The 42989-nt window shown below is 71.9% G+C and carries 45 protein-coding genes; 15 read left to right on the top strand and 30 right to left on the bottom strand.

From position 1 onward, the window contains the following. Positions 1-211: 211 nt before the first annotated feature. Positions 212-892 carry a response regulator transcription factor gene (locus VKA29_RS02885; protein ID WP_010358452.1) on the bottom strand — a complete coding sequence of 227 codons (681 nt, stop codon included), beginning with the start codon at positions 890-892 and terminating at the stop codon, positions 212-214. Further along, positions 889-2154, bottom strand: coding sequence for a sensor histidine kinase (locus VKA29_RS02890; protein ID WP_324783518.1), 1266 nt, complete (start codon positions 2152-2154; stop codon positions 889-891). The genes VKA29_RS02885 and VKA29_RS02890 overlap by 4 nt, the downstream gene beginning before the upstream one ends. A gap of 227 nt (positions 2155-2381) precedes the next feature. Between VKA29_RS02890 and phoU the strand changes: the two genes are divergently transcribed. From phoU to VKA29_RS02905, 3 genes are all read left to right on the top strand, one after another. Continuing rightward, the gene (phoU, locus tag VKA29_RS02895) at positions 2382-3071 is read left to right on the top strand and encodes a phosphate signaling complex protein PhoU (RefSeq protein WP_324783519.1); all 690 of its coding nucleotides are present in this window, start codon (positions 2382-2384) and stop codon (positions 3069-3071) included. A gap of 636 nt (positions 3072-3707) precedes the next feature. Next, the gene (locus VKA29_RS02900; RefSeq protein WP_324783520.1) at positions 3708-4442 is read left to right on the top strand and encodes a dienelactone hydrolase family protein; all 735 of its coding nucleotides are present in this window, start codon (positions 3708-3710) and stop codon (positions 4440-4442) included. A 360-nt stretch (positions 4443-4802) separates the two neighbouring features. Next, the gene (locus tag VKA29_RS02905; protein ID WP_324783521.1) at positions 4803-5693 is read left to right on the top strand and encodes a hypothetical protein; all 891 of its coding nucleotides are present in this window, start codon (positions 4803-4805) and stop codon (positions 5691-5693) included. Between the two features lie 113 nt (positions 5694-5806). Here the strand turns inward: VKA29_RS02905 and VKA29_RS02910 are convergent, their stop codons facing one another. Continuing rightward, entirely contained in the window at positions 5807-6715 is a 909-nt protein-coding gene (locus tag VKA29_RS02910; RefSeq protein ID WP_324783522.1) for a right-handed parallel beta-helix repeat-containing protein, read from the bottom strand. Positions 6716-7224: 509 nt separating this feature from the next. Between VKA29_RS02910 and VKA29_RS02915 the strand changes: the two genes are divergently transcribed. Both VKA29_RS02915 and VKA29_RS02920 read left to right on the top strand, forming a co-directional pair. Next, a complete protein-coding gene (locus VKA29_RS02915) occupies positions 7225-8841 on the top strand; it encodes a hypothetical protein (RefSeq protein WP_324783523.1) in 1617 nt (538 codons plus the stop codon). 585 nt (positions 8842-9426) lie between these two features. Then, entirely contained in the window at positions 9427-9969 is a 543-nt protein-coding gene (locus VKA29_RS02920; RefSeq protein WP_324783524.1) for a DUF4142 domain-containing protein, read from the top strand. Here the strand turns inward: VKA29_RS02920 and VKA29_RS36885 are convergent. Beyond that, entirely contained in the window at positions 9960-10325 is a 366-nt protein-coding gene (locus tag VKA29_RS36885; protein ID WP_420718419.1) for a hypothetical protein, read from the bottom strand. The two genes, VKA29_RS02920 and VKA29_RS36885, sit on opposite strands and share 10 nt — an antisense overlap. 49 nt (positions 10326-10374) lie before the next feature. After that, complete coding sequence (locus VKA29_RS02930) at positions 10375-11136, bottom strand: phosphoglyceromutase (protein ID WP_324783525.1); 762 nt, start codon at positions 11134-11136, stop codon at positions 10375-10377. A 200-nt stretch (positions 11137-11336) separates the two neighbouring features. Here VKA29_RS02930 and VKA29_RS02935 point away from each other — a divergent pair, with 200 nt between their 5' ends. Next, the gene (locus VKA29_RS02935) at positions 11337-12590 is read left to right on the top strand and encodes an MFS transporter (protein WP_324783526.1); all 1254 of its coding nucleotides are present in this window, start codon (positions 11337-11339) and stop codon (positions 12588-12590) included. A 56-nt stretch (positions 12591-12646) separates the two neighbouring features. Here the strand turns inward: VKA29_RS02935 and VKA29_RS02940 are convergent, their stop codons facing one another. Further along, complete coding sequence (locus VKA29_RS02940; RefSeq protein ID WP_324783527.1) at positions 12647-13123, bottom strand: DUF2000 domain-containing protein; 477 nt, start codon at positions 13121-13123, stop codon at positions 12647-12649. Here VKA29_RS02940 and VKA29_RS02945 point away from each other — a divergent pair. Then, on the top strand, positions 13122-13958 hold the full coding sequence (locus VKA29_RS02945) for an AraC family transcriptional regulator (RefSeq protein WP_324783528.1): 837 nt from the start codon (positions 13122-13124) through the stop codon (positions 13956-13958). The genes VKA29_RS02940 and VKA29_RS02945 overlap by 2 nt on opposite strands. Positions 13959-13971: 13 nt before the next feature. Here the strand turns inward: VKA29_RS02945 and VKA29_RS02950 are convergent, their stop codons facing one another. From VKA29_RS02950 to mshA, 3 genes are all read right to left on the bottom strand, one after another. After that, positions 13972-14778, bottom strand: coding sequence for a hypothetical protein (locus VKA29_RS02950; protein WP_324783529.1), 807 nt, complete (start codon positions 14776-14778; stop codon positions 13972-13974). Between the two features lie 105 nt (positions 14779-14883). Further along, entirely contained in the window at positions 14884-15384 is a 501-nt protein-coding gene (locus tag VKA29_RS02955; protein ID WP_324783530.1) for a YbjN domain-containing protein, read from the bottom strand. Beyond that, the gene (gene mshA / locus VKA29_RS02960; protein ID WP_324783531.1) at positions 15377-16714 is read right to left on the bottom strand and encodes a D-inositol-3-phosphate glycosyltransferase; all 1338 of its coding nucleotides are present in this window, start codon (positions 16712-16714) and stop codon (positions 15377-15379) included. Before mshA ends, VKA29_RS02955 begins: the two co-directional genes overlap by 8 nt. 1159 nt (positions 16715-17873) lie before the next feature. On the opposite strand from mshA, the gene VKA29_RS02965 reads away from it, so the two are divergent. The 3 genes from VKA29_RS02965 to VKA29_RS02975 all read left to right on the top strand — a co-directional run bounded on the left by VKA29_RS02965 (position 17874) and on the right by VKA29_RS02975 (position 21659). Beyond that, positions 17874-18701 carry a class I SAM-dependent methyltransferase gene (locus VKA29_RS02965; protein WP_324783532.1) on the top strand — a complete coding sequence of 276 codons (828 nt, stop codon included), beginning with the start codon at positions 17874-17876 and terminating at the stop codon, positions 18699-18701. A gap of 291 nt (positions 18702-18992) precedes the next feature. Then, complete coding sequence (locus VKA29_RS02970; RefSeq protein ID WP_324783582.1) at positions 18993-20096, top strand: C40 family peptidase; 1104 nt, start codon at positions 18993-18995, stop codon at positions 20094-20096. 249 nt (positions 20097-20345) lie between these two features. Next, on the top strand, positions 20346-21659 hold the full coding sequence (locus VKA29_RS02975; RefSeq protein ID WP_324783533.1) for a fused response regulator/phosphatase: 1314 nt from the start codon (positions 20346-20348) through the stop codon (positions 21657-21659). A 157-nt stretch (positions 21660-21816) separates the two neighbouring features. Here the strand turns inward: VKA29_RS02975 and VKA29_RS02980 are convergent, their stop codons facing one another. The 3 genes from VKA29_RS02980 to VKA29_RS02990 form a co-directional block, all read right to left on the bottom strand. Beyond that, positions 21817-22149: a DUF2516 family protein gene (locus tag VKA29_RS02980; protein ID WP_324783583.1), complete on the bottom strand. Its 333-nt coding sequence runs from the start codon at positions 22147-22149 to the stop codon at positions 21817-21819. Positions 22150-22285: 136 nt separating this feature from the next. Then, positions 22286-22969 (bottom strand): hypothetical protein, encoded by a 684-nt coding sequence (locus VKA29_RS02985; RefSeq protein ID WP_324783534.1) that lies wholly within the window; start codon positions 22967-22969, stop codon positions 22286-22288. 89 nt (positions 22970-23058) lie between these two features. Further along, on the bottom strand, positions 23059-23679 hold the full coding sequence (locus VKA29_RS02990; RefSeq protein ID WP_324783535.1) for a helix-turn-helix transcriptional regulator: 621 nt from the start codon (positions 23677-23679) through the stop codon (positions 23059-23061). 233 nt (positions 23680-23912) lie between these two features. Here VKA29_RS02990 and VKA29_RS02995 point away from each other — a divergent pair, with 233 nt between their 5' ends. Next, positions 23913-24770 (top strand): GNAT family N-acetyltransferase, encoded by an 858-nt coding sequence (locus VKA29_RS02995; RefSeq protein WP_324783536.1) that lies wholly within the window; start codon positions 23913-23915, stop codon positions 24768-24770. Here the strand turns inward: VKA29_RS02995 and VKA29_RS03000 are convergent. The 3 genes from VKA29_RS03000 to VKA29_RS03010 form a co-directional block, all read right to left on the bottom strand. Beyond that, positions 24742-25305, bottom strand: coding sequence for an HAD domain-containing protein (locus VKA29_RS03000; RefSeq protein WP_324783537.1), 564 nt, complete (start codon positions 25303-25305; stop codon positions 24742-24744). The genes VKA29_RS02995 and VKA29_RS03000 overlap by 29 nt on opposite strands. A 175-nt stretch (positions 25306-25480) precedes the next feature. Further along, entirely contained in the window at positions 25481-27649 is a 2169-nt protein-coding gene (locus tag VKA29_RS03005; protein ID WP_324783539.1) for a phosphotransferase, read from the bottom strand. Between the two features lie 264 nt (positions 27650-27913). Further along, on the bottom strand, positions 27914-28825 hold the full coding sequence (locus tag VKA29_RS03010; RefSeq protein ID WP_324783540.1) for a GntR family transcriptional regulator: 912 nt from the start codon (positions 28823-28825) through the stop codon (positions 27914-27916). A gap of 205 nt (positions 28826-29030) precedes the next feature. Here VKA29_RS03010 and VKA29_RS03015 point away from each other — a divergent pair, with 205 nt between their 5' ends. Beyond that, positions 29031-29213 carry a hypothetical protein gene (locus VKA29_RS03015; RefSeq protein WP_324783541.1) on the top strand — a complete coding sequence of 61 codons (183 nt, stop codon included), beginning with the start codon at positions 29031-29033 and terminating at the stop codon, positions 29211-29213. On the opposite strand, the gene VKA29_RS03020 is transcribed toward VKA29_RS03015, so the two are convergent. Both VKA29_RS03020 and VKA29_RS03025 read right to left on the bottom strand, forming a co-directional pair. Beyond that, positions 29210-29953, bottom strand: coding sequence for an HAD family hydrolase (locus VKA29_RS03020; RefSeq protein ID WP_324783542.1), 744 nt, complete (start codon positions 29951-29953; stop codon positions 29210-29212). The genes VKA29_RS03015 and VKA29_RS03020 overlap by 4 nt on opposite strands. Further along, positions 29953-30843 (bottom strand): winged helix-turn-helix domain-containing protein, encoded by an 891-nt coding sequence (locus VKA29_RS03025; protein WP_324783543.1) that lies wholly within the window; start codon positions 30841-30843, stop codon positions 29953-29955. The genes VKA29_RS03020 and VKA29_RS03025 overlap by 1 nt, the downstream gene beginning before the upstream one ends. 203 nt (positions 30844-31046) lie before the next feature. Between VKA29_RS03025 and VKA29_RS03030 the strand changes: the two genes are divergently transcribed. Continuing rightward, positions 31047-31235, top strand: a complete 189-nt coding sequence (locus VKA29_RS03030) for a hypothetical protein (RefSeq protein ID WP_324783544.1) — start codon at positions 31047-31049, stop codon at positions 31233-31235. 33 nt (positions 31236-31268) lie between these two features. Here the strand turns inward: VKA29_RS03030 and VKA29_RS03035 are convergent, their stop codons facing one another. From VKA29_RS03035 to VKA29_RS03045, 3 genes are all read right to left on the bottom strand, one after another. Beyond that, positions 31269-32177, bottom strand: coding sequence for a winged helix-turn-helix domain-containing protein (locus VKA29_RS03035; protein WP_324783545.1), 909 nt, complete (start codon positions 32175-32177; stop codon positions 31269-31271). Positions 32178-32610: 433 nt separating this feature from the next. Next, positions 32611-33864 carry a GNAT family N-acetyltransferase gene (locus tag VKA29_RS03040; protein WP_324783546.1) on the bottom strand — a complete coding sequence of 418 codons (1254 nt, stop codon included), beginning with the start codon at positions 33862-33864 and terminating at the stop codon, positions 32611-32613. Between the two features lie 141 nt (positions 33865-34005). Beyond that, the gene (locus VKA29_RS03045; protein WP_324783547.1) at positions 34006-34614 is read right to left on the bottom strand and encodes an aerial mycelium formation protein; all 609 of its coding nucleotides are present in this window, start codon (positions 34612-34614) and stop codon (positions 34006-34008) included. 192 nt (positions 34615-34806) lie between these two features. Here VKA29_RS03045 and dtd point away from each other — a divergent pair, with 192 nt between their 5' ends. Then, positions 34807-35232: a D-aminoacyl-tRNA deacylase gene (gene dtd / locus VKA29_RS03050; RefSeq protein ID WP_324783548.1), complete on the top strand. Its 426-nt coding sequence runs from the start codon at positions 34807-34809 to the stop codon at positions 35230-35232. Between the two features lie 99 nt (positions 35233-35331). On the opposite strand, the gene VKA29_RS03055 is transcribed toward dtd, so the two are convergent. From VKA29_RS03055 to VKA29_RS03080, 6 genes are all read right to left on the bottom strand, one after another. Then, positions 35332-36297, bottom strand: a complete 966-nt coding sequence (locus VKA29_RS03055) for a folate-binding protein (protein WP_324783549.1) — start codon at positions 36295-36297, stop codon at positions 35332-35334. 10 nt (positions 36298-36307) lie between these two features. Continuing rightward, on the bottom strand, positions 36308-36745 hold the full coding sequence (locus VKA29_RS03060; RefSeq protein ID WP_324783550.1) for a Fur family transcriptional regulator: 438 nt from the start codon (positions 36743-36745) through the stop codon (positions 36308-36310). Between the two features lie 16 nt (positions 36746-36761). After that, positions 36762-37337, bottom strand: coding sequence for an FABP family protein (locus VKA29_RS03065; protein ID WP_324783551.1), 576 nt, complete (start codon positions 37335-37337; stop codon positions 36762-36764). A 228-nt stretch (positions 37338-37565) separates the two neighbouring features. Then, positions 37566-38465 carry a hypothetical protein gene (locus tag VKA29_RS03070; RefSeq protein ID WP_324783552.1) on the bottom strand — a complete coding sequence of 300 codons (900 nt, stop codon included), beginning with the start codon at positions 38463-38465 and terminating at the stop codon, positions 37566-37568. Continuing rightward, positions 38462-39529 carry a hypothetical protein gene (locus VKA29_RS03075; RefSeq protein ID WP_324783553.1) on the bottom strand — a complete coding sequence of 356 codons (1068 nt, stop codon included), beginning with the start codon at positions 39527-39529 and terminating at the stop codon, positions 38462-38464. The genes VKA29_RS03070 and VKA29_RS03075 overlap by 4 nt, the downstream gene beginning before the upstream one ends. Beyond that, positions 39526-40287 (bottom strand): hypothetical protein, encoded by a 762-nt coding sequence (locus VKA29_RS03080; RefSeq protein ID WP_324783554.1) that lies wholly within the window; start codon positions 40285-40287, stop codon positions 39526-39528. The genes VKA29_RS03075 and VKA29_RS03080 overlap by 4 nt, the downstream gene beginning before the upstream one ends. 153 nt (positions 40288-40440) lie before the next feature. Here VKA29_RS03080 and VKA29_RS03085 point away from each other — a divergent pair, with 153 nt between their 5' ends. Beyond that, complete coding sequence (locus tag VKA29_RS03085; RefSeq protein WP_324783555.1) at positions 40441-40803, top strand: DsrE family protein; 363 nt, start codon at positions 40441-40443, stop codon at positions 40801-40803. A gap of 27 nt (positions 40804-40830) precedes the next feature. Here VKA29_RS03085 and VKA29_RS03090 read toward each other — a convergent pair whose 3' ends face one another. From VKA29_RS03090 to VKA29_RS36890, 4 genes are all read right to left on the bottom strand, one after another. Then, complete coding sequence (locus VKA29_RS03090; protein WP_324783556.1) at positions 40831-41091, bottom strand: DUF3099 domain-containing protein; 261 nt, start codon at positions 41089-41091, stop codon at positions 40831-40833. A 97-nt stretch (positions 41092-41188) separates the two neighbouring features. Next, the gene (locus tag VKA29_RS03095) at positions 41189-41476 is read right to left on the bottom strand and encodes a DUF1416 domain-containing protein (protein WP_004986406.1); all 288 of its coding nucleotides are present in this window, start codon (positions 41474-41476) and stop codon (positions 41189-41191) included. A 48-nt stretch (positions 41477-41524) separates the two neighbouring features. Next, positions 41525-42370: a sulfurtransferase gene (locus VKA29_RS03100; protein ID WP_324783557.1), complete on the bottom strand. Its 846-nt coding sequence runs from the start codon at positions 42368-42370 to the stop codon at positions 41525-41527. Positions 42371-42541: 171 nt separating this feature from the next. Continuing rightward, positions 42542-42622, bottom strand: coding sequence for a putative leader peptide (locus VKA29_RS36890; protein WP_350310325.1), 81 nt, complete (start codon positions 42620-42622; stop codon positions 42542-42544). Positions 42623-42989 lie beyond the last annotated feature (367 nt).

The raw sequence follows: 42989 nt of genomic DNA on the forward strand, positions 1-42989 counted from the left end.
CTCGGGACCGGCGGCTCAGGACCGACGGCTCGGGGCCAGCGGCTCAGGGCCAGCGGATCGGGACCGGCGGCTCAGGACCGACGGCTCGGGGCCAGCGGCTCAGGGCCAGCGGATCGGGACCGGCGGCTCAGGACCGACGGCTCGGGGCCAGCGGCTCAGGGCCGGCGGCTCGGGACCGGCGGCTCAGGGCCGGCGGCTCGGGACCGGCGGCTTACGGCTCGAACTTGTAGCCGAGACCGCGGACCGTGACCAGGTAGCGCGGCGCGCCCGGGTCCGGCTCGATCTTCGCCCGCAGCCGCTTGACGTGCACGTCCAGGGTCTTGGTGTCGCCGACGTAGTCGGCCCCCCACACCCGGTCGATGAGCTGCATGCGGGTCAGCACCCGGCCCGCGTTGCGCAGCAGCATCTCCAGCAGGTCGAACTCCTTCAGCGGCAGGTCGACCTTGGAGCCGGAGACCGTCACCACGTGCCGGTCGACGTCCATGCGGACCGGGCCCGCCTCCAGCGCGGCCGGCGTGACCTCCTCCGGCTCGCCCCGGCGGCGCAGCACCGCCCGGATGCGGGCGACCAGTTCCCGCGAGGAGAACGGCTTGGTGACGTAGTCGTCGGCGCCTATCTCCAGGCCGACGACCTTGTCGATCTCGCTGTCCTTGGCCGTCACCATGATCACGGGGACGTTGGAGCGGCCGCGCAGCTGTCGGCACACCTCCGTACCGGGCAGACCCGGCAGCATCAGGTCGAGGAGGACGAGGTCGGCGCCGTTGCGCTCGAACTCGTCGAGTCCGTCGGGCCCGGTGGCCGCCACGGCGACCTCGAAGCCCTCCTTGCGGAGCATGTACGACAGGGCGTCGGAGAAGGACTCCTCGTCCTCGACGACGAGCACACGGGTCACGGAAGGACCTCCGGGGCGGGAAGCGGTTCGTACGGGGTGGTGTCAGGAGATACATCGCGGGACTGCCCGGTCTCGTCATCGTGACCGGGGTGCTCGTGCGCGCGGTCGCGGGCCGCGCCCGCCTCCGGCAGTCGCAGGGTGAACGTGGAGCCCTGTCCCTCGGAACTCCACACCGTGACCTCCCCGCCGTGCGAGGCGGCCACGTGCTTGACGATCGCCAGACCCAGGCCGGTGCCTCCGGTGGCACGGGAGCGGGCCGGGTCGACGCGGTAGAAGCGCTCGAAGATGCGCTCCTTGTCCTTGTCGGAGATGCCGATGCCCTGGTCGGTGACGGCGATCTCGATGCTGTCGCCGCCGGGTCCGACCACCCGGCGGGCGGCGATGCCGACGCGGGTGCGGGCGGGCGAGTAGTTGACGGCGTTCTCGACGAGGTTGCCCAGGGCGGCGGCGAGCTGGCCGCGGTGGCCCCACACGCTCAGGCCGGCCGTGCCGCCGGAGGCCATCGTGATCTGCTTGGCGCCGGCCGCGTGCCGACAGCGGTCGACGGCCTCCGCGACCAGTTCGTCGACCCGGACCGGCTCGGCGTCCTCGAGGGGGTCGTCGTTCTGCACTCTCGACAGGTCGATGAGCTCCTGCACCAGGTTGGTCAGCCGGGTCGCCTCGATCTGCATGCGGCCGGCGAAGCGCTCCACCGCCTCGGGGTCGTCGGAGGCGTCCATCACGGCCTCGGACAGCAGGGAGAGCGCGCCGACCGGCGTCTTCAGCTCATGGCTGACGTTCGCCACGAAGTCCCGCCGGACCGCCTCGATGCGGCGGGCCTCGGTGAGGTCCTCGACGAGCAGCAGCACCAGCCGGGAGCCGAGCGGGGCCACCCGCGCGGAGACGGCGAGGGCTTCCCCGCGCCCGGTCCCGCGTCTGGGCAGGTCGAGCTCGACCTGCCGTATCTCACCGTCCCGCCGGGTGTCCCGGGCCATCTGCAGCATGGGCTCGACGGAGAGCCGGCCGCCGCGGACCAGTCCCAGGGCGTACGCCGCCGAACTGGCCTTGACGACGGCGTCCGCCTCGTCGAGGACCACGGCGGACGACCGAAGCACGGACAGGACGGTGTCCACGCCCGGCGGGAGCACCGGGTCGGTGTGCAGAGAGGTGCGGGTGGGGCGTTTCAGCTCCCGCTCGCTCCAGCGGAACGCCAGCATGGCGATCACACCGGTGAGCACACCGGCGATCGCTGCCGCTGCGGCGACCGCCGCGTTCACGTCCATGCGTCCAGGTTAGGCATGGGGCGATACATGCCCACAGCCGTCGCAGTGCGACCTCGGACACTCGTCGCCCAGAGTTCACCTTGGAGCCAGGGATGGTTCATTTGGGGTGACGGAAACGGACGCGTACGGGCCGGAACGTGGGAGCGTGGGGTACGAAGCGCCGGTTTCGCGCCGGGCCCGGCCCCCGGGCAGCCCCCGGATGAACACGTACGAGAGGGAATGCGAAGATGCGGGACGCGTACCACGAGGAACTGGACTCGATCGGCGACGGTCTGGTGGAGATGGCCCGGCTGGTCGGGTCGGCGATCGGGCGCGCCACGACCGCGATCCTCGACGCCGACCTGAAGCTGGCCGAGAGCGTCATCGAGGCCGACAAGAAGGTGGACGAACTCCACCACGAGCTGGAGGCCCGCGCCATAGCGCTGCTGGCCCGCCAGCAGCCGGTGGCGACCGATCTCCGGATCGTCGTCACCAGCCTGCGGATGTCCGCCGACCTGGAGCGCTCGGGCGACCTCGCCCAGCACGTGGCCAAGCTGGCCCGGCTGCGCTTCCCCGAGCGCGCGGTGCCGCGGGACCTGCACGCCACGATCCTGGAGATGGGCCAGCTCGCGCAGCGCCTGATGGCGAAGGCGGCGGAGTGCATCATCACCAAGGACGTCGACCTGGCGCTGCAGTTGGAGGCGGACGACGACGCGATGGACCTGCTGCACCGCACGCTGTTCCAGCACCTGATCGACGACCGCTGGAAGCACGGCATCGAGACGGCGGTGGACGTCACCCTCCTCGGCCGCTACTACGAGCGGTTCGCCGACCACGCGGTGGCGGTCGCCAAGCGCGTGGTGTTCCTGGTGACCGGCGAGCACGCGGACGAACTGCAGTCGGACGTGCAGCCGGTGACGGGCGGCGAGGGGGCGTAGCCCTTCGGGGGCGAGTCCGGGGACGGGGCCTTCGGGGCGGGGCCTTCGGGGGCGGGGCCTTCGGGGGCGCATCGCATGGGCGCCCCCGTCCGGTCGCCCTCATCGGTCGGTGTGCGCCATTGCCTCCGTGCGCCGTTGATGCGCCCAGGGGGGCGGGGATGCAATGGGCGAAGGCACCCGCCTCGAGGAGGACCCATGGCCGACGCCCCCATCACGCCCGACCCCACGCAGGAGCGCGAGACGGACCAGCCCGCCGAAGCCCGGAGCCTCCCGCTCTTCGGCGCGTGCGGCTGCGGCTCGGGCTGCGGCTGCGGCTGCCAGTCGGGCGGCGCGTGTCAGTGCGGCTGACGACGCCGCACGACGCCACGTGGGACGACGAGGGGCCCCGGCACCTGACGGCCGGGGCCCCTCGTACGCCGTGACCGCCGTCAGAGAGTGAGGCGAACGGCGTCCCCCTGCCCCGGCAGACGGTCTACGTGCTCGTCCCGGCGCCCGCGGTACCGTCGGCGTCTGTTCTGAGCGCCGTACGGGCCGGTGCCGGCCCGCTGTCCGATCGAGGAACTCGCGCCGCTGCGCGGGCTCCGCCTCCGTCGTGTTGATCACCGGCTCGACACATCGACCACGACAGGAGGACCCATGCCCACCAAGACCTTGCGGATTCCCACCGCGGACGGCCAGGCCGATGCATTCGCCGCCTTCCCCGACCGCGGGGAGCGGCACCCGGGGGTGCTGATGTACGCGGACGGCTTCGGCATCCGGCCCGTGCTGTGCGAGATGGCCCGCGAACTGGCCGGGAACGGGTACTACGTGCTCGTCCCCAACCTCTTCTACCGGCACGGCCCGGCGCCGGTGGTCGAACTTCCCGAGCACATCGGAGAAGAGGTCCGGCCCGCGATCTTCGCCCAGCTGATGCCCTTGATCGAGGCGCACACCGCCGAGCGTGCTCTCGCCGATGCCGACGCCTACGTCAGGTTCCTCACCGCCCAGCCCGAGGTCGGCGCCGGTCCGGTCGCGGTGACCGGCTACTGCATCGGCGGCCTCCTGGCGATGCGCACCGCCGCAGCCCACCCTGGCCAGGTGGCGGCCGTCGCCGCGTTCCACGGCCCGGTGGGCGTCGACGGGCACGGCCTCTTCTCCAAGCTCACCGCCCAGGTCCACCTCGGCCACGCCGAAGGCGACATGACGCCCGAGGCCCTCGGCCAGCTCAACCAGGTTCTGGACGCCGCAGGTGTCAGCCACACGTCCGAGATCTACCCCGGCACCGTCCACGGCTTCACCATGTCCGACACCGACGCTTTCAGCGCCTCCGGGCTGAAGCGCCACTGGGACCGTCTGCTCCCCCTCCTGGACCGCGCCCTGGGCAGCGGTTGAGGCCCGCCCGTTTCTGACGGCGGTACCGAAACCGGCCCGCGGCCGGGTCCTGCTCACGCAGAGGGTGAAGTCGGCGTCGATCTCCGGGTCGTAGGCCTCGGGCTGGATGCCGAATTCGTGCGTGCAGTACTCGCGGAACCGGTCGATGATTTCTTCTGACGTCACATCAGGTTCCGGTTTCTCATCCACCGCTGTCGACTCACTGCGGCCCGATCCCCCCTCGCAGCAGTAATGCTCGGCCGATCGGGTGGAATGCAGTTATTGCAGCCTGTGTACACGAGCCCGGTCTTTCCGTCGGTGTCGAATGTTCCCGAACCGCGCCTCAGGGTGCGGAATCCCCCTATGAGCCGAAGGGACATCATGTCTGTTCGCACGTCGATCATTCGCACGACGACCAGGCGCGTCACTCAGGTCGCCGGCATGGGCGTCGTCATGGCCATCGGTGCGTCCGCCTTTCCAGCGACCGCACAGTCAGCCACGTTCGTCGCCTGCAGCGAGGACGCTCTGTCGACAGCCATCACAGAGGCCAACGCCGCACCGTCTGCCGTGCTCTCACTCGCTCCGGGCTGCGTCTACAGCCTGACCACGCGGCTACCGGAGGTGACTGGGAACATCACGATCAACGCGAACGGCGACACCATCACGCGTGGCATTGGTGCCACCGCCTTCCGTATCCTCACGGTCTCCGGCCGGCTCACCCTGAACGACGCGACCGTCTCCAACGGAGACGCGTCCGGGGAAAGCGTGAACTTCGGCGGGGGCATCGGCGTGATCGGCTCGGGTTCCCTTTTCGTGGAACGGAGCGACATCCTCGACAACCGGGCTGCCTTCTCCGGCGGAATCGGTGGCCTTTCCAACACGACGGTCTCAGTCGATCGCACCACCATCTCGGGCAACAGCGTGACTCAGTCGGGTGGTGGCTTCATCGCTGACGGCATCGGGACCATCACCAACAGCAGGGTCATCGGAAACAGCGCCGGAAACCTGGGAGGCGGAATCGCCAACCAGGGCCAGTTGAGGGTGCAGGACAGCAACATCAACGACAACGAGGCACGTGATGGTGGCGGGATCGCCAACATCGGCGGCACCGCCCAGCTGATCCGTACCAACGTCAACAGCAACCAGGCCACAGACGGAGTGGGCGCCGGCGGCATTCTCAGGACCGGTGGCTCGGTCATCCTCAACAGCAGCCGCGTCCGCGGCAACGCGCCGACGAACTGCGCGGGTACGGTACCCGGCTGTACCGGTTGAAGCAGTGCCGCGCCAGGGCCTTCGGCTTCTGGCGCGGCACGGGTCTGCGGAGAAGCAGCGTGGTGCCTGCGCAGGTCGCTGCCCTCCCGTCCGGAATGAAAGGGCGGCAGGGATCAGCCGACGCAGCCGGGGACCGGTGTGGGGCTGGTGAGGCAGTTGTTCGGCTTGTTGGCGGCCACCAGGCTGGCACGCAGGGTCACGGTGCCGCCGTTGTTGTAGATGCCGCCCGGGTTCGTACCGCTTGCCGAGTTGTTGATGATGGCGCTGGCGGTCACCGTGGCGGTGCCACCGGCGGCGGCCGGTACACCGTTGGCCAGACCCCCGCCGCCGCCCGGCGCCGTGTTGTTCATGATGCTGGTGCCGCTGATCGTCAGTGTTCCGATGTTGGCGATGCCGCCGCCGACGTTGCCGGCCGTGTTGTCGCTGATCTGGGATGCGGTGACGGACGCCGTGCTGTCACTGACGACGGCGCCGCCGTTCTGGGTCGCGCTGTTGCCCGTGAAGACGCTGGCGCTGATCTGTGCCTGGGATCCCCTGAACACGCTGACGCCACCGCCGAATTCGGCGTGGTTGTTCCTGATCACACTGGCGGCGAGGTTCAGGCTGCCGTTGCCGGTGACGACGACGGCGCCGCCGGCTCCGTTCGCGATCGAGCTGCCCGTGGCGTCACCGTTGCTGAGGACGATCTCTCGGAGGGTCAGGGCGCCGCCGTTGACCGTGAGTATGCGGAACGTCCCCGACACCCGGCTGATGGTGTCGCCATTGCCGTTGATGACGATCGGCGAGGTGATGGCGGGCAGTTCGGTGGTCAGCCGGTACGGGCAGCGGGGCGCCAGGTCGAGGGTGTCGCTGCCGGGGGTGCTGTTGGCCGTGTTGATGGCGGACCTCAGGGCGGCCTCGCTGCACCCCACGGGCAGTGTCGCGGCCGAGGCGACGGGAGCCAGGGCCAGGGGGATGAACGTTGCGGCGGTGCCTGCGCAGAGCACCTGGGCGGACCGGACGCAGAATTTACGCGTGAACATGCCACTCCTCTTGGGGACGCCTGCCGCGGAGGAACGGGCACGAGAAGGCCTCGTGCGGCGCCGCGGCAGAGATGTTGTGCGAAAGGTGCCCGACACGCCGCACAGCATCACGAATAACCTCCCGATTTACGCCTAATGGCCCCATTCCGCGCGGGCGAGCCGGCGGAGAGGCCGATCCCTGAGACCCCTGTTGCCGTGAACGGCGTTCGCGAGCACGCCTCTGGCCACACGGACGCAGCGGGCGCGGCGCCACGGCGACCGTCTCCTGGTGATGCGCCGTACGAGGGATGCATGCATGACACGGCGTCAGGTGCCGCGGCCGACAGCGGGCGGCGTGGGTAACTGGGTTTCCTTGCACCGGAGAAGCCGCTCTTCCGGTTACGGACGGCACATGGCGACGCGCCCGGGGCGGGTGCGTCCTCGGGGCAGCCGTCGTAGGCAGGCGCGGCGTCGGCCGGTGCCGTCACCGGGCGAACCGATCGAGGTTCGCCGACCGCTTTGGAGGCTTTGTGCAAGTCTTCCGTGGCCTGCGCTCGTTCTCGGCCCTCGCAGCGCTGGGCGTGGCCCTGGCCGTCTTCCCCGCATGGTCCCCCACGCCCGCCGCCGGCGCCGCTCTCGACCGCACGGGGCGGGAGCAGCCGGTCCGGTCACCCGACTCGGGACCCGCGCTGCACCATGACACCTCGCCCCCCTTGCGCACGCTGGCGCAGACGCCCGGACAGGTCCCGCGCCCGTCCACCACCGCCCCTCGTCCCCGGCGGCTGCCGCACCCCCCTCTCCCCGGGCGAGCCGCCCCGGATCCGGTGGTGCAGAAGCAACAGGGCAGCCGGTCCCCGGTCCAGCTGCGCCGCAACTTCGAGGGCATCTCGCAGGGCGGCACCCATCCGCCGGACCCGAACGCCTCGGTGGGCTCCAGCCAGATCATGCAGGTCACCAACGTCGAACTCGCGATCTACTCCAAGAGCGGCGGCACGCTGCTGGGGCCGATCCCGACCAACACGCTGTGGGAGGGCTTCGGGGGACCCTGCGAGACCGGGTTCAACGTGGACCCCGTCGTCCGCTGGGACACCCTCGCCCGCCGCTGGGTCTTCACCCAGTTCTCCGACGAGGCGAGGCGACTGTGCGTGGCCGTCTCCACCACGTCGGACGCGACGGGCTCCTACCACCGCTACGCCTTCGGGTACCAGTACGACCCCGACTACGAGAAGGTCGCGGTGTGGCCCGACGCCTACTACGTGACCATCAACCCCGTGGGTCTCGACATGAAGGAGGCGTGCGCCTGGGACCGCAGCAGGATGCTGCGCGGGCAGGACGCCGACCAGCAGTGCTACTACCTCCCGGTGAACCCCATCCCGCTCGCCTCCGACCTCGACGGCACGAACCCGCCCCGGTTCGGGGAGCCGAACACGCTGGTCACCCTGGGCGACGACAACAGGTCCCTGGACTACTTCCGCTTCCACGTCGACTGGAGGAACCAGGCCGCCACCTCCGTGACCGGCCCCAGGAGGTTGGGCGTGGCTCCCTTCACCCGCGCGTGTGAGCGCACCAATGTCTTCGGGGACAAGTGCGTCCCGCAGGCCGGTACCACGCAGAAGCTGGACTCGCTCTCCCTCTACCCGATGTACCGGCTCGCCTACCGCAACATCGGCGGCCGCGAGTCTCTGGTGTTCAACCACTCGGTCGACGCGCGTGGCGCCGTGGGCGTGCGCTGGTACGAGCTGCGGCTGCGCAACGGCCGGCCGGTCGTGGAGCAGCAGAGCACCTACGCTCCGGACCCCACCTACCGGTGGATGGGCTCCATCGCCCAGAACCGGGTGGGTGACATCGCGCTGGGTTACTCGCAGTCGTCCTCCCAGGACCATCCCTCGATCCGCGTCACCGGACGCCTGGCCGACGACCGGCCGGGCCGGATGACGTTCCGCGAGACCACGGTGTGGACCGGCTCGGCCTCCCAGACCGAGGACAGCCGCTGGGGCGACTACACCTCCATGGCCATCGACCCGTCGGACGACTGCACCTTCTGGTACACCAACCAGTACCAGCCGTCCGAAGGCGCCGATGAGTGGCACACGCGGATCGCCTCCTTCCGGCTCTCCGACTGCCGCGACCACCAGCACCGGTCCTGAACGACGCCACGACGGACGGCCCGCCGCCGCCCGCCCCGCGCCCGGACGCCCCACACGGCGTCCGGGCGCACACCTGTCTGTGGCCACTCCCCGTGTCCGGCCGGAACAGCCGCATGACGGTGAGCGGTGAGGGAGTCCGCGCCGGGTCGCAGGTGCAGCCGGCCCGCTGGCCGCCAGGAGCAGGAACGGGAGCTGCCGGGGGCTGAAGGTGCCTGGGATCCTCGCACTCGCCCCACAGCAGCGGACGGCTCCTGTGACGGCGCCGGCCGTGGCGGAGCGGCCTCAACTCGGGCCCGCAGCGGCGGTCGGCGGTACCGAAGGAGGCATCCGGGCTACCGGTCGGTGCACATCCGCACCGAGTTCACCGAAGCCGGTCGGCCCTGTCGGCTGCAGCCGTCACACGGGCCATCCGCCGGTTCTTCGCCGACTGCGCTCGCCGTGGCGCCTCAGGTGCGGACAGCCCTACCCGGGTCCTTGGTTGCCGAGGAACTCAACCGGGTGAACCATGGCATTAGTGCGGTTTCTCACGCTCGGGGTGGGTTTACGTCGAGGCTTGCACGTGCGACCTCTGGAGGACTCATGTACATGACTCGGTCCCGTGCCCGTCTCGCCGCCGTATGCGCCACCACCCTGTGCGTCATGGGTGCCACGTCGCTGCCGGCCCTCGCGTCCTCGTCGTCCTCGTCGTCGGCGGTCTCCACCCTGGACAGGCAGCTCCTGACCGCGGCCCACCAGGGAAACCTGTGGGAGATCACGACCGGTCAGCAGGCTCAGAGCGCCGCGACCACCGCCTGCGTCAAGCGGGTCGGCGCCGACTTCATCCGCGACCACAGAGCCCTTGATGCCGGCGTCGTCAAGACCGCGGCAGAACTCGGCGTGGCACTGCCGTCCGGGCAAACGAGTGCGCAGCTGAGGCAAACCGCCGCCCTCGATTCCCTCGCCGGGACGTCCGCGTACGATGCCGCGTGGCTCAAGGCCCAGTACCCCGCCCACGTGCAGACCCTCGCGCTCATCGACAAGGAGATCGCCTCGGGTACCAACCCGCTGGTGAAGTCGCTGGCCAAGAGCGCGCGCCCGGTGGTCTCACGCCACACCCAGATGGTCGACCACGGCGTGTGTCACGCGTAGGCGCCCGTCGGCTCACAGACGTGATCTCGGCTCACTGATGTGCGCCTTCGGGGGATCAGCGAGCAGCAGACGTCCTGTCCGGTGGTGCACAACGAGGTCAGCACCAACAGCCCGGTGTACATCGCCAGCTTCGGTGACTGATCTTCCATAGCAATGTTGATCACGTCAGGCAAAACCACCTCCCCGACACGGTGGTGCGCGCCGGCCGGTCCTCCGAGAAGGCGGCGCTGATCCACCGGCACTCCGACGAGGAGCGGCGACGGGAGGTCGCCGCCGGGCTCGACGACCTCGTACGCGCCGAAGGGGCGAAGCCCCGGCGACCGCGCGCACCACGACGAAACCCGGTGCAGGAACAAGCCCCCTACCCACGGGCAGACCGCAGGTAGGGGGCTTACGCCTGGGCGGTTACTTCTTCTTGCCCTGGTTCTTGACCGCTTCGATGGCTGCTGCCGCCGCCTCCGGGTCGAGGTAGCGGCCGCCCGGGGTGACCGGCTTGAAGTCGGGGGTGAGTTCGTACAGGAGGGGGATGCCGGTGGGGATGTTCAGGCCCGCGATGTCGGCGTCCGAGATGCCGTCGAGGTGCTTGACCAGGGCGCGGAGGCTGTTGCCGTGGGCCGCGACCAGGACCGTGCGGCCGGTCAGGAGGTCGGGGACGATGCCGTCGTACCAGTAGGGGAGCATGCGGACGACGACGTCCTTGAGGCACTCGGTGCGGGGGCGCAGCTCCGGCGGGATCGTGGCGTAGCGCGGGTCGTCCGACTGGGACCACTCGGTGCCGTCCTCGAGCGGCGGCGGCGGGGTGTCGTAGGAGCGGCGCCACAGCATGAACTGCTCCTCGCCGAACTCGGCGAGCGTCTGGGCCTTGTCCTTGCCCTGGAGGGCGCCGTAGTGGCGCTCGTTCAGGCGCCAGGTGCGGTGGACCGGGATCCAGTGGCGGTCGGCGGCCTCCAGGGCCAGTTGCGCCGTGCGGATCGCGCGCTTCTGGAGGGACGTGTGCACCACGTCGGGCAGCAGGCCGGCGTCCTTGAGCAGCTCACCGCCGCGGACCGCCTCCTTCTCGCCCTTCTCGTTGAGGTTGACGTCCACCCAGCCGGTGAACAGGTTCTTCGCGTTCCACTCGCTCTCGCCGTGGCGGAGGAGGATCAGCTTGTACGGTGCGTCGGCCATGCCCCAGAGCGTAATCCACGCTTTCGGGCGCATGCGTGGGCCGCCCGGCAGCCGGACAGTTGACGGGATCCGTTAATCGAGTGGCCTGGGAGGGCGAGGGATTTGTAAGTTGTGCCTGCCGGGCGGGCCGCTTACATCAGATTCGGCGTGAGCCGCTCGCCAGGCCGCTCGCACCGTGCCGACCGTCGTGGGGGATCCGCATGCCATTCGCCAGCCTGGGGCGTGCCGCCCGCGAAACCGTCTCCGGACTCCCCCGCGCCTTCTGGTGGCTGTGGACCAGCACCCTCGTCAACCGGCTGGGCGCCTTCGTCGCCACGTTCATGGCGTTGTACCTGACCGTGGAGCGCGGCTACTCCGCCTCCTACGCGGGTCTCGTCGCCTCCCTGCACGGGTTCGGCGGCGTGGTCTCCTCGCTCGCCGCCGGTGTGATGACCGACCGGCTCGGGCGGCGGCCCACCCTGCTCGTCGCCCAGGCCTCGACGGCCGCCTCCGTGGCACTGCTGGGCTTCGTGCACGACCCGGTGGCCATCGCCGCCGTCGCCTTCCTGGTGGGTATGACGAGCAACGCCTCGCGGCCCGCCGTGCAGGCGATGATGGCCGACATCGTCCGGCCCGAGGACCGGGTGCGGGCCTTCTCCCTCAACTACTGGGCCATCAACCTCGGTTTCGCCGTCTCCGCGGTGGCGGCCGGGTTCATCGCCCAGGTCAGCTATCGCGCCGGGTTCCTGCTCGAGGCGGGCATGACGGCGGTCTGCGCGGTGGTGGTGTTCCTGAAGCTGCCCGAGTCCCGGCCGGAACGCACGGCCAAGGCCGCGCGGGAGGACGACATCGGCCTCGGCGCCGTCCTGCGCGACGGGCGTTACATGGCCGTCGTCGGCCTGTCCTTCCTGATCGCCGTGATCTTCCAGCAGGGGTCGATCGGCCTGCCGGTGGCGATGGGCGAGGCCGGGTTCACGCCCGCCGACTACGGCCTGGCGATCGCCGTCAACGGCATCCTGATCGTCGTACTGCAGATCCCGGTGACCCGGTTCATCGAGCACCGGGACCCGCGGCGGCTGCTGGTGGCGTCGGCGCTGCTGGCCGGGTACGGCTTCGGGCTCACCGTCTTCGCCGGATCGGTCGGCGTCCTCGCGCTCACGGTGTGCGTGTGGACGCTGGGCGAGATGATCAACGCACCGACGCAGACGGGTCTGGTCGTCCGGCTGTCACCCGTGCACGGGCGCGGCCGCTATCAGGGCGTGTACACCCTCTCCTGGTCCGTCGCCGCGCTCGTCGCGCCGCTGATGTCCGGCTTCGTCATCGACCGGTTCGGGGCGGAGTGGCTGTGGGGCCTGTGCGCGGCGGTCGGCACGGTGGCCGCCTTCGGATACGGCGCCCTGATGCGGCGGCTGCCGGCGCAGGAGCCCGCTGTGGGGAAGCCGGCGGCCGCCCCGGCGGAGGCCAGTGCCGCATGAGGGTCGTGAGGGTCGTGAGGGTCGTCAGGAGTGCATCCGGGCGGCCTTGAGGATCGTCACGGATGCATCCGGGCGCCCTTGAGGATCTTGTCCACCGCGTTCTTCGGGCCGTGCACGGACAGGCCCACCAGGTCCAGCCCGCCCGTGGGCACGGCCCGTACGGCCGCCCGGTTGTCGCGGTCGTTGCCCGTCGTGAACAGGTCGCTCGTGAAGACCGCCCGCGGCAGCGCCCGGCTCAGCGCACGCGCGTGTGCCGCCGTCAGCGTCTCCTTGGTGCCCTCGAAGACCAGGACCGGCTGGCGGAACATCGGCAGGTAGGGCACGCCGTCGGCGTCCTCGTAGGGCTCGCCGACCACCTCGGGGACCGCCGTGCCGAGGCCGCTGACCAGGAACGCCGTGACGTTCAGCCGCTGCCAGGTCTCCAGGTCGGCGCGCAGCAGGACGGCGATCTTGGTGTCGAATCGGATGGGTGCTTCGCTCATGCCCCGAGCGTGCCGACCGCCCGGCGGCGCCGTCTTGTACGTTCGTCGCATGGCCGCCGAGCGTGACGTGACCGCCTGGCGCCCCCGCGTCCCGGGGGTGGTGGAGGTCTTCCACGCCCATTTCACCGAGTACGCCTACCCGATGCACGTGCACGAGGCGTGGACGCTGCTCATCGTGGACGACGGCGCCGTACGGTACGACCTCGACCGGCACGAGCACGGCACCCCGCACGACACGGTCTCGCTGCTGCCGCCGCACGTCCCGCACAACGGCTCGCCGGCCACCCCGCACGGCTTCCGCAAGCGGGTGCTGTACCTCGACGGCTCCCGGCTGGGCGCGGACCTGATCGGCCCGGCGGTGGACTCCCCCGACCTGCGCGACCCCGTACTGCGCCTGCGCGTCGGCCAGTTGCACACCGCTCTCGCCCGGCCCGGCGACGAACTGGAGGCGGACAGCAGGCTGACCCTCATCGGCGACCGGCTCCGCGCGCACCTGCGGCCAGGGGCCGTCGCCGAGACCCCGCGCCGCGACCCCGCCCTGGCCCGGCGGCTGCGCGAACTCCTCGACGAGCGTGTCGTGGAGGGCCTCACCCTCGACGAGGCGGCCGCGCTCCTGCACGCCCATCGCGCGCACCTGGTACGGGCGTTCAGCAGCGCGTACGGCATCGCCCCGCACCAGTACCTGATGTCCCGCCGCGTCGGCCGCGCCCGCCGGCTGCTCCTCGACGGACGCCCGCCGGGCGAGGTCGCGGCCCTGACCGGCTTCTACGACCAGTCCCATCTCACCCGGCACTTCCGCAGGCTGGTGGGAGTGCCCCCGGGACGGTACGGACGGCATGCCCGCGTGCGGCGCGACGGCGAACCGGCGGCCCACCCGCGGGCATGAGGACGCGCCGGGCTCAGACGACGTCGACGTAGTCGGACTTGGCCGTGGCGCCGCCCGTCGTCGAGGTCTCGCCGTAGCTCCAGCGCCAGTAGCCGTCGGCGGACGCGGTGACCGTGGTCTTCAGGTAGCCGGTGGAGCCGGTCCGCACGTACTTGACGGTCTGGTAGGTGCTGGTGCCCGCCTTGCGGAACTGGAGCTTGGCCAGCTTGTCGGCGTAGCCGACGTAGGCGTGCTTCACCCAGTCGGCGCGGGTGGCGCGGCCCGTCACGGTGATCGTCCTGCCCTTGGCGACCGGTTCGGGCGAGGCGTTGACGGTGGCCCGGGCGGCGCGCTTGACCGCGATGCTGCCGAAGCCGGTCAGGTACTCGTGGGCCTTGAGCTGGGTGTGCGTCTTGTCCCACAGTCGCGCGGAGACGGCGATCTTCCAGGACGTGGCGTCGTTGTTGGAGTCCAGGGTGTAGGGCGGGTCGATGTACAGGTCGCCCTCGCAGTCCGCGGAGGTCGGGCTGTCGTCGTAGAGGGTGACGCTGCTGAGGTAGATGCCGCCCTGGTCGGCTCCCTTGGCGGCCGTGGTGTCGTGGTACAGGTACGGGTTCGCGTCCATGGTGGTGGGCGTGTAGCCGGCGGGCCAGGTCACGCGGAAACTGAGGCTGGGGTGTTTCGCCTCGCTGACGCCCACGACGATGGGCTTGCCGTTGTTCACGACCAGGTCGGTCACCGTGATACCGGTGTCCGCCGCCCGGGCGGCCGGCGCGGTGAACGCCGTGAAGGCGAGGGCTCCCGCGAGCGCGGCCGCGGCGCCGGTTCTGCCTGTGCGCATGCACAACCTCTTCTTGCTGGTAGGGCCGACAGCGAGTAGACCGCGGCGGGCCCGCGGAGGTTGTACGGCCGCGCCGGCTCACATCGGCCTCCCGGCCGGCCGGGGCTACTCCCCCGAGCGCCGGGTGAGGTGCGCGAAGGCGTCCAGGTTGCGGGTCGACTCGCCCCGCGACACCCGCCACTCGTACTCCCGGCGGATCGCGGAGGCGAAACCCAGTTCCAGGAGCGTGTTGAAGCTGCCGTCGGCGGCCTCCAGGACCTGGCCGAGCAGGCGGTCGACCTCGTCGGGGGTGACGGCGGACAGCGGCAGCTTGCCGGTGAGGTAGATGTCGCCGAGGCGGTCCACGGCGTAACCGACGCCGTAGAGCTTGAGGTTGCGCTCCAGCAGCCAGCGGTGGACGCCGGCCTCGTTCTCGTCGGGGTGGCGGATCACGAAGGCGTTGAGGGAGAGCGAGTGGCGGCCCACGAGCAGGGAGACCGTGGTGGACAGCTTGCGCGTGCCGGGGAGCTTGACGACGTAGCTGCCCGGCCCGGGGTTCTCCCATTCGAGTTCGGCGTCCTTCAGGACACCTTCGATGACCTGACCTGCCTTCTCCGCATCAGCCATGGTGGGAGCGTACGCGACGCCGGTGCGCCTGCATCGCCGCCGTGTAGACGTCCGCCGTGGCGGCTGCCGCGGCGTCCCAGCCGAAGGACTGCGCGTGCCGGGCGGCGGCCGCGCCCATGTGGTCCGGCAGCCGCGGGTCGTCGGCGAAGTCGCGCAGCACGCGCGCGTAGTCGGCCGGGTCGTGGCCGCGCACGAGGAACCCGGTACGGCCGTCCCGCACGGCGACCGGCAGGCCGCCCACGGCGGCCGCGAGCACCGGCGTGCCCGCCGCCTGTGCCTCTATGGCGACCAGGCCGAAGGACTCGCTGTAGGACGGCATGACGAGCACGGAGGCCGCCCGGAACCAGTCCGCGAGCTGCTCCTGCCGGACGGGCGGGTGGAAGCGGACCACGTCCGCGATGCCCAGCCGGGACGCCAGCTTCTGCAGCCCCTCCGGCTTGGCGAGGCCGCTGCCGCTGGGCCCGCCGACGACGGGTACGACGATCCGGGAACGCAGGTCGGGACGCTCGTCGAGCAGCACGGCCACCGCGCGCAGCAGCACGTCGGGTGCCTTCAGGGGCTGTATGCGGCCCGCGAAGAGGGGGATCAGGGCGTCCTGCGGGAGGTCCAGGCGGGCGCGGGCGGCCGCGCGGCCGTCGGCGGGGCGGAAGCGGTCGAGGTTCACGCCGGGGTGGACGACGGCGACCTTGCCGGGGTCGGCGCTGTAGTGCCGTACCAGCTCGTCGGCCTCCTCCGCGGTGTTCGCGATCAGGCGGTCGGCGGCGGCGACGATCTGGGTCTCGCCGATGACGCGGGCGGCGGGTTCGGGGGTGTCGCCGTCGGCGAGGTTGGCGTTCTTGACCTTGGCCATGGTGTGCATGGCGTGCACCAGGGGCGCGCCCCAGCGCTGGGCGGCGAGCCAGCCGACGTGGCCGGAGAGCCAGTAGTGGGAGTGCACGAGGTCGTAGTAGCCGGGGCGGTGGCCGGCCCAGGCCTGCATCACGCCGTGCGTGAAGGCGCACAGCTGGGCGGGCAGGTCCTCCTTGGCCAGTCCCTCGTAGGGGCCCGCGTCGACGTGCCGGACGAGTACGCCCGGCGCCAGTTCCACGACCGGCGGGAGCGCGGCGGTGGTCGCGCGGGTGAAGATCTCGACCTCGACGTTGATCGCGGCCAGGCGCTGCGCGAGCTCCACGATGTAGACGTTCATGCCGCCGGCGTCGCCGGTGCCCGGCTGGTGGAGGGGTGAGGTGTGCACGGAGAGCATGGCGACGCGGCGGGGCCGGCGGTGCAGCCTGAGCCGCGAGGGCGTTGCCGGGGAACGACGCCCGAGCCTGCTGACGTACTGGCTCACGTGGCGTTCCTCCTTGGTACGGGCATGCCGGGCAGAGGGTGTGGGGCTCCCTCCAGGGGTGTGCAACAGCGGGGGGCCGGGTTCCCATTCCGGGCGGAACGAACTTTGCCGAGGTGTTACCCCGAGTCGCTCAACCGTTCGACGGCAGAGCGCGTCCGTCCCGTCCGTCCCGGCAGGCCCGCCTGCCTCGGCCTCCCGACCGGTCTCAGCAGGCCCGTCTGGCTCGGCCTCCCGGCCGGTCTCAGCAGGCCCGTCTGGCTCGGCGGGCCCGTCTGGCTCAGCCGCCCGACCGGTCTCCACTGGTCCATCTGTCTGGGCTGGCCCGTGCCTCGTGCGGCCCGGCCGGTCTCGGCCGGCCCGTCTGTTTCGGCCGCCCGGCAGCCTCGGCCGGCCCGCCGGTCTCGCATGGCCTGCCCGCCCCGGCCGACCGGTGACCCGCGCAGGTCCGCATCCACACGACAGCGGGCAGCCCCAGCAGCCCCCCGGGCGGCCCGCGCGGCCCGGCGGCCCGAACCCGCGGTGGGCCCGTCCGCCTCGGCTGACCCGGCAGTCTCGGGCGAGCCGGAAGGCTCAGCAGACCCGGCAGTCTCGGGCGAGCTGGAAGGCTCAGCAGACCCAGCAGTCTCCACCGGCCCGGCAGCCTCGGCCGGCCCGCCGGTCTCACGCGGCCTGCCCGCCCCGGCCGACCGGTGCCCCGCGCAGGTTCGCATCCACACGACAGCGGGCAGCCCCAGCAGCCCCCCGGGCGGCCCGCGCGGCCCGGCGGCCCGAACCCGCGGTGGGCCCGTCCGCCTCGGCTGACCCGGCAGTCTCGGGCGAGCCGGAAGGCTCAGCAGACCCAGCAGTCTCCACCGGCCCGGCAGCCTCGGCCGGCCCGCCGGTCTCGCATGGCCTGCCCGCCCCGGCCGACCGGCGACCCGCGCAGGTCCGCATCCACACGACAGCGGGCAGCCCCAGCAGCCCGCACGGCCGGGGCTGCCCGGCGGCCCGCACCCACGATTGGCCTGGCGCCCACCCAGCCCGCACGACCCGCCGACCCGCACGACCCACACGGCCCGCCGACCCGCACGACCCACACGGCCCGCCGACCCGCACGACCCGCGCGGCCCGCCGACCCGCACGACCCGGCGGCCCGCGCGGCCCGCATACCCTCGTACGCATGACCTCCCGCGCCGCCGCCCTCCCCCGCTCTCGGCTTCGCCCGAGCGGGAGCGCCCCCGTGGGCACGGTCACGCGCGGGACGACCAATCCCAACCGGCTGCGCCGCATGGACCGCTGGATCGCGGCCGTGCACGGGGCCGAGTTGCGCCGCGCCGACGATCCGGTCGCCGTCGACCTCGGGTACGGGGCCGCGCCCTGGACGGCCGTCGAGCTGCTGCACCGGCTGCGCGCCGTCGCTCCACGCGTGGGCGTGGTCGGCATCGAGATCGACCCGGCCCGGGTCGCGGCGGCCGAGCCGTACGAGCGCGACGGCCTGGTCTTCCGGCACGGCGGCTTCGAGATCCCGCTCCCCCGGCGGCCGCTGCTCGTCCGCGCGGCCAACGTGCTGCGCCAGTACGACGAGGGCGAGGTCGCCGCCGTCTGGGAGCGCCTGCGCGGGCGGCTCGCGCCGGGCGGGCTGCTGGTCGAGGGCACCTGCGACGAGATCGGGCGGCGGCACGTGTGGGTCGCGCTGGGCCCCGAGGGGCCGCGCACGGTCACGTTCGCCACCCGGTTGGGGTCCCTGGAGCGCCCCTCGGACCTCGCCGAGCGGCTGCCGAAGGCGCTCATCCACCGCAACGTACCCGGCGAGCCGGTGCACGCCTTCCTGCGCGACTTCGACCGCGCCTGGGCGGCCGCCGCACCGTACGCCTCCTACGGCGCCCGGCAGCGCTGGATCCGCGCGGTGCGCGCCCTCGCGGCCGACTGGCCGGTGACGGACGGGCCCACGCGCTGGCGGCAGGGCGAAGTGACGGTGGCCTGGCGGGCGTTGGCCCCGCGCGGGTGAACCCCCGCCTTCCGCGCACCGGCTGACCGGCGCGGCAGCGTGGGGGGAACGCCCCGCCGGGGCGCCGGACGGAGTGCACCGGCCGGGTGAACCGCCGCAGGAGTGACGGCCTGTCGGGAACGGCGGAGGTGAGTCGTTCGTCACAAAGGCGGGGAGATCGCCATCAGGTGAGGGCAAGAAGGGAAGTCCCACGTCCGACGGCCTCTGTCGTTTTGCGCGCGGGCATGGCACGATCCCCCAGGCGTCGCAAGTTACTGACGGTTAATCAGGTTGGGGGACAGAGGCATGGCGATGGCACCGGGCAAGCACGGCCTGATCGCGACCGCCGTCACCGTGGTATGCGCGGTCACCGTCCTGGCGGCACCGGGCACCGCGCTGGCGAGCCCCGGCCCGGCCCCGTCCCCGTCGGCGTCCCCCTCGGCCTCGTCCTCCGCGTCCCCGGCCCCGGCGCCGGCGCCGAACAAGGACCTGGAGGCCGTCCGCGAGAAGCTCGACAAGCTGTACCACGACGCGGCGGTCGCCACCGACGCGTACAACGCGGCCGAGGAGAAGGCCGAGAAGCAGTCCGCCGAGATCGTCGAGCTGGCGAAGAAGATCGTCGAGGGTCAGCGGAAGCTCGACGAGCTGAAGCGGCGCGCGGGCGCCGCGGCCGCCGCCCAGTACCGCACGGGCGGCCTGCCCGACGAGGCGCAGCTGCTGCTCAGCGACGACCCCCAGGACTTCCTCGACGGCACCGGCCGGGTGCTGCAGGGCCAGCGCGCGACCAAGGGCCTGCTCCGTGAAATGACGGACACCCAGCAGGACTTGAAGCAGTACGCCGAGGACGCCTCCGCCCAGTGGAAGAAGCTGGAGAGCCACCGCAAGGCGAAGGCCACGGCCCGCAAGAAGATCAAGCAGCAGATCGCGGCGGCCGAGCAGCTCGAGTCGCAGCTGGAGAAGCAGGAGAAGGAGCGCCTGGCGAAGCTGGAGCGGCAGGCCGCCTATCAGGCGCAGACCGCCTGGCTCGACTCCGGCATTCTCGACGAGATCAACGGAAAGGCCTCCGAACAGGGCAAAAAGGCGGTGAAGTTCGCCACCGCGCAGATCGGCAAGCCGTACGTGTGGGGCGCCGAGGGCCCGGACGCCTACGACTGCTCGGGGCTGACCTCCCAGGCCTGGGCGGACGCCGGGCACCCCATCCCGCGCACCTCGCAGGAGCAGTGGAGGCAGCTGAAGCATGTCGACGTCAAGGCCATGCGCCCCGGTGACCTGATCATCTACTTCGACGACGCCAGCCACGTCGGGATGTACGTCGGCGACGGCGCGATCGTGCACGCCCCGCGCCCGGGGCGGACGGTGACGCTCGCGGGCGCCGGTTCGATGCCGATCCTCGGGGTGGTGCGGCCGGACGCGTGAACCGGGCCACGTGACGCGCCCCACACGGGTGCGCGGCCAAACCCCGCGCGGACGTGACGTTCGTCATTCCGCCGTCACGGCCCGCCTGTCCAACTGCGATACGGATCGCGGCATATGCCACTGGCCGGCCGCCGATGGACGTGGCCCGCGCCATTCCGCTGCGGCGCCGACACCCGCTATGGTCCCCGTCGGCAGGTCGAGGCCCCTCGCGCTGCCGTGCCCTCGGGGGGAGGGAAGGAACCCAGCACGATGCCTGTACCCGTACCGCGGCAGAGAGCGATCCCGGCCGTGGAGAGCGGTCAGGCGCAGGCCGCGTCCCCAGGCGGCGACTCCTCCGAGGAAACGTCGGCCCCGCCGAAGGACGTCACGGCCGACCCGAACGGCGCCACGCACACCCATCTGACGCTGCTGCTGATCGAGGACGATCCCGGCGGTTCGCCGATCGTGCCCGAACTGCACGACTCGGCGGGCAAGCCGATCCGCGTGCGCACCGCCCGCAACCTCACCGAGGCGGAGCGGCTGCTGACGGACGACGTGCACTGCATCCTGCTCGACCTCGCGCTGTCCGCCCCGGGCCGCTCCGACGGCGACGACGAACTCGCCGTCCTCCGGCACGTACTGCGGCTCGCGCCCCGGCACGCCGTCCTCGCGCTCACCGCGTCCGGCGACGCCGAGCGCGGCGCCGAGGCGGTGCGTGTGGGCGCCCAGGACTACCTCTTCCGCGACGAGCTGGACGGCCGGCTGCTGAGCCGGGCGATCCGGTACGCCGTCGAGCGGAAGCGTTCCGACACCGCCGAGCGGCGGCTCGCCGAGGGCAAGCTGCGCGCCCAGGAGAACCGGCGCCTGGAGCGCGGACTGCTGCCGACCCCGCTGCTGGAGGGCTCGCCCCTGCGGTTCGCCGCCCGCTACCGCCCGGGCCGCTCCCGCGCGCTGCTCGGCGGTGACTTCTACGACGTCGTCCGCACCCCGGACGGCACCGTGCACGCCATGATCGGCGACGTCTGCGGCCACGGCCCGGACGAGGCCGCGCTCGGCGTGGAGCTGCGCATCGCCTGGCGGGCGCTGACGCTGGCGGGCCTGTGCGGCGACCAGCTGCTCGGCACGCTGCAGCAGGTGCTGGAGCACGAGCGTTCCGACGACGAGATCTTCGCGACGCTGTGCACGGTGGACATCGCCCCCGACGGCCGCCGCGCCGGCCTGTGCCTGGCCGGGCACCCGGCCCCGCTGATCGCCCACCCCGGCCGCCCGGCGAGGCTGCTGCCGCAGGAGAACAACGGTCCCGCGCTCGGCCTGCTGCCGGGCGCCCGCTGGCCGCGGATGCAGGTGGAGCTGGGTGCCGAGTGGACTCTGATGCTCTACACCGACGGACTGATCGAGGGCCGCGTCGGCGAGAGCGGGGAACGGCTCGGCCAGGACGGCATGGTGGAGCTGGTGCGCCGGCAACTCGCCGCGGGCCTCAGCGGCGAGGAACTGCTGTGGGCCGCGGTGAACGAGGTGCGCGACCTCAACGGCGGCGAACTGACGGACGACGTGGCCGTACTGCTGCTGGACCGGACGCCGTAACCGCTCCGCGACGGGATCCCCGGCCGCTGCGCCACCCGGGCACCGCGGCCCCCTGCGGAACCAGGGCCGGGACCGGACCGTGGCCTGTCTGCCTGCCCGTCTCGCTGCCTGTGGCCGGACCGGGGCGGCCGTGCGGAAGGCCGCCGGACCGACGGCGTCAGCGCCCGCCGTTGTACGGGCCGTACGGACCGTCGCTGCTGGAACCGCGGCGGCTGCGGCCCCCGCCGGACATGCCGCGCAGGGCGGGCCGTACGTCGACCATGTACACGATGGTCGCGATCAGGCCGATGATCGGCAGGAACGACAGGATGTTGAAGATCAGGTTCACCACGAAGGCGATCCCGAGAACGATCAGCCAGAAGGGCTTCGTCTGCTTGTCGGCGGCACGGTAGGCGTCCTCACGGCGCGTGGCGGCGTCGATCAGCGCGAATCCGCTGAAAAGGATCAGGGCCATGCTCAGCAGCCACATGAACCCTGCGAAGCCCTGCATCAGCACTACGTCCACCACCAGACTCGGCTCGTCCCTACGCGGTCACCGTACCCGCTCCCGCGACCCCGCTGCCCGCAGAACGGGCCGGGCACTCCGTAAGTGCCCGGCCCGTCCGGCGTCGTTCCCCTTCCCCGTATCACTTGACGGGCGGGATCGTCTTCTTCGCGGTGGTCGGCTTGCGGGCCGGCGTCTTCTTCACGCCGGGCCTCTTGTCCGCGGCGGGCTCGGACTCGACCGCGGCGAGCTTGACCTCGGCGGGCTTGGCCTCCTCCTTCGCCCCGACGGGCTCGGGCTTCGGCTCGACGGCGACCGCCAGCTCCTCGACCTCCTCGGCCACGTTCTCGATGCCCTCGGCGGCCTCGCCGCGCCAGGTCCGCACGGTCTGCTCGCCGTGCTCGGCGACCTTCTCGTAGGTCTCGCGGGCCTTCACGGCGTACTCGGCGGCGACGCCCACACCGCGCAGGGCGATGTCCTGGGCGGCCTCGCCGAGCTTCTTCAGGTCGGCGTCGAGGGTGGCGCCGAGCTTCTTGACGTCACCGTCAAGGGTGTTGAGGAACTCGTTGACCTTGGCCTGGAGGGTCTCCTGCCGCTCCTTGACGCGGGCCTGCGCCTCCTTGGCGCGTGCGGCGGCCTTCTCCTGGACCGCCTTGGGGTCGGTGTTGCGGACGGCCTCGATGCGGGCCGGCGCCTCCGCGCGCAGCTGCTCCACCAGCGCCGGAACCTTCTTGGCCTTCTGGAAGGCGAGGTCGGCGGTGCCGGCGGCGAAGTAGAGCGGCGTCGGGTCGCTGAATGTCTTACGCAGGTCGTCAGTGATGGCCATGATGCTGGTCCTCCCGGATCGCTTTCGGCTGAGGGTCTGGATTCCCGCGATCGGTTTGCCGACCGGTCGGTCTCGCTGCTCGGTCATGATCAGCCGGCTGTCTGCTGCGGGTCGGCGTCGCTGCCGTCGGAGGTGCGGGCGGTACGGCGCGCGGCGGACGTGCGACCGCCGGCCGTGCGGGTCGCCGTGCCGGGACGGCGCTCGCCGGTTCCGTCGCCGTCGCCCTCGCGGGCGCGGCGCGCCGCGGTGCCGCCGTCTTCGCCGGTGTCGCTCACCGCGGTGCCGGCCGCCGCGGTGCCGGCCGCCGTGCCGACCCGGTCCGCCTCGTTCGCCCGGTCCGCCTCGTTCGCCGGGGCGGTCCCGAATCCGTTCTCCTTGCGGAAGGACTCGTAGATCTGGAGCAGCACCTGCTTCTGCCGCTCGTTCAGCGTGGGATCGGCGAGGATGACGGCGTGCGTCTCCACCTCGTCCCGGTCCCGCTCGGCGTCGAGGATTCCGGCCCGCACGTACAGCGTCTCGGCGGAGATCCGCAGCGCCTTGGCGACCTGCTGCAGCACCTCCGCGCTCGGCTTGCGCAGTCCGCGCTCGATCTGGCTCAGGTACGGATTGGACACCCCGGCGGCGTCGGCGAGCTGCCTGAGCGACAGCTGCGCGTTGCGCCGCTGCTCGCGCAGGTACTCACCGAGATTGCCGACGTTGAGCGATGCCATGCCTCCACTGTGCACCCATGCGCTAACTATTGCAAGCAACCCGCTTGCAAGAGTGCGCCCCGGTGTCGGCGGGCGTCCGCGGGCTCCGGGTGGGCGGCCTTCCGGTCGCACAGGGCAGCGGCGGCCTCGGTCCGTCCGGTGGGTTCCCCGAAAGCCCGCAGCCACACCGCAGTGGCAAGAGGCGCAGTGGCGGAAGCCGCGGTGAAGGCCGTGCCGGCCGGGGAGTATGAGGCATGCGCCCGGATGACTGGTACCTCACCGAAAACGTCGACGACTTCCTCGCCCGAGCGGGAGACTTCCTGCGCTCGCGGCCCGGCCCGCACGTCATGCAGCTCACCTGGGCCGAGAGAGTACGAACCCGCGGGGCAGAGTCCTTCGGCGCCGAAGCTCCCCTCTTCGGCTCACTGGAACGGGCGGGCGAGGTGCACGGCACCTTCTACCGCCTCCCGCCCGGTCGGCTCGGCCTCTCCCCGCTCTCGCCGGGGCAGGCCGACTCCCTCGCCGCCCGCCTGGCCGCGCTCGGGCAACCGCCCGCCGGCGTCAGCGCGGACCACGACACCGCCACCGCGTTCGCCGAGGCCTGGCAGCGGCGCACCGGGGCCACGCCGAGACTCCGCGACACGCGGGTCCGTCTGTACCGCCTCGGCACGCTCACCCCGCCGGCGCCGATGCCGGCGGGCCGGGCACGCGTCCTGGGCGAGCGGGACCTCGACGAAGTCATCTTCTGGTGCGCCGAGTTCGCCAGGGCCGTCGGGGAGGCCGCCCCCCTGGACGCCGACTCGTGGGCCGGCTCCCGCTTCGCCGACAAGCGCTACACCCTCTGGGAGACCCCCGGCGGCACCCCCGTCTCCGTCGCGGGCATGAACCCGCTGATCGGCGGCCAGATCCAGGTGGACATCGTCTACACCCCGGCCCACCTGCGCGGCCGCGGCTACGCGGGCGCCGTGACGGCGGAGGTGAGCCGGGTCGCGCTGGCCGCGGGCGCGCGGGACGTGGTGCTGTTCGCGGACCGGTCCAACCCCACCAGCAACGCCCTCTACCAGCGCCTCGGCTACCGCGGCGTCAGCGACTGGTCCGGGTACGACTTCTGATCCCTCCGACGTCACCGAGCCAGGCCTCGACGGCCGCGAAGTCCCGGTCGGTGAGGCCGTGACGGTGGTCGACGCGGTGCAGCAGTGCCGGCGCGGGGTGGTGGACGGCCACCCAGGCTCGGTCGGCGTCGGTGAGTTCGTCGTCCAGCCACACGAAGGGGCGGCCGGCCGCCCGGGCGACGAGGGGCCGGGTCTTCCAGTGGACCGACCCGGCCGGCCCGTCGTCGCCGTACACCTCGGGGGGTACGTCGTCCGCGTCGTCGTCCGCGTCGTCGTCCGGCCAGGTCACCAGCGGCAGCGCGGGCAGGCCGAGCCACGGCGCGAGGCACTCGTTGGCGTCGTCGCCCCAGGTCGTGGCCCACACCAGCGTGCAGCCGAGCGCGGCCAGCCGCGGGCCGAGCGCGGGATCGACGCGGGTGAGCAACGGGTGCGCGGCGGCGAGTCGCGGCAGCACCCGGCGCGGGGCGTACACCGGGTAGGGCGTCGCCCCGCCGAACGGGATCAGCGTGCCGTCGATGTCGAGGAAGAGCAGCATCGGAGAAAGGATCACCGAAGCGGGGCGACGGCGAAACCGGCCGTACGAGTCGGCGGCGGTGGGCGGGCACCACCGAGCCCATGGGGTGCCGGGTGCGGCCGGGGTGGACGTCACGCCCGGCACCACCGGCGGCGGGCCTGCGCGGCCCTCCCCCGCGCCCCGCGCCGTCCGGAGGTCACACCTCCATGGGCGCCCTGTACGTCGCCGCCTCCTCGTGGTCGGCACGCGGCAGGGCGAGGGCGAGGTAGGGATTGGTCGTGGCCCGGTCCTTGAGCCCGAGCACCGCGGTCGCCGACTTCAGGGTCATGGCGTAGGTGTCCACGGCCCGCCGGACGTTCGGGGCGTCGAGGGCGTCGCCGGTGACCAGGCGGTCCAGGTCCACGTAGGCCGAGCGGACGGTCTCGATCCAGCGGTACACCCGCCAGTCGTCGCGCCAGCCCTTCGTGCAGTCCTCCGGCAGCAGCCGGGACCAGCGGGCGAGGAGGCGCTCCCGGATGTCCGGGAGTGTCGGCGTGAGGTGGATGTGCCGGACCAGGTCGTAGAGGGGGTCACCCACTATGGCCATTTCCCAGTCGATCAGGGTGAGTCCCGTACCGTCCGCCTGGCGGATCAGGTTCCAGGGGTTGAGGTCGCCGTGCAGCAGGACGGCCCTGCGCGGAGTCGGCAGGTGCCGGTCGAGGATCTCCCCGAGGCGGACGATGTTCCCGGGCAGTCCCAGCTCCCTGGCGAGCGCCAGCGTCTCCTTGGGCAGTTCGGCCACCATGCGCAGCAGCTCTCCGCGCAGCCCCTGGTAGAAGTCCTGGCCCAGCGTCTCCGGGCCCAGCTCGTAGCAGTCGACCGAGGTCAGCGCGCGCAGCTGGTCGACCAGGTCGTCCGCCTCGTGCGGCCGCAGGCCGTCCACCGGGTGGTCCGGCGGGCGGATCTCGCCCCGCGGGCCCTCGAAGGTGTGGATGGTGAACTGGTCCCGATGGCGGTGACTCGTGCCCAGGGCCAGCACGCGCGGGGCGTTCACCCGCACTCCGGACTTCTCGATCGCCCGGAGCACGGCATGCTCGTTGAGGAAGCGCCGCTCGCGCGGATGGGCGGTGCCCGCCTTCCGCCGCACCATGACCGGGAACGGAATGCCCCGCACCCGCACCGCGGTGCTGAGGTGCGCGGTCCCCTTGAACACATGGTTCGCCGGCGCGGCACCCTCCTCGAAAAGCGCCTCCCTGACCGCCCAGGCAGGGAACCTGTGGCTCTCCGGGACCCGTGGATCGCGCCAGCAGGGGATGGCCATCGCACCCCTGTCCCGGCTGTGCCGCTTGCCGTGCGAGGTGTTCCAGCGCACCAGGATCCCCTCGATCGCCTTCTCGTCCGGCACGCTCTTCAGGCGCAGCGGCTCGGCCGCCGCCTTCAGCGCGTGGTGCACCGCGTGCGTCGCGGCGTCCAGGTCCCGTTGGTCGAACTTGTCGCCCAGCGAGGTCACCGCACGCATCACGTCGGGATAGACGGACTGCGCGTGTTCGAAGGCCACGTAGTGGCGCAGATCCCGCCGGGCGCCGTTGACCGCCTTGAGCCGCCGCCGTCCCATGGCCTCGACCCAGGCGTCGACGACCTCCTGCCGCTGCTCGCGCGGGTACCGCATCCGCACGATGTGGGTGGCCAGGTCGTGCACCGGGTCACCGTAGGTGGCCAGCTCCCAGTCCACGCAGATCAGGGGTGGGTCGCCGTCGTACGAGAAGATGACGTTGTCGCGGTGCAGGTCGGTGTGGAGCAGGCTGAACGGGCGGCTGATCAGCGCCGGGACGCGTTCGGCGAAGCGCGCCATGGCGTCCTCCCTGATCCCGAGCATGGCGAACAGTCCGCCGAACTCGGCCCAATTGGGCTGACTGACCTGCTCCTCGGTGGCCTGCGCCAGCGCCCGCAGGAAGGCCCGGCTGTCCCGGCTGGTGCGGGGCCAGGACTGCGGCAGCGGTGGCAGATCCTTTCTGCGCACCTGTGTCATGTCCGCCAGCAGGCCGGCGAGGGCGGCGACCAGATGCGGTTCCACCGGCTTGCCGTTGCGGCAGATGGCGGACAGCGGCACGCCCCGCACATAGCTGAGGACGGTCACGTCCCCCCGCTTGACCAGGCACTGCGGAACGTGCGGGAGCACGCCGCGCACCGCGCCGAGGATCTCCGCCTCGTCCTGCCAGGTCCTGATCACCACGGGCAGCGCCGTCCGGATCCGCCGCCGCACGGTCACCCGGTCGTGTCCCGCCAGGGCGGGGAACAGGGCCACGACGTCCCCGGGGGGCCGCACCACGTGGTTGAGGTTGTGGTGGCCCCGGCTGGCCTCGCCCTGCTCCGTGGCGTGCGACACGAGGCGATCGAACGCCGCGTCACGCACCGATGCGGACGTCCTGGGTGGACCGCCCAAAGGTCACTCCTGAATAGCTCTACGACGCCACCGATGTCCCTGCGTCGCGACGGGGTGCGCACACTGTAGTGCCCCGCGAGCCGGGAGGACGGCCAACCACGTCGACGTGGGGCGCCTGATGAGGCGGTGAGACCGGACACCGGCGCGACCCCGGCCCCGGTGCCGCGGCCCCGGGGCCGCGGCACCGGGGCCGCGGACACCGGCGGCTCACAGCGGGGTGGCGAGCCGCTCCCAGCAGGAGTCGAACCAGGTCTGCATGCTCTCCATGAAGACGGACCCGGTGGAGTTGGGGTCGCCCTCGTCGTTCACGTGCCGGGTCAGCGTCGAGCCGAGGCCCAGGACGTCCAGGGCGTCGATCTCGGTCCCGTCGTCGAGCAGGATGGGGCGCTCGACCACCTCGTAGGGCCCGAACAGCGCCTCCGCGCCCCGGCGCAGGTACAGCTTGAAGGCGGGGACCAGCGGGACCTGCCGGACCTGCACGTCCACGGACGGCACCACGCCCTCCGTCTCCAGGTCCCGCAGCGCCGAGCGCAACGAGGTCGTGTGCCGCCGGGTGATGCCGCGCAGCCGATCCTGGATGCGCTCCTGAAGGGCGGCCGGCTGCTCCGCCGCGGTCCCCTCCTCGGCCGGGGGCATCGCTCGCGGATACGGCAGTTCCAGCGTCTCGGAAGGCAGCAGCATCCGCAGTTCGACGCGTTCGGGGGTGGCGATCTCCCCGGTGCGGATGCGCTCGGCCTGCAGCCGGACGTGCGCGTCCAGGCTCTCGGACGTCAGGGTGAAGACGTCCAGCCGGACCACCGGCTGGACGAAGGCCCGGGCGACGAACGGCCCGAGCGCCGCACGCAGCCGGGGCGCCGCCTGCGGCTCCCGGCCGGAGTGTATGGGGCTCTTGACGACCCGTGAGCCGCTGCCCTGGCGGGATTCGATCCAGCCTTCGCTCTTCAGCTCCCGCAGCACGCGCTGCACGGTGTCGCGCGAGATGCCGAACTCCTCGGCCAGCTCCCGCTGCGTCGGCAGGAGGCCGCCCAGGGGGTAGGTGCCGTCGGCGATACGAGCCCGCAGGTCCTCCAGAAGGGAGCTGGAGCCCTTCCCGCCACCGTCGCCACGCTCTGTGCTCACACCGCGACCGTACCTCTTCGAGCGGTGGGGCAAACCGCTTTCGGTCACATTGGCGGCAGGATTGGACGGTTGGGCGGGCGGGACGCGAAAGGCCGTTAAGGGATCAAGCAGTCAGGGCACATCCAATTCAAAGCAACCAGTCCAATTGGAACGGTTGTTGATCGGTTGTCAGAGAAGTGAAGACGAGTGAAAGGGGTGGGGTCCCGTGGTCTTCCTCCAACTGGTGGGCACCGTCATGGCACTGGGCGCCGAACAGCTGCTGACGTCCCGGTTCGGGCCGCTCGGAGTGCTGTGCCTGTTCCTGCTGGGCGCCGGCTTCCGTGCGCGCGACACCGCCTGCCTGTCGGCCGGCGCCGTGGTCCTCGTACTCCTGATGACTCAGGCCTAGGACAGGCCCTGACCGCGCAGCGCTCGCAGTACGGGCTCCAGGGACGCCACCACGGTGCGGGCGCCCGCGTCCCTCAGCTGCCGCTCCTTGTACGGGTTGCGCGCGTAGCCGAGGAACGGCACTCCCGCCCGCTCGGCGGCCAGGAAGTCGGTGGGGGCGTCGCCGATCATGAGGGCGGTGGAGGGGGCGGCGCCCATGGCGTTCAGCGCCCGGTTGAGGCAGTGCGGGTGGGGCTTGAGGAGGTCGAGCTCGCCGGTGCGTCCGTAGACGTGCGGGGCGAAGCAGTCGGCCAGGCCGCGGACGGAGAGGTACTCCGTCACCGTGCGGGGCGAGTTGTTGCTGGCGACCGCCAGCCTGCCGCCCACGGCGGTCCAGGTGCGTATCAGCGGGTCCGCGTACGGGGTCGGCATGGCGGAGGCGACCGCCTTGAGCTCCTGCTGGGTGAGCCGTTCCTCCAGCTCGGTCACCAGGTCGCTGCGCGGATGCCTCCGGTTGACGGCGTACAGGACGACCATCGGGTCGGGGTGGACCCGCTCCTCCTCCGTCAGCAGCTCTCTCAGCCCCTGCAGCTCCAGCCAGTCCACCAGTTCCTTGGCAACGCTCTCCGCCGTGTGCCCCGCGAAGAGACGGCAGATGGGGCCGTCGAAGTCGAACAGGACGAAGCGGGCCTCGGTGATCAGCTCACGCAGGTTCTCTGTCTCTGCCGTCACCGGTTCAGTCTGCGCCGTATCGGAAGTCACTAGGAGAGTGTCAGGTCCGTCGTGATGGTTTCCCAGAGGGCGTCGAACCACTTCTGGGACTGCTCGACGAACGCCGCGTCCCGCCGGCCGGCACGCTGCTCGAAGGAGAACAGCAGCGACTTGCCGCCCAGGGCGTCGTACATCTCCAGGGTGCCGCTGTCCCACTCCTCCTCGCGCCGGGTGATCATGTAGTACGCGATCAGCGCCTCGGTGCCGTTGAGCAGGTACAGCTTCACCGGCGGGGTGAAGGGCAGCGCGCGGAAGGTCACGTGCACGTCGATGCCGTGCGAGGAGCGCAGTGCCCACAGATTGTGCCGCAGGACCTGCACCTGGGCGTTGCGCTGGGCGAGCCAGCGCTGGTGCACGGCGTCGTCCTCGCCGCGGCCGCCCACCGGCACCGGGAAGGCGAGGTCGATCTTGCGGCTGGGCAGCAGGATGCGCACGTCGATCGACTCGGGGCGGATCCGGCCCTCGTGGATCAGCCGGACCGGCTCGCTCAGGGCGAGCATGAGGGTCTCCGCCGTGAGGCAGGCGGCGTCCACGCGGACCCGCGGGGCCGAGAACGCCTCGGCGAGGCGCGGGGCCAGGCCCACCATCGTGGGCTGGGGCTCGCTCCGGTCGGGCGCCGGCTCCGCGATCCTCGGCGGGCTGCCCTTGCTGACGTTGCTGAGCAGGCCGTCCTCCTGGAGTGCCCGGAGGGCCTGGCGCACGGTGCCCCGCTCCACGCCGAACTCGACCGCGAGCTCGGCCTGGGTGGGCAGGCGGTCCCCCGCCTTCAGGTCACCGCTGCGGATCCGGTCCCGGAGGATGCCGGCGATCTCCTGCGGGGAGAGCTTCCTGTCGCCGTTCACTGCCACGTTCTCCGCCACGTTCTCCTGAGTCACGACCAAACGGTACAACTTAGTTCCATCTACGGGGAGTTGTTTGAAAGTTGTTTATGACTGGCTGCCAAGTGGGGACAACATAGGCAGAGTTGGTCACCAACTTGGCTGAGTTGGCGGAGGGTTTGCCTCCCGTTGCTTCCCCGTCCGTCCGACTTCATCCGCCTCGCACCCCCATGCCCGTCCTGCCCACGCCTGAAGGGGGAACCACCATGCCTGCCCTCGCCCTGCTGTCGGCGGTCCTCGTCGTCGGCTTCGAGCAGCTCGTCACCTGGAAGTACGGCGCCGTCGGCGTCATCGGCCTGCTCCTGCTCACCACGGGGATCAAGGCGAAGAACCCGACCGTCAGCTCCGTCGGGGCGGTACTGCTCGCCCTGCTGGTCGCGGGCCCCGCCCTGTGAGGGGAGACCCGGTCCGGCCGTCCGTGGGAGGCGTCAGCCCGTGAGCAGCAGCTCCGAGCTGATCGTCTCCCACAGTGCGTTGAACCACAGGTGCGACTGCTCCACGAACGTGGTGTCGCGCAGGCCGGTGCCCTGTTCGAAGGCGAACAGCATCGACTGGGTGCCCTCGGCGTCGTACATCTCCAGGTGCTCCTGGTCGATCTCCGCCTCGCGCCGGGTGAGCGTGTAGTACGCGAACAGGGCCTCGGTGCCGTTGAGCAGGTACAGCTTCACCGGCGGGGTGAAGGGCAACGCGCGGAAGGCGACCCGCACGTCGATGCCGTGCGTGGAGCGCAGGGCCAGCAGGTTGTGCTTGAGCACCTGCCCCTGGGCGTTGCGCTGGGCCAGCCAGCGGCGCTGGAGCCGGCCGTCGGCGGAGGGGTCCACCGGGGTCGGGAAGGCCAGGTCGATGTCGCGGCTGGGCAGCAGCACCCGGACGTCGACCTTGGCCGGTTTCAGCTGTCCGGCGTGGATCCGGCGCAGCGGCTCGCCGATGGCGAGGGTGAGGGACACCGAGGTCAGGCAGAGGGCGTCGATCTCGACGTGCGGGGCGGCGAAGGCGGCCGCGATCCGCGGGGCCAGGGCGACCGTGGTGGGCATCGGCAGGGCCGCCGGGCCGGTCAGGGCACCGGTGAGGCCCGGATCGGGGGCGACGGTGGCCGGAGCGCCCTTGGAGACGTTGGTCAGCAGGTGCTCCGACTGAAGGATGCGCAGGGCCTGGCGCACGGCGCCGCGTTCGACGCCGAACTCGTCGGCGAGTTTCGCCTGCGTGGGCATGCGCTGACCGGCGCGGAGCCGGCCCGAGCGGATGCGGGCACGCAGCTCGTCGGCCACTTCACGGTGTGTCTTCTGTGGCCGCTGTGACCTTTCCCGCCCATTGACGGAGGCGTGTTTCGGGTCCACACCAGAACACTACAACTTCCCGCCATCTTGCGGCAGTTCATGCGAAGGTGGTTATGAGACGCTTCCAAGCGGAGATAACTGAAGACAAGTTGGTCGCCAACTTGGGCAACATGGTCAGGCTTCAGGATGGTTGGCCAAAGGTTCCGGGACGCCGCGTCACGGGGATCACGCCCCGTCCCGACGACACCGGCCGCGCCGCACCGGCTCGGCCGCCACGGATCCGGTTGACCGCGTTCCCTTCCGGAGGGGAGCCGGGAGCTCGGTCGGCCCGCACGAACGGCACCGTCACAACCGAACACCGACAACCGAACAGCAGCACCCGCACAGCCACAACCGAACAGCACAGTCACAACCGAACAGCACGGCCACAACCGAACAGCACGGCCACAACAGCACGCTACGGATGAGTCCACCGTCCCCGGCGGAAGGAGTGTCAGAACATGTCCGGGCACCACGGTCGCCTGGACGTACGCAGCAGGGCGTCGGCCACCAGGGCGGCGCCCGCTCGTTCTTCCCGGACCCGGCCCAGCGCCGCCAGCCGCACCGCCGACTCGTCGCCCAGCCACAGGGTCGCCAGCTCCGCGACGTCCAGCGTCAGTTCGGCACGGTCACGGGTGGGCGTGCAGGACGCGCCCGCCGTGGACGCCTCCAGCCGGTAGCGGCCGCCGGTGAGGCCGGCCCGGTCGGTCACCTCGAGCACCAGCGAGCCGGTCCCCTCGTACGTCCGCGACCGGAGCGCGCGTTCGACGTCCAGGATGCGCACCCACAGCCAGTCCGCCTGCGTGGTGATGCGGGCGGCCCTCGGGTCGGGCAGCAGGAGGGGGAGCAGGTCGTCGGGGGCCCGAGAGCCGCTCTTGACCTGGGTGACCCAGTCGATCGAGCAGACGTGGTGCCACAGGGCACGCTCGGCGGCCGGGGTCGACGCGATCAGGGACCGCACGCTCGCCGTGTTCAGCGGCTGCTTGGTGTCACCCCACCGGTTGTCCACCTCGTACGCCATGAGGCCCTCGACCGTGCCGTCGGCCGCGCGGTGGACCGCCCAGAACGGCTCCGTCCACTTCGGGTCGACGCGCACGGCGCCCGTGTTGTTCTGCCACCACCAGTCGCTGCGGTTGATGGCGCCCGGCGTGGCGCGGCGCACCCGCTCGTGCAGCTCGGGGCCGATCTTGCGCACCTCGTCGCCGTCCACCAGGTCGACCCGGCCGCCGTCCGCGCAGACGGGCCCGCGGGCGTCGAAGCCGGCGCGCGGGACGTCGATCGTCCACTCGGTCTCGTGGCTGGCGGGGCCGAAGCCGAAGCGGCCGTAGATCGAGTACTCGGCGGCGATCAGCGTGGCGACCACGTCGCCGCGCTCCTTGGCTGCCGCGAGGTCGCGGGTCATCATCCGGGTGAGCAGGCCGCGGCGGCGGTGGGTGGCGGTGACGGTGACGGCGGAGACCGCGTCGGCCCGCACCGGGGCGCCGCCGACCGCCGTGACCTCCTGCGCGAAGGACCGGAAGGTCGCCACGCAGCGGTCTCCGTCGAAGGCGCCCAGGTAACGGCCGGGCTCGAACTGGGTGGCCCGTGCCGTCAGCTCGTCCTCGGAGACGGTCGGCCCCAGCAGGAACCCGGTCCGCAGGGCACGCAGCCACTCGGGATACTCGGCCTCGGTGACGGGGCGCACGTCGATGTCGGCAGCTCGGCTCATGGCAGCACGGTAGGCGCAGGGCGGCGGGGGTGTCGCGCGGATTTCGCCCGCCCGCCCGCTCTCGAGCGGGTCCCCGCGCACGCCCCTGAGCGCCGGCCGGCCCGCTTGCGCGCCCACACGCGGCCACGAGCCTCGCCGCCCTCACGTCAGCAGGTCGTCCACCTGCGCCTCCCCCTCGCGGTACCGGCGCGCGATCTCGCCGCCGCAGTCGTCCGCGGTGCGCTGCAGCCCCTGCCGTCGCCGGGAGACCTGCTGCTCGTAGCGCTCCAGCCGCCGCATCGCGGTCTGCAGTTCCAGGTCCGTGCGGGCGCCCAGGTCCGACAGCTCCACCTCGGCGAGCATGTCGGCGGCCAGCCGCCGGTACTCCTCGCCGTGCGGCGTGCCCAGCGTCACGTGGCGGGCCGAGGAACGGTGCCGGGCGGGACCGTCGGTGAGGATCTCGGACAGCCGCTCGACGACGGAGCCCGCGCCCGCGGGGGACCGGCGGGCCAGCTCCGCCCGCAGGATGTCGACCCGGCCCTGCAACAGCCGCCGTACGTAGCTGAGGTCGGCCTCGTCGCGCTGCGCGTCCCGGCGCAGGGCGCGCAGCTCGGGCAGGCTCAGCACGGTCAGGTCGTGCTCCGGCGCGGCGGCGGGCAGAAACGGGCCCGGACTGTCGGTGCGCTGCGCGGGCGGCCGGAGCGTGCCCGGGCCCGTCGCGCCGGTCAGCGCGACGGGCCCGGACGGCTGCCCGGTACTCGAAGTTCTCATGTGCCTCTACCGTCCCCTCGACCGGCGTGTGGGAGCATCGTGCCACCCCAAGTGGCCGCTATGTGACCGAGTGCCCCCGATCGGCCCCACATGGGGGGGGTTGAGGTCATGAACAGGCCCCCGGGGAAGCTTTCCGGACCCACCCGGAAGCCCGGTGCGGGCCGCTCACGGCCGCACGGCATCATGGGGCGCATGCGTGCAGTGGTGCAGAGGGTGGACGGCGCGAGCGTCGTCGTGGACGGCGAGACCGTCGGGGAGATCACCGGCGAGGGACTGTGCGTCCTGGTCGGCGTGACGCACGAGGACACCGAGGAGAAGGCGGCCCAGCTCGCCCGCAAGCTGTGGTCGATCCGGATGCTGCACGACGAGAAGTCGTGCAGCGACATCGCCGCCCCGCTGCTGGTGATCAGCCAGTTCACCCTGTACGGCGACGCCCGCAAGGGCCGCCGCCCCACCTGGAACGCGGCCGCCCCCGGCGACGTCGCCGAACCGCTGGTCGACGAGGTGGTCGCCCAGCTGCGCGCGCTGGGCGCCACGGTGGCCACGGGCCGCTTCGGCGCGCGGATGCGGGTGTCCCTGACGAACGACGGCCCGTTCACCGTCCTGCTGGACATCTGAGGGCCCTCGGACCGCCGAGGCCCCGGGACCGCCGAGGACCCTCGAACCGTCGAGAACCCTGGGACAGCCGAGGACCCTCGAACCGGACGCGGGACCGGTCTACGGCTCCACGACCGCTTCCTGGGCGGCCGCCGTGTCCCCCGCCACCAGCCGGGCGTCCAGCGGGACGTTCCGCTTGACCAGGGCCAGGGCGACCGGGCCCAGCTCGTGGTGGCGGGCGGACGTCGTCACGAAGCCGATCCTGCGGCCGTCGGGGCCCTCGTCCGCGAGCCGGATCTCGGTACCGTGCGGCGGCAGGTGGACCTCGCTGCCGTCCAGGTGCAGGAAGACCAGGCGGCGCGGGGGCTTTCCGAGGTTCTGCACGCGGGCGACCGTCTCCTGGCCGCGGTAGCAGCCCTTCTGCAGGTGCACCGCGGTGCCGATCCAGCCCAGCTCGTGCGGGATCGTACGGTGGTCGGTCTCGAAGCCGAGGCGCGGGCGGTGCTGCTCCACGCGCAGCGCCTCGTGGGCGAGTATCCCGGCCGGCGGCCCGGCCTGCGCGGCGTAGGACTCCAGGTCCGCGCGGGGCAGGAACAGGTCACGGCCGTACGGCGTCTCGCGCACCACGACGCCCTCGGGCACCTCGGCGATCGAGCCGGCCGGCAGGTGGACGACCGCGAAGTCGTCCGTGCGGTCGGCGACCTCGACCCGGTAGAAGAACTTCATCGAGTCCAGGTACCCGATCAGCGCCTCCTGGGTGCCGGGCTCGACGTGGGCCCAGACCGTCGCGCCGTCGTCCACGAGGTAGAGCGCGTGCTCGATGTGGCCGTGCGCGGACAGGATCAGCGCCTCGGTGGCCCGGCCGGCCGGCAGCTCGCTGACGTGCTGGGTGAGCAGCAGGTGCAGCCAGCTCAGCCGGTCCTCGCCGGAGACGGTGACGACGCCGCGGTGGGAGAGGTCGACGAAGCCGGTGCCGTCGGCGAGGGCGCGCTGCTCGCGGAACAGGTCGCCGTAGTGGGCGGCGACGCCTTCGTCCACACCCTCGGCGGGGACGGCGCCGGGCAGGGACAGCAGGGGGCTTTTCATGGACACAAGCCTACGACTTGGCAGTTGACCCCTTGAGGGAGCAGTCCTTGCAACGGCCGAAGATCGCGAAGTGCTTCATGTCCGTCTCGAAGCCGAACTCCCGCCGGAGCTTCGCGGTGAACTCGGCCGCCACCTGGACGTCCGCCTCGATGACGTTCTGGCAGTCGCGGCAGACCAGGTGGATGTGGTGGTGGCGGTCGGCGAGGTGGTAGGTGGGCGCCCCGTGCCCGAGGTGGGCGTGCGAGACCAGCCCCAGCTCCTCCAGCAGCTCCAGGGTGCGGTAGACGGTGGAAATGTTGACCCCCGACGCCGTCTTCCTCACTTCCATGAGGATGTCGTCGGGGGTCGCGTGCTCCAGGGTGTCCACTGCTTCGAGGACAAGCTGGCGCTGCGGCGTCAGCCGGTAGCCGCGCTGCCTCAGGTCGCTCTTCCAGTCGGTGCTCACCACACCGGAAAGTCTAGGACTACTTGAAGAAAGCGATCCCGTCGTCGGGCAGGTCGTCGGGCAGGGCCTTGGCCCAGCGCTCGACCTCCTCGGGGGTGACGACCTTCTTCAGGTGCGCCGACATGTAGGGGCGCAGCTCGACGTCGGGCGTCTGCTTCTCGCCGACCCACATCAGGTCGCTCTTGACGTAGCCGTACAGGCGCTTGCCGCCGCTGTACGGGCGGGAGGCCGCCGTGCGCGCCACGGCGTCCGTGACCAGGTCGATCTGCGGCTTCTTGGCGGCCAGCTCGCCGTACCAGATCTCGATGACGCCGTCGTCGCGGGTCATCGTGACCTCGACCTTGCGGCCGGCGTCGACCCGCCAGAAGCCGGACTCGGACTCCAGGGGACGCACCTTGTTCCCGTCGTTGTCCAGCACCCAGGTGCGGGAGCGGTACTCCAGGAAGTCCCTGCCGTCATGCGTGAAGGTGACCTCCTGCCCGAAGTTGCACTTCTCCGAGCCGGGGAAGTCGTGCACGCCCGCGCCGGCCCAGTTGCCGAGCAGGAAGGCGAGGGGTACGAGGTCCTTGTGGAGGTCGGACGGGATCTCGATCATGAGGAGAGGTTCCTAGACGTGGGTCAGCGCTGGCCCTGGTACAGCTTCTTCACGGTCAGCCCGGCGAAGGCGAGGACGCCGACGCAGACCAGGATCAGCAGGGCTTCGAAGAATGCCTCAAGCACGAGGTGCTCCTTGGGACGAGCCAGGGTGGCGGTACAGACGGACCGGAGCCCAGCTTACGCGGCCGGGCCCCGGCTTCCGCCGTGAGGTACGCCGTTGCGGAGTTCAGCCGAGCAGCTGGCTCTGCAGGGTGACCGTCTGCTGGAACGGCACCGCCTTCGCGCCGCCCTTCCTGGACTGCACGATCACCGCGAGGACGTCCCCGGCGGACAGGTAGGCCTGCCGGACCTGCTCGGCGCCGTAGGGCGCCTGCTCGACGTAGGACCTGCGCTCGACGCCGTCCACCTGGGCCGCCCCCGGGAAGTCCTCGTCGAAGGCGGACGCGTCCGCTCCGCGCACCCGGAAGGCGGGGGCGCCGGTGGGAGCCACGCCGTCGTCGAGCAGGTCGTCCACGACGGCCGCGGTGCCGAAGTGCAGCAGGTAGATGCGGGTGCTGGTGCCGTCCGGGGTGGTCCAGCCGCGGGCCGCGACGTGCCGCAGGGCATGGTCGACGAGCTTCCCGCGCAGCGCGTCGCGGTCGTCCTTCTCCGCGTACTCCGCGAGGAAGTCGCCGGTCGCCAGCCAGCCGTCCTTCCCGCGCAGCTTCGGGTCCTCGGCCGCCCCCTTCGGCGCGGGCAGCACGAGGGCGCGCAGGTCGGCGTAGTGGGCGCCGGCCTTGTTCGACGGGGCGAGCGGTCCCGGGCTGCCGGACGGCAGCGGCGGCCTGGTCAGCGTCGGGTAGTCCCAGCGCCCGTCGGACGCGGTCGCCAGACCCGGTACGTCCGTCCGGTCCATCGCCGTGATCCCGTACGCCGTCCCCGCCCCGGCCACCGCGAACACGGCGACGGCGGCGGTCCAGCGCAGAACTGCCCGCAGCACGCGGCGGTCCCTGCGGGGCGCGGGCGGCACGGGGGGCGCGGGCGGCGGGGCGAGGGGCGGCTGCGGCTCGGGCCGCTGGGCCTGCTCGGTGGCGTCCGGCTGCTCGGGCACGTCCGCCTGTTCCGTCGGTTCCGTCTGCTCGGTCATACGGCCTTCCCCGGCTCGGCGATGCGGTCCAGCTGTTCCTTCAGCAGCCTCGCCACCCCGCGGGCCTGCAGGGGTCTGGCGCCGTCGGCGCTGAGGGTGACCAGGACGTCTCCCTGGTAGGCGGAGCAGTACATGGTGTCGAGCTTCTCGTCCTTGGCCGCGGGCGGCAGGAAGCAGCGGGCGTTCTTGTGGCCCTCGACGTGCGGGCCGTCGCGGAAGACGCCGAGGGCGTCGAGGAGCCCGTTCTGGAACTCCGCGACGTCGCGCAGGGCTGCCCTGTTGTCCATCCGCACGAGCTGGATGCTCACGGTGGACGCCCGGTTGGTGTAGACGGAGGAACTCTCGTCGGTGCTGACGTAGCTGCGCATCGCCATGCCCTGGATGCGCTGCTTGTCGATCCGCCGCTCCAGTTCCCGGCGCTGCGAGCGCGGCAGTCCGCTCAGCCACTCCTTGCGCAGGGCCGTCGCCCGGGCGCCGCCGAGCTGCGTCTCGGAGCCGAACTCGCCGATGTCGGGGCCGCGGCTCCAGCCGTCCGCGCCGTAGGGCACGAGCATCCCGGCGAGTCCCTCGGCGTCCGCCGTCTCGGTGTCCGCGGGCTTCGTCTTCGGGAACTTCCACACGGCGGCGCCCGCGTCCCGGTCGGCGTTCTCGACGGTGACGACGGTGTACCCGACGCCGGCGACGACGGCCGCGGCCAGCAGGACGGCCCCGGCGACGACGGCGATCCGGCCGCGCCGACGGGCCTTCCCGGCCAGCGGGCCGGACAGCACGGCGCCCTCGGCCGGCGCGGGCTCGGCCGGGGCGGGCTCGGCCGGGGCGGAAGCAGGCCCGGTGTCCCCGGCCCGGGCGCCCTCGGCCGGCGGGGAAGCAAGCCCGGTGTCTCCGGCCCGGGCGGGCTCGGCCGGGGCGGGCTCGGCCGGGGCGGGCTCGGCCGACGCGGAAGCAAGCCCGATGTCCCCGGCCCGGGCGCCCTCGGCCGGCGGGGAAGCAAGCCCGATGTCCCCGGCCCGGGCGGGCTCGGCCGGGCCCGGCTCGGCGTCCGGCCGGTACTGGTTGTCGCTCACAGCCGCTCCATCTGCCGCTCGGCCAGGTCCAGGATCTTCGCCTTCGGAATGGGCCGGGTGTCGTAGATCCAGATCTCCATGGCGACGTCACCGCGGACGGCGTGCGCCTCCGCCACGTACAGCGACACGGAGCCCACCCGGGTCCGCGGCCGGGTGTGGGAGTACGCCATGCCGCTGCCCGTGCCGGGCACCGGCCGACTGCTGTCGACGTCGTCCTTGTTCTCCGCCCAGAACTGGTGGTCCTCGACGGAGTCGAAGGCCGCGGGGTTCTCCTCCTGCCGGAACTGGACCAGCCGGATCTCGACGGCCTGGTAGCCGCTGCGCCAGCCGGTGACGGCGGCGCGGCGGAACTCGTCACCGATGAGCTTGCCGAACTCGGCGGCCGGCTGCTGGAATTCCTCGGCGTAGTCGGCCGCGTCCAGCCAGCCGTCGGACCGGGCCGACCACGCGGAGTCCTTGGCGCCGCGCGGCTTCTTCAGCAGCAGCTTCCGCAGGTCGCCCTCGGTCTTCAGACGGCGGTCCAGCGAGGCCGGCAACGGCTCGGGGCCGGGGCCCCCGGCCCGCGCGAGCTCCGGCTGCGACAGGGACGGCAGCGCGGTGGGCTCGCGGTCGGCCTGGATCAGGTAGCCGGCGCAGGCACCGGCGACGACACCGAGCAACGCGGCGCCGGCGATCAGCAGGGCCGTACGGCGGCCACGGCGGCGGAGCCGGGGCGCACCCGGGTCCGCGTCGCCCGGCACGACGGGCGTGCCGCTCACGACCGGAGCGACCGGCGCGTCGTGCCCCTCTTCGGGTACTTCCAAGACGTCCCCCACATAAAAACGTGAAGCGCACATGCCACATGCGCGCGTGCTCACAGGAGACTCCTGACCCGCTGCTGGAGTTGTGGGGGCGTTGATTACGATTCGGCCATGGCGAAGAAACTCGTGATCAAGGTGACGGCGGGGGCCGACGCCCCCGAACGCTGCTCGCAGGCGTTCACGGTGGCGGCGGTGGCCGTGGCCAGCGGCGTCGACGTCTCCCTGTGGCTGACCGGCGAGTCGGCGTGGTTCGCCCTGCCCGGCCGGGCCGCCGAGTTCGAGCTGCCGCACGCCGCCCCGCTGCCCGACCTGCTCGACTCCCTGCTGGCCGGCGGCAAGGTCACGCTGTGCACGCAGTGCGCGGCCCGCCGGGACATCTCGGAGCAGGACGTCATCGAGGGCGTGCGCATCGCGGGCGCCCAGGTCTTCGTGCAGGAGGCCCTGGCGGACGAGACGCAGGCGCTCGTCTACTGAGAAGCCGGGACGCCGGGGCCCCGGCCGTCACCGCGGGCGCTTCTTGCCGTCCAGTTCGTCCCACCACTCGTCCGACGTGGGGTCGCCGGACGGCTCGTCCCACCAGCGGTCCTCGGGGCCGCGGCGGTTGGCGACCATCGCGGCGGCCGGGGGGATGACCATCGCCACCACGCACATCGCCACGGCCGCCGGGACGGACCAGATCCGGACGACGCCCCAGGCCAGGACGAACAGCGCGATGCAGACGCCCATCATCACGAAGTAGACGTGCCGTCGGCGCGCGTACATGAGTCCAGGGTAGGTCCGGACCCGGATCCGGACACGCCGAAGGGCCGCACCCAGGCGTCCAACCCGAGGGGTGCGGCCCCAGCTTCGGCGCGCGGTGTCAGACCGCGATCGCGACCTCGGCGAGGCCGCCCTGCTGGGCGACGACCGTGCGGTCGGCGGTGCCACCGGGCACCAGGGCACGGACGGTCCAGGTGCCCTCGGCCGCGTAGAAGCGGAACTGTCCGGTGGCGGAGGTGGGAACCTCCGCGGTGAACTCGCCGGTCGAGTCGAGCAGGCGGACGTAGCCCGTCACGGGCTCGCCGTCACGGGTCACCTGGCCCTGGATGGTGGTCTCACCGGGCTTGATCGTCGAGGCGTCCGGGCCGCCGGCCTTCGCTCCACACATGTGCTTCTCCAGAGGTCTTGAAAGGGGGGCGGTTGAAAGAGGGCGGTCCTACTTGGCGGCGCCGAGCTCGATCGGCACGCCGACGAGGGAGCCGTACTCGGTCCAGGAGCCGTCGTAGTTCTTGACGTTCTGGACGCCGAGCAGCTCGTGCAGGACGAACCAGGTCAGGGCCGAGCGCTCGCCGATGCGGCAGTAGGCGATCGTGTCCTTGGCGAGGTCCACGTTCTCGTCGGTGTAGAGGGCCTTCAGCTCCTCGTCCGACTTGAACGTGCCGTCGTCGTTGGCGTTCTTCGACCACGGGATGTTGCGGGCGCTCGGGACGTGGCCCGGGCGCTGCGACTGCTCCTGCGGCAGGTGGGCCGGGGCGAGCAGCTTGCCGGAGAACTCGTCGGGCGAACGCACGTCGACCAGGTTCTGCGTGCCGATCGCGGCCACGACGTCGTCGCGGAACGCGCGGATGGAGCTGTCCTGCGGCTTGGCCTTGTACTCGGTCTTCGCGCGCTCGGGCACCTCGGTGCCGTCGACCAGCTCGCGGGCGTCCAGCTCCCACTTCTTGCGGCCGCCGTCGAGGAGCTTGACGCTCTCGTGGCCGTACAGCTTGAAGTACCAGTAGGCGTACGAGGCGAACCAGTTGTTGTTGCCGCCGTAGAGGACGACCGTGTGGTCGTTGGCGATGCCCTTCTCCGACAGGAGCTTCTCGAAGCCCTCCTGGTCGACGAAGTCACGGCGGACCGGGTCCTGGAGGTCCTCGGTCCAGTCGATGCGGATCGCGTTCTTGATGTGGTTCTTCTCGTAGGCGGACGTGTCCTCGTCGACCTCGACGATGGCGATCGTCGGGTCGTCCAGGTGGTCCTGCAGCCAGTCGGCGTCTACCAGGACGTCGCTGCGGCTCATGTGTCTCCTCCGGGGCAGTTACGGCGGGGCGTGCGAGTGCCGGTGCAATTACGTGCGATGACGTACGTGCGATGACGAGTGCGAGGGGTGCGCGCGCCCGCTTCGAGGCGACGGCGACGCACGGATGCCCTGGTCACAGGGCGGGGGAAGGCGGAGGTCTGCGCTCTCCGCTCAGAAGGTGCGACAGAGCATGGCGGCGACGCGGCACAGGTCTACTGCCCGCCGCTTCGTGAGATCCGCCTGTCGCTTCATGGTGCCGATCGTAGGGACGGACGGCGGGAGATGTCACCGGCGTGTCGCATGGTGAGACGGGATCGTCCGGGATGCGAGATGGCCATGTGGCCGGACCGGCGCCGGACCGGCCGCCGTGCGGCCTTCGGCCCGGTGCGTCCGCCGTCCCGGCCGGGCCGCGGACGACGGCGTCTCGCCCTTCGGACGGCGCGGGTCCGCATCGGCTCTCGTCCGGGCGCGGCGAGGGCTCCGCGTCACGGGCCCACGAGGCCCAACGAGGCCCAACGAGGCCCAACGAGGCCCAACGAGGCCCCTAGGGTCTGTCGTCAAATGATCTTTGGTCGGGGATCATGGTCGGGTGATACGTCGCCATGAACTGTCGGATGCC

The sequence above is a fragment of the Streptomyces sp. H51 genome, from assembly GCF_035656535.1.
Lineage (GTDB): Bacteria > Actinomycetota > Actinomycetes > Streptomycetales > Streptomycetaceae > Streptomyces.

Coding starts and splice junctions, on each gene's coding strand:
- VKA29_RS02890 (WP_324783518.1), bottom strand. CDS start 2,154: ATGGACGTGAACGCGGCGGTCGCCGCAGCGGCAGCGATCGCCGGTGTG.
- phoU (WP_324783519.1), top strand. CDS start 2,382: ATGCGGGACGCGTACCACGAGGAACTGGACTCGATCGGCGACGGTCTG.
- VKA29_RS02900 (WP_324783520.1), top strand. CDS start 3,708: ATGCCCACCAAGACCTTGCGGATTCCCACCGCGGACGGCCAGGCCGAT.
- VKA29_RS02905 (WP_324783521.1), top strand. CDS start 4,803: ATGTCTGTTCGCACGTCGATCATTCGCACGACGACCAGGCGCGTCACT.
- VKA29_RS02910 (WP_324783522.1), bottom strand. CDS start 6,715: ATGTTCACGCGTAAATTCTGCGTCCGGTCCGCCCAGGTGCTCTGCGCA.
- VKA29_RS02920 (WP_324783524.1), top strand. CDS start 9,427: ATGACTCGGTCCCGTGCCCGTCTCGCCGCCGTATGCGCCACCACCCTG.
- VKA29_RS02930 (WP_324783525.1), bottom strand. CDS start 11,136: ATGGCCGACGCACCGTACAAGCTGATCCTCCTCCGCCACGGCGAGAGC.
- VKA29_RS02935 (WP_324783526.1), top strand. CDS start 11,337: ATGCCATTCGCCAGCCTGGGGCGTGCCGCCCGCGAAACCGTCTCCGGA.
- VKA29_RS02945 (WP_324783528.1), top strand. CDS start 13,122: ATGGCCGCCGAGCGTGACGTGACCGCCTGGCGCCCCCGCGTCCCGGGG.
- VKA29_RS02940 (WP_324783527.1), bottom strand. CDS start 13,123: ATGCGACGAACGTACAAGACGGCGCCGCCGGGCGGTCGGCACGCTCGG.
- VKA29_RS02950 (WP_324783529.1), bottom strand. CDS start 14,778: ATGCGCACAGGCAGAACCGGCGCCGCGGCCGCGCTCGCGGGAGCCCTC.
- VKA29_RS02955 (WP_324783530.1), bottom strand. CDS start 15,384: ATGGCTGATGCGGAGAAGGCAGGTCAGGTCATCGAAGGTGTCCTGAAG.
- VKA29_RS02965 (WP_324783532.1), top strand. CDS start 17,874: ATGACCTCCCGCGCCGCCGCCCTCCCCCGCTCTCGGCTTCGCCCGAGC.
- VKA29_RS02970 (WP_324783582.1), top strand. CDS start 18,993: ATGGCACCGGGCAAGCACGGCCTGATCGCGACCGCCGTCACCGTGGTA.
- VKA29_RS02975 (WP_324783533.1), top strand. CDS start 20,346: ATGCCTGTACCCGTACCGCGGCAGAGAGCGATCCCGGCCGTGGAGAGC.
- VKA29_RS02980 (WP_324783583.1), bottom strand. CDS start 22,149: ATGCAGGGCTTCGCAGGGTTCATGTGGCTGCTGAGCATGGCCCTGATC.
- VKA29_RS02985 (WP_324783534.1), bottom strand. CDS start 22,969: ATGGCCATCACTGACGACCTGCGTAAGACATTCAGCGACCCGACGCCG.
- VKA29_RS02990 (WP_324783535.1), bottom strand. CDS start 23,679: ATGGCATCGCTCAACGTCGGCAATCTCGGTGAGTACCTGCGCGAGCAG.
- VKA29_RS02995 (WP_324783536.1), top strand. CDS start 23,913: ATGCGCCCGGATGACTGGTACCTCACCGAAAACGTCGACGACTTCCTC.
- VKA29_RS03000 (WP_324783537.1), bottom strand. CDS start 25,305: ATGCTGCTCTTCCTCGACATCGACGGCACGCTGATCCCGTTCGGCGGG.
- VKA29_RS03030 (WP_324783544.1), top strand. CDS start 31,047: ATGCCTGCCCTCGCCCTGCTGTCGGCGGTCCTCGTCGTCGGCTTCGAG.
- VKA29_RS03040 (WP_324783546.1), bottom strand. CDS start 33,864: ATGAGCCGAGCTGCCGACATCGACGTGCGCCCCGTCACCGAGGCCGAG.
- VKA29_RS03045 (WP_324783547.1), bottom strand. CDS start 34,614: ATGAGAACTTCGAGTACCGGGCAGCCGTCCGGGCCCGTCGCGCTGACC.
- dtd (WP_324783548.1), top strand. CDS start 34,807: ATGCGTGCAGTGGTGCAGAGGGTGGACGGCGCGAGCGTCGTCGTGGAC.
- VKA29_RS03055 (WP_324783549.1), bottom strand. CDS start 36,297: ATGAAAAGCCCCCTGCTGTCCCTGCCCGGCGCCGTCCCCGCCGAGGGT.
- VKA29_RS03065 (WP_324783551.1), bottom strand. CDS start 37,337: ATGATCGAGATCCCGTCCGACCTCCACAAGGACCTCGTACCCCTCGCC.
- VKA29_RS03070 (WP_324783552.1), bottom strand. CDS start 38,465: ATGACCGAGCAGACGGAACCGACGGAACAGGCGGACGTGCCCGAGCAG.
- VKA29_RS03085 (WP_324783555.1), top strand. CDS start 40,441: ATGGCGAAGAAACTCGTGATCAAGGTGACGGCGGGGGCCGACGCCCCC.
- VKA29_RS03090 (WP_324783556.1), bottom strand. CDS start 41,091: ATGTACGCGCGCCGACGGCACGTCTACTTCGTGATGATGGGCGTCTGC.
- VKA29_RS03095 (WP_004986406.1), bottom strand. CDS start 41,476: ATGTGTGGAGCGAAGGCCGGCGGCCCGGACGCCTCGACGATCAAGCCC.
- VKA29_RS03100 (WP_324783557.1), bottom strand. CDS start 42,370: ATGAGCCGCAGCGACGTCCTGGTAGACGCCGACTGGCTGCAGGACCAC.
- VKA29_RS36890 (WP_350310325.1), bottom strand. CDS start 42,622: ATGAAGCGACAGGCGGATCTCACGAAGCGGCGGGCAGTAGACCTGTGC.